Origin of the sequence: Sporolactobacillus sp. CQH2019, from assembly GCF_028765345.1 — a bacterium.
GTDB lineage: Bacteria > Bacillota > Bacilli > Bacillales > Sporolactobacillaceae > Sporolactobacillus.
Map to the genome: position 1 here is coordinate 1 of NZ_JARAJZ010000010.1, position 57,671 is coordinate 57,671.

Below are 57,671 nucleotides of genomic sequence, written 5' to 3' on the forward strand. Positions count from 1 at the left end.
ATCAAATTAGAGGTCAATGCATCGCGATGCTTTTGACACTCCGTACTATACCAGGAGGGCTCTTTCTCTGTACACCTCCGAAAATCTCTAATTTACCTCATTTTCTTGAATACAGGAATGCTTTCTATCATGCGAAACTAAAATAATTTTTACATAGGTCCTTAAGAGAAAATTAAGAAGATACGATTATATTTTTTGTATCAAGAAAGAAGTTTGGAGTGAATAAGGACTATGAAAAAGAATTATATTCAGTTCGCTATTGATATCGTTATGGCAATTATGTTTCTTCTGTTTTTCAATACCCGTGTTCTGGGAGGGCTGGCCTATCATGAAATCGCGGGGCTTATTTTTGCGGTAATATTCTTTACACATGTTTCGCTGAATTTAAACTGGGTAAAAAATGTAACAATGAAAATATTCAACAAAAATCTGCCGTGGAAAACGCGCGGAAATTATGCGCTGAATCTTTTGCTGCTAATCTCCATGTGTTTTGTTATTTTTAGCGGAATCGTTATCTCCAGAGTCGTTTTTCCGAACATCAATCTTGGAAATGAAATTTGGTTCAGGACTGCTCATACCGCTTTCTCATTTCTGACGATAATTTTAGTCGGCGTTCATATCGGCATCCATTGGCAATGGATTGTGAACGTGTTCAAAAAAATGATCCAATATAAATCAAAAAAGAAATGGATCGGATATGCGGCTAAAATAGCAGCGGCGCTCATTTTTATATTTGGCGTCTATGAGATCCAGCAAACAGGATTTGTCAATCGGGTGGCAAGTGTGACTTCCGTTTTTAGCGGAGGCAGCAGCGGAATGACGGCGGGACAACGGAATTTTAACTTTGATAGTGGACAAAGGCCGTCTTTCACCGGCGGACAGGAACCGAAATTTGCAGATGGGCAAACACCGGGATTTACAAACGGACAAAGGCCGGATTTAAATAATGGAAACCGGATTCAGGAAACTGAACATAACGGCGGAAGCGCGGATGCGTTTGACGTTATCATTACCTATTCAGCCGTTACGGCCGTATTTGTCGTGATCACTTACTATATCAGAAAACTGACTTTAAAAAAGAGAAAAAGAAAATTGGCCTAAGACAAATAAGGATCCTCCCACATGCATTCAGAATTTTAGGGGCTATTTTAAAAAATTGAACGGATTTTAAAATTGCTTACGCCATAGGTAAAGATCAAAAAAGATTTAAGAGGCAAAACAGAATAATTTTTTATACACATGATCGGCGGCTGAGACCGAAAAAGCTTGTGCGGACCGAAAGAAGTGCGGCCGGGACCGAAAAAACCCGCATGCCGACCGAAAAGCGTGCGTTCACGACCGAAAAGGCCTGCGCGGACCGAAAACCGTCTGATTACGACCGATACCCCACGCTTACTGACCGAAAGCCGTGCGACCGGGATCGAAAAAACCCGCATGCCGACCGAAAACTGCGCGATCATAACCGAAAAGGTCTGCGTCGACCGAAAACCGTCTGATTACGACCGATACCCCACGCTTACTGACCGAAAGAAGTGCGACCGGGATCGAAAAAAACCGCTTGCCGACCGAAAACTGCGCGATCATAACCGAAAAAGCCTGCGTCGACCGAAAACCGTCTGATCGCGACCGATACCCTACGCTTGCCGACCGAAAGCCGTGCGACCGGGACCGAAAAAACTCGCTTGCCGACCGAAAAGCATGCGTTCACGACCGAAAAGGTCTGCGTCGACCGAAAACCGTCTGATCGCGACCGATACCCTACGCTTGCCGACCGAAAGCCGTGCGACCGGGACCGAAAAAACTCGCTTGCCGACCGAAAAGCATGCGTTCACGACCGAAAAGGTCTGCGTCGACCGAAAACCGTCTGATTACGACCGATACCCCACGCTTACTGACCGAAAGAAGTGCGACCGGGATCGAAAAAACCCGCATGCCGACCGAAAACTGCGCGATCATAACCGAAAAAGCCTGCGTCGACCGAAAACCGTCTGATCGCGACCGATACCCTACGCTTGCCGACCGAAAGCCGTGCGACCGGGACCGAAAAAACTCGCTTCCCGACCGAAAAGCAAGCTATCACGACCGAAAAAGCCTGCGTCGACCGAAAACCGTCTGATCGCGACCGATACCCTACGCTTGCCGACCGAAAGCCGTGCGACCGGGACCGAAAAAACTCGCTTGCCGACCGAAAAGCATGCGTTCACGACCGAAAAAGCCTGCGTCGACCGAAAACCGTCTGATCGCGACCAATACCCTACGCGCCCTGATTGATAAATCATTCATGGCGGCCAGTAGGAATGGTTGCAGACTAAATGCTGAGCAAAACGTCACAAAATATCTTCTTTTATATAACTTTTTTGGAAGGATGTGGCGATTGCCGGACCGAAAATAATTAAGATTAAAGGAAAGTGAGGTGCTTAAATGTATCTAAAAAAAATTAAAATTCCATATCATGTCCAGCAATATGAGGCCCTTTCCAGAAGACTGACTCCTGTTGTTCCAAGGACTGATGCTGAATCCCGCTTTAAAAAAGGAATGGCCGGATATCGTGGCGAACGGTCCCTTGATTACCTGCTCAGTGCTCTCCCCGATAAGGAATTCTTCATTATTCACAATCTGCGTTTGTCCAACGGCTCGCGTTATTTTCAAATTGACTTTCTTATTCTGTGTCCCCGATTTTTTCTAATTTTAGAGGTAAAAAACATTATGGGGACGCTGATTTTTGATACTGAATTATCCCAGCTGATACGGGAACTGGATCAGACAACAGATGTCTTTGACGATCCAATTTCGCAGGCGGAGAATTTAAATGTGCAATTGATTGAGTGGCTGGATGTGCATGGTGGCAGTCCGGCGCTGCCAGTTGCCGATCGTGTGGTCATTGCTTCTCCTGCCAGACTGCAAGTGACTGATTTAAAAGATCTTCGAATCAAAAAAATTGTGCGTAAATCAAATCTTACGAGAGAATTAATGAATTTGAACCGGCAATGTTTCAAAAAAAGTTTAGATATCGGGTCTGTAGAAAAAATGGCAAGAACACTGCTCTTGCAGCATCAACCTCGGATTATCGATCTGTTCTCGTTCTCTTCTGTCCGCCGCAGCGACATCATCAGAGGCGTTCAGTGCCCTGATTGTGGATTTTTTCCGATGAAAAGAGAAAATGGGATCTGGCATTGCACTTCATGTGGGCATGTTTCGAAAACAGCTCATATTGCTGCATTTCGTGATTATTTTTTAATATTCGGACCTGTGATTACGAACCGACAATGCAGAGATTTTCTGATACTGGAATCTGCCGTAATCGCTAAAAAGCTGCTTCAGACAGTGTCCTTACACTATAGAGGTGAAAAAAGGACACGGATCTATTACTTGTCATTTCAATTATTGATTGACAAAAGCAGTGATGAACGAGAAGCGCCCTGGGATGAAAATCCGGTACAACAACAGATTACCGACCGAAAGCCGCGCGGACCGAAAAACGTCTGATTACGACCGATATCCTACGCCTGCCGACCGAAAAACGTACGTTCACGACCAATAAAACTCGCTTGCCGACCGAAAGCCGCGCGGTCATGACCGAAAAAGCCTGCGCGGGCCGAAAAACGTCTGATCATGACCGAAAACTCTCGCTTGCCGACCGAAAAACGTACGTTCACGACCGAAAAAACTCGCTTGCCGACCGAAAACCGCGCGGTCATGACCGAAAAAGCCTGCGCGGACCGAAAAACGTCTGATCATGACCGAAAACTCTCGCTTGCCGACCGAAAAACGTACGTTCACGACCGAAAAAACTCGCTTACCGACCGAAAGCCGCGCAATCATGACCGAAAAAGCCTGCGCGGACCGAAAAACGTCTGGTCGCGACCGATATCCTACGCCTGCCGACCGAAAAACGTACGTTCACGACCGAAAAAACTCGCTTGCCGACCGAAAGCCGCGCGGTCATGACCGAAAAAGCCTGCGCTGACCGAAAAACACCTGATCACGACCGATAACTCTTGCCTAATGACCGAAAAACGCTCATCCACGCCTGATACCCCCGCCCCAATTAACCGCCAGCCGGTAAGTTCGGATCAATAGCAGTCAGCGCGGTTTTGTGCTTGGCCTATTTATGAAAAAAGCACCCGGGTCCGCGTTGGGAACCAGACCGGGCGCCGGGCGATGGCTTATTTGTTTGTTTTGCTGTAGGCTGCTTCGTCTTTGATTTCTTCGCGAAGCCCGTGGATGCTTTCTTCACGCCGCTGATTTTTTTCACGAATCTGCCGTTTCTCGTCTTCGCTCATTTCATTACCGTGCGCTTTGACATAATCACGGGCTTCATTCATGTTCTCAAGTGTATCACCGATATTTTTTGCAATTTTTTCCGCATTATCCGAACGATCATCCGGTTTCGCCATGGTAATCCCTCCTCGTAAAGTGCTCCTTAGTATGCCACCGGGAAAATGGAATATGTACCTGGTTGCATTTCAAAAAGTCAATTTCCGAATGCGATTGCAAAGCGGTCGAACCTTTGCGTGCCTTAACCGGACCGCGCCATCCGAAAATTTTATATCTCAGGAAAGCAATCGCGGCATGATGATCCTCATCCCGGTTCAGTTATAAAGCCGATGACGCTCATGGCATTGTTGCAGGTTTTCCATAAATCAATGGCACCGGTACACGGAAACAATGCCGTCAAATGCTAAACGGTTGAACCGGCCGGCGGCATTGGAAAATTTGCACCACGGAAGGAAATCATTGATCTGCTGTTTAATCGGGATCGGGCAGTGCGGCGGTTTTTCCTGTCTCTTCGGCACTTGGCGCGTCCGCTGACAGTGTACTGCACCATAGTCTCTGCGGCTGCCGATGTTTGTGAAAACGGGCCCTTTTTTCGGCTGCCCTGCTGCGTTTTTCCGTAAAAATTTTATGCAGTTGACGGCACGCCGGCGAAGACATGGAGGGATCATCTGTTTAACTTGTACCGTTTGATTTTTGTAAGATGGTTCGATTTATTTTTTATGCGCTCTCTAAATCCATCAAAAAAGGAAACATTAAAAGTGATGATGAGGGATGTTTTGCACGTGCTGAGGACTTTGTCAGTTATAAAAATGCAGTAAAAATATTATATTGACCAATGGGTCAATGTGTGATAAATTGATGTCGATCGCATGGTCAATATGGGCTGAAAAGGAGTGATGGGCAGTGCCGGTTATTGAATTGAGACACATCAGTAAATATTTTGGAAAATTCGCTGCAGTGAAAGACTTGTCGTTAACCGTTGAGCCGGGCGAATTATTCGGCTTTATCGGTCCGAACGGGGCGGGGAAATCAACCACGATGAACATGACTTTGAATTTCATCAAACACAACGGCGGGAATATTAAGCTGTTCGGGAAGGACATGCCGGGAGCCGATGTGGCCGTGAAGAAGCGGATTGGCTACGTCCCGAGCGATGTTCGTTTTTATCCGCAGCTTCGGGTGCATGATTTGATCCGCTACACGCTCGATTTTCATCATCTGGACGAAGACAAAGAGGAGCTGAAAAAATATTGCAAGCTTTTTGACATCGACCTGAAGAAAAAGTTCGGCGAGCTCTCACTCGGAAATAAGAAAAAAGTAGCGATAGTCTGCGCAATGATCCATAATCCTGAGCTGCTGATTCTGGATGAGCCGACCAACGGACTGGATCCGCTGATGCATGCACGGCTTTTCAGACTCCTGAAGGAAAAACAGAAGCAGGGTGTGACAGTTTTTCTTTCCAGTCACAACCTCAAAGAAGTTGAAGATTATTGTTCTAAAGTCGCGTTTATCAAAGCTGGGCATCTGGTCGGTGTCGAAGATCTGACGACGATCAACAAAAAAGTGAAAATTATTACTTTGCAGGGGGCAAGCCTTCCGATTGAACGGATGGAGGCAATCGGGGCGCAATGCATCAGGCATGGCGAACGCGAGGCACGTTTTGTTTATGAAAAAGAGCTTGCTCCGCTTTTTGCTCTCTTATCGGAACTTTCGCACGATCTCGACGATGTGACGGTCGACAACCGCGATCTCGAGGAGCAGTTCATGTCGATGTATGAAAATCAGGAGGCGGAGAGAGTATGACACTTTTCAGACTGGAATGTAAAACTCATGTCAAAACGCTGCTGATCTGGATCATTGTTGTCGGCCTGCTGACATTGGGTCTTGTTTCTCTGTTCCCATCGATGAAAGATATGGGACTTCAACAGATCGATTTAAAGTCGATGCCTAAAGAGATGCTGAAGGCATTTAATATATCGGACATGTCGGCTCTGGCATCGATTGAAGGTTATTTTGGCTATGAGTTTCAATATGTAATGATTGCGACCGGAATATTTGCGGCAACACTGGGCCTGAATGCACTCGCCCGGGAAGAGTCGGAAGGAACCATCAGCTATCTGTACGCTCAACCGATTTCACGCGTTTCCATTGTTTCATTAAAAATGCTGGCTAATGCACTTTTTTATACTCTATACTGGCTTGTCACCATGATCATCGCTTTTCTTGTTTGTCTGATTTTTAAAGAATCCACCGCTTCAGTCTCGAATTTGTTTAAAGATTTTTCTCTGCTGACTTTTGCCGGATGGGTGATGGGGCTGACATTCTTCAGCGTTGGCTTTTTCCTGTCATCGCTGCTGTCCTCGAATAAATCGGCCACTTCGTTATCGCTCGCCCTGGTTTTCCTGACCTTTATCCTTGGCGTTGTCGGCAAACTGCAGGATAAATTTCAGGCTCTTGTCTATTTTTCGCCGGTGGATACGGCACTTCCGAGCAGTGTGTTCAAGAACGGCCTGCAGTGGAAATATATTGTGACCGATCTGATTGTGCTGGTTGTTTCTCTGCTGCTGGCATTCTGGATTTACAGGAGGAAGGATTTGAAAGCATAAATGGAGGCATCGAAAGAAAAAGCGATTTTAGAGGCTGCGATTCATGAATTTGCCGAAAAAGGCTTTGAACGAACGTCGACGAATCAGATAGCAAAGTCGGCGGGAACATCAAAAGGGCTGATCTTCCATTACTATAAGTCTAAGGAAAAGCTCTATGAAGCAAGTGTTCGCTTTGCCATCGATTTTTCAATTAAAGAACTGGATTTCAGTAAAGTGAAAATAACGAACAATGTAATTGAAGAATTAAAGAGATTTGTTGAACAGGAATTTTTGTTCTGCAAGCATTATCCGGATATTTACAGGCTGGTCGTTATCGCCCTTACGCGTCCGCCGGGGAAATTAACCGATAAAATGGCGGATCTGTTCAGAGAGCTTGAATCGATGGCTTCGCAGGTTTTTAAAAAAGTGATTGACGGAATTGATCTGAAAGACGATGTCAATATCGAGACGCTGCAGGATGTTCTTCAATCCCATTATTACTACTATTCGACTCGGTCCATGGGCTACTTTAAGCTTCACCCCGATGCGGGAATCGAAGATATGAGGCCTTTTGTCGATCAGTTCCTGGCGATGCTCTCAATGAGCCTGCGGGGGCTGCTGAAAGATAAGCAGGAATAAGGATAGAAGAACGCTAAAAATATTCGGGAAAAATCAGAAAAAACGATTTGAAAACAAAAGCTGAATAATTGTTAATTGAAGCGGAAATCGAGGCTGATTCAGAAGCGAACCTTTTAATTCAGTCCGACCTTCCGCTTCATTCTTTTGACTTCCTGTTCCGTGTGGAATGCCTGTTCACGCATAATATCGATTTTATCCAGAATATCGAAGTGTTTGTCTTCCATGTCCTGCCTGAGCCCGGCCATTTCCGACTTCGCGCTTTGCTCCAGCGTGTCCATTCTTTGATCGAGTCCGCCCATCCGTCCGGCCAAGCCATCCATTTTTTGATCAAGCCTGTCCATCCGTTTGGTTAAGCCATCCATTTTTTGATTAAGCGATTTCATATCATGATCCAGTTCTTTGAGCGCCTGCATCACCATCTGAAGTTCACTTGACATAAATCGTCATCTCCCGCCATATGTTCTCATTATATCAGCAGAAGCGTCAAGCGCCAATGAGAAGGATGCCGATTTTCAGAACACTGTCGGCCATGCAATCGTCCTAAGCTGGAGAGGATATTAATTTAAATAAGAAGAAAAATGTCTGATCAGAGTATAGAAAATTTGAATGAAATCAGGCAGGGGCGGTGTCGAAGCGAGTGCCGGCAGAATGATTGATAGACATTTCTCATATCCCTGAATCTACCTCCTATTAAGTTAAAGCTCAACTTCTGGAGAATGAAGAGGGCGGCCCTTTGTTCGACTAAACTGAAGAAAGGAGCCACTCGGCCGGTAAAATGTCCGCTGCTCTCTTATCTGAGACATCCGTTTCCGATCGGCTGCCGTTTTTTGCTTCTTTAATACCCTGGACCAGAATGAAAACGTTTCCATATAGTTAAAAATTGCACCTTTGGGATTGAATGATATTGGTCTTTTCCGGCAGCAGATCCGGTCATATACTTGAAATGAAGGGAGGAAGAGCATTGGACAGCAGGTGCGCACAAATACTTGTTCAATTAAGGAATTCCGGAGTTCCTATCACTGTTAAACAATTATCTGCCGATCTTCATGTTAGTCAGAGAACAGTCAGTTATGATTTGAAGAAAATTGATCAATTTTTAATAAGCGAAAAATTGCCGAAACTTATTCGCACGAAAGCGGGAATCAGTACCAATTTTACTGCCCGACATTTGCCGATTCTTAATTATACGTTGTTGAGAATGGATAATTATCAATATGTACTGGCGCCTGAAGAAAGAAAACAGTATATCCTGGCCGATTTGATCGCCAATCGAAATTATACGACGATCCAGCAGCTGGCCGCCGAGCTATGTGTATCCAGAAACACGATTATGTCGGATTTGAAAGAGATAAGAGAATATTTGGGCCCTTTTAACATTTTTATCGATTCGAAGAAACATGAGGGTGTGCGGATTATCGGGGAAGAGAAAAGAATACGCCGGATTCTCTTTTCGATCATCTCGGATCATTTTCAACAGGAGACAATGGTCCAGGATATTCAGAATCGGGTGGTCAATCACAAAGAATTGGGGCTTGAAAAGAAGTTTTTAAATATTTTTACCGATATAGATATTCATTTTATCGAAAAATGCATTCAGGCAGCGGAGCATGAATTGAACCTTCTTTTTTCAGATACGGCTTATTCCGGAATTGTTCTGCATATCGCTATGGCGATTAAAAGAATCCAAGGCGGCAAAGACATTACTATTTCAGCTAATGAATTGGAAACGCTTTCGAAAACGAGAGAGTTTTCAGTTGCATCGAGCATTGCCGGAATGTTGGGAAAACAGTTTCATCTGGAAATTCCCATGGATGAAATCGGTTACATTACAGTGCATCTGCTTGGGGCGAGCAGCATCCAGAATGGCAACGGTCCCTCAAATCCTAAATACGAAATTTTGACACAATCGATCATTGGGTCGATGAGCCGCCTGCTTGGCAACGATTTGTCCGGAGACAGGATTTTATACCAGGGATTAATTGACCATATAGGTCCGGTGCTTTATCGATTGCAGCATGATACACAATTGCGGAATCCGCTCATGAAAGAAATACGGGAAAACTATCAGGAACTTCTCACTAAAATGCAGGCTGCGCTGGCACCTGTTGAGAAGTTCACCGGCGGTAAAGTGACGCACGATGAGGCGGGTTATTTTGTGCTTCATATTGCTGCGGCCCTGGAACGGAAAAAACAGGCAATCATTCAGAAGACTGCCAATGTCCTGGTTATTTGCAGTACAGGGATCGGATCCTCACAGATTCTCTCGACGCGGCTTCAAATGATTTTTAATGTCCATATCGTTGCCTGTATCGGCATACATCGGGCCAATGATTTTCTGAGCCGGCATCCCGTTGATCTTGTCGTCTCGACCATTCCCGCGTCGCACCTAGGTGTGGAAACGATTATTGTCAACCCGCTTCTTAAAGAGAAGGATATTCATAAGCTTCGGCCTTTTCTGAAGCCGAAAAGAATACGGGAAGATAAGCAAATATATTTGAAAATTATGGATGTGGTTACACAGAACTGCAGAATTATCGATGAGAATAAATTGCGGCGGGAACTGAAAGAAGTTCTTGATCAACCTCATGAAAAGGAGGGAAAGGTCCTCATGTTGAAAGAAATTCTGACAAAGGATGTTATTCAAACACAGGTCCGCGTATCGGACTGGGAGGATGCTATTCGGCAATGCGGGCGATTGCTGGTTCGTTCGGATATTGCAGATGAAAGTTACGTCGATGCCATGGTTCAATCGGTGAAAACAATCGGGCCCTATATCGTTGTCGCCCCCGGTATCGCCATGCCGCATGCAAGACCTGAAGCGGGGGCCAAAAAAACAGGATTTAGTTTAATGACCCTTTCCCATCCGGTTCCTTTTGGGAATAAAGAAAACGATCCTGTTGTCATTGTTGTGTGTATCTGTTCGGCGGATCATACAAGCCATATTAAAGCTTTATCGGAGCTGGTCAATTTATTCGGAGACGAAGAAAACGTACAAAAAATCAAAAGTGCTGCTACTCCGGAAGAGGTTGTCAATATTATTCAAAATAGTTCAAACATTATTTAGCTTTTTATTTATCTCAAGGGAGGTTGATTGTGATGCTGAAAATCTATACGGTTTGCCCGCAGGGACTCGGAAGCAGCATGATCGCTAAAATTCACGTACAAAATATTCTGGATACTTTAGGCGTTGATTATGATGTGGAAACGGCCGGAGTAGCTTCCATTGTCGGCGAAAATTTTGATTTCATCATCACTGTCGATGAATTACGGGAATCGCTGTCTCACGTGGATCCGTCGAAAATAATCATTATTAAGAATTTTTTCAAAAAGGATGAGATAGAAGAAAAGCTGAAAAAGAAACTATTTGAAATGAAAATAATAGGGAGTGATCAGCTATGATCGTCTTAAAATTCATTGTTTTCCAAATTCTTTCCGTTCCGGCAATTCTCCTGGGCGTTGTCGCAATGACTGGGCTGATCCTGTTAAAAAAGCATCCGACCAAAATAATAACAGGTACACTGAAAACCATTATCGGTGTGCTGATCATTTCAGGAGGGGCGGGCATTCTCTCCGGTTCATTGACGCCGTTTGGCACGATTATTAATCACGGGCTGAACGTTCAGGGAATTATGCCGACGAATGAAGCAGTGCTTCCCTACGCTCTCAAGAATTTCGGCTCTATGGGCGCGCTGATCATGGTCGGCGGGTTTGCGATTAATATTTTGCTTGCCCGGTTTACCAAATTTAAGTTTATTTATCTGACGGGCCACATCATGCTTTACGTTTCCTTATTTGTTACCGTCATTCTTCAATCCGTCGCCGGCCTGAACGGATTTGTCCTTTTCATTGCGGGGGCCGTCGTCATGGGTCTCTATTTTACCTTTATGCCGACTCTTTTGTACCCTTATTCGAAGAAGATTACGAATGGAGAAAAGTTCACCGTCGGGCATACCGGGGACATCGGCTACTGGTTTTCGGCATGGATCGGAAAATACGTCGGCAACCCGGAAAAAAGCGCTGAAAAATTTAAACTGCCTAAATGGTTAAGCTTTTTCAGCGATTCGACGACAAGTATGGCTGTTACAATGGTCCCGATCTACCTGATCTGCGTGCTGATTGCCGGATACGGCTATGTTGCCAAAAACATCAGCGGAAGCACGGATCCGATCATGTTTGCCGTTCTGCAGGGCTTGACCTTCGCTGCAGGAGTAACCGTCATTCTGGCCGGCGTTCGGATGATGCTGTCCGAGATTATTCCGGCATTTTCCGGCATATCCGGAAAGGTAGTTCCCGGGGCTGTTCCCGCACTGGACTGCCCGGTCATGTTTCCTTATGCACCGACCGCGCTGCTTCTGGGTTTTATCTCGATGTTTATCGGAATGATTATCGGAATGTTCTCGCAAATGGGCTTTCATTCTCTCTATATCATTTTGCCGGGTATTGTACCAGCATTCTTTGCCGGCGGCACGGCAGGGATTTTCGGAAACAGCACCGGCGGCTGGAAGGGGGCAATCGTCGGGCCGTTTATCGTTGGTATCGCATTAGCCATCGGGACCGGTTTCCTGATTCCAAGCACAGGGGCATTGGCAAAAACAGGGAGTACTTTCGGCGACCCGTTCTATGCAACTGCCGGATTGGCCTTTGCAAAATGGACAAAATTGGCAACGACGAATCCACTGTGGGGTCTGCTTGCTTTAATCGCGGTTCTTGCGGTCATCAGTCTGCTGCTTAGACGTCGAACCCTTAAAGAGCATGCAGCAGAAAATATTGAAAATACAGCAAAATAATAGGAGGTGATCAGCTTGGATTTATCAACGCTTCAGCATACGGCAAACCGGCTGAGAATAGATGTTCTTAATGCAGTGTATCATGTGAAATCCGGGCATATCGGCGGCTCCTTTTCTTCGGCGGAGATTGTTTCCTATCTCTATTTTAAAGAGATGAATATTAAAGCAGACGATCCTGAATGGGAGGACAGAGACAGATTTGTATTGAGCAAGGGGCATGCAGCGCCTGTTCTATACAGTGCTCTTGCCGAAAAAGGGTTTTTCCCGCGCGGGGAGCTAGAGACGCTCAGAAAATTCGGCTCAAAACTTCAGGGACATCCGGATATGAAAAAAGCACCGGGCGTTGATATGTCGACGGGTTCTTTAGGACAGGGATTTGCGGCTGCGGCCGGAATGGCCATGGCCGGGAAATTGAATCATAAAGATTATTATGTCTATGTACTTGCCGGGGACGGTGAGATGGAAGAGGGCGAAATCTGGGAAACGTTAATGAGCGCCGCCAAATATAAATTAGATCATTTGATTCTTTTTCTTGATCACAATGGGATTCAGCTTGACGGAACAACCGGTCAAGTCATGAATACCGAACCGATAACCGATAAACTGAGGGCGTTTAATTGGCACGTGATTGAAATTGACGGTCATGATTTTCAGCAGATTGAGGATGCTGTTCAAAATGCAAAAATGATAAAAGAGCAGCCGACGGCCATTGTTGCCAATACCGTTAAAGGCAAGGGGGTTTCCTTCATGGAAAATAAGGCGGCCTGGCACGGCAAGGCGCCTAATGAAGAAGAATACAAAAATGCACTAAGAGAATTGGAGGCATCCGTATGACCGGAGTACAGTCAGAAAGAGTCGCCTTGAGAGATGCCTATGGAGAAGCATTGCTCGAACTTGGTAAAAAGCATCCGGACGTCGTTGTGCTCGATGCCGATCTCTCAGAGTCGACAAAAACCTGTAAATTTGGAACGGCATTTCCGGAACGTTTTTTTAACATGGGCATTGCTGAGCAAAACATGATGGGGGCCGCTGCCGGCCTTGCCGCCTGCAAATTTGTCCCTTTCGCCTCGACTTTTGCATTGTTCGCTACAGAACGGGCTTTTGAACAAATTCGAAATTCCATTGCCTATCCCCGATTGAATGTTAAAATTGCTGCGACTCATGCCGGATTATCTGCCGGGAAAGACGGAGGCAGCCATGAAGCGATTGAAGACATTTCTTTAATGCGGAGTGTGCCGAATATGACTGTTATTGTTCCGTGCGATGCCGTTGAAGTGGAGCAGGCGGTCGAAGCCGCATATGCGTATGACGGGCCTGTCTATCTTCGCCTGAGCAGACTGGAACTGCCGATCATCCATTCAGCCGATTACACCTTTCATATCGGCAAGGGAGAAGTACTGGCAGACGGTGAGGATGCGGCCATCATGGCCACGGGGGCCATGGTTCCCCGCGCATTGGAGGCATCCGAAAGACTGAGACGCGATGGAATTCACGCAGCCGTTCTTAATTTTGCAACGATCAAGCCGATTGATAAAGAATTGATTCTCCATTACGCAAAGAAAACCGGGAAAATAGTGACAGCGGAAGAGCATACGATGTTCGGCGGCCTATTTTCCGCTGTTGCCGAAATTGTTGCCGAACATGATCCGGCGGCTGTCGCAAAAGTCGCCATTGCAGATAGATTCGGTCAGACCGGCAGCCCGGAAGAGCTCTTTCAAGAATACGGGTTAACTGTGGAAAATATTATCAGGAAGGTTAAAGCTCAACTTCCGGGGAACGGAGAGGGCGGTCGTTTGTTCGACTAAACGAAGAACGGAGCTACCCGGCCGGAGTGAGGGCCGGATGGCTTCCAAAATCGGCCGATAGAGCCCCTAATTCGGCTGGTAGAGCGCCTGATTTGGCCGATAGAGCGCCCGAATCGGCTGATAGTCCCACGGATTTGGCTGGTAGAGCGCCCGAATCGGCCGATAGAGCACCTGATTTGGCTGGTAGAGCACCTGATTTGGCTGGTAGAGCGCCTGATTTGGCCGATAGAACCCCTAATTCGGCTGATAGAGCGCCTGATTTGGCCGATAGAGCGCCCGAATCGGCTGATAGTCCCACGGATTCGGCTGGTAGAGCGCCCGAATCGGCCGATAGAGCACCTGATTGGCTGGTAGAGCGCCTGATTTGGCCGATAGAACCCCTAATTCGGCTGGTAGAGCGCCTGAATCGGCCGATAGCTCTCCCGAAATCCGGTGGATAAGGTCATCAGGACTGTCCCGAGCCGGGGAAGCAGGTTGTATCTTCAATAAATCAAGAAGCCTCAAGTAAAAAAACCGGGCAACCATGTGCCCGGTTTTTCACTAACTGGTCTTATTTGTTCATTTTTCTTTGGACGGCGGCTGCACTTGATTTTTGCTTGTTCCTGTCGTTAAAATATCGAGAACGCTGTTCAGGCCGCCTTCGACCATGTTTTGAACGGCTGTTGTTGTGAAAAACCCGACATGGGGGGTCAGGATCACCTGATCCAGATGGATCAGTTTCAACAGCTGCGGATTGTCGATTGTTTCGTGGCTCAGATCCTGATTAATGAAACGTTCATCTTCAAAGGTGTCCAATGCGGCGCCCGCGATCTCCCGGTTTTCAAGTGCCTCTATCAGATCGTCGGTGTTGACGAGGCCGCCGCGTGCCATATTAATCAGGAATGCGCTGCTCTTCATTAATTTCAGTGTATTTTTATTGATCATGTGTGCCGTGGAGTCGAATAGCGGCGTATGCAGCGAAACAATGTCCGACTCGCGAAGGACGTCTTCCATGGAAGAACGGTAGTCGAGGATGTCTGCTAATTTTTCGTTTGGATACTGATCAAATGCGATGACATGGGCCCCCAGCCCCTTAAACAGCCGGGCGGCGATCGCACCGATATGTCCGGTGCCGATGATGCCGACGGTCATGGACCGTATTTCCCGTGAGATCAGGCCGTTCCAGCGAAAATCGTGGCGGGCGATCCGTTCATCGAATTGGGGAATGCGGCGGACAAGACTCAGGGCCTGGGTAACGGCCAGTTCGGCCACTGCATAAGGAGAGTAAGCCGGAACATTCGTGACAGTCAGACCGTTCCGATCTGCTTCTCTTAAGTCGATCATATCGTATCCGGCAGAGCGCGTGGCAATCTGCCGGATTCCGTATTGTTTTAATTTTTGATAAACGGCCGGACCGCCGACGGGCACGGTCTGCTGTATACAAAGGCCGTCGCAGCCTTTGACCTGATCAACCGTCCGGATTGAAAGGACGTCCCGGGAGATGCCGATGTCGATATGATGACGATCCGACCAGCGTTTGACCGCTTCTTCTTCCTCTTTAATAACGTGGAACATAAAAAATTTCATTATTTTGATCCTCCCTTTGAATTCAGTACAAATCCGGATTTCAGCCGTACAGGAGAATACGGTTAAGATCTGCCATGATCTGTGAATCGGTTCACAAATCCATCGTACATGATTTTATCTGCAGTGTAAACGATTCTCATTTAAAGCGTGAGCAGGATGCTGCTTTAATGCACGAAAGAATCATGCATCGGCTGTACATTTTGATAAGCTTTACCCACAGGTTTGATATCATCCTGAATTCACGAACAATTTATAATTCATATACAAAAACGTTCGTAATTTGTTTGACTCTACTCGGCCTCGTTGTTATAATGAATGTGCAAAAAAAGTCGTCCATCTTTATGAGCATTCGTTAAAATTTTTTTCGGTTCCTGCGGCGGTTCATTTATTCTTTATAGGATGCTTCAATGTGTTTTGAAGCTTTTTTTGTTTTTATGCTCTATTTCGTGCTGAAGAGCCGGAGGAATCCATCCGTATCTCCGGGGGAAAATGGACAATGAATGGAAATGGGGACGATTTAAAAAGGGGGATTATTGTGAACAGCAATTGGTTATCACGTTATTTTCAGTTCTCTGAATTGAAAACAACGCTCGGCCGCGAGGTGCTGGCCGGTCTGACAACGTTTATTTCAATGGGGTACATATTGTTTGTCAACCCCAGCGTGCTTGGCGCTTCTGGCATGGACAAGGGTGCGGTCTTCACGGCGACCGCCCTGTCCAGCGCGCTTGGCTGTCTGATTATGGGAATTGTTGCCAAATATCCGATTTCCATCGCGCCCGGCCTGGGTGTCAATGCTTTTTTTGCTTATTCCGTTGTCATTGGCATGAAGGTTCCGTGGCAGACGGCCCTTGCAGGGGTTTTTATTGCCGCGGTTATTTTCTTCATTATTACAATATTTAAAATTCGCGAACTGATCATTAATGCCATTCCGCAAAGCATGAAACTGGCGATGGCTGCCGGCATCGGGATGTTTATCGCTTTTATCGGGCTGAGCGAGGGCGGCCTGATCGTCCCCAGTAAGAGTACGATCGTTTCTTTCGCGATGCTGACGAAGGGAACGACCTGGCTGACCATTTTCGGCCTGATTGTCACAATCATTCTGATGTGCCGGAAGATTCCAGGCTCCATTTTCATCGGCATGGCGCTGACCGCGATTGCCGGCATGATTTTCGGCCTGATTCCGCTGCCGACCCAGATTATTTCGACGGCACCCAGCCTGGCACCGACGTTCGGCGTGGCGATTACCCATGTCGCCGACATTAATACGGTGCAGCTTGCCGTCGTAGTCCTGACCTTCCTGCTTGTCACATTCTTTGATACCGCCGGCACCTTGATCGGCCTTGCCGAACAGGCGGGATTCATCAAAGACAACAAGATGCCCCGTGTCGGCCAGGCACTGCTGGCCGATTCGTCATCCATGCTTGTCGGCTCGGTGCTCGGTACTTCACCGACATCGGCATATATCGAATCCTCTACAGGTATTGCGGTAGGCGGCCGTTCCGGATTGACAGCCGTGGTTACCGGCATCCTGTTCCTGTTCGGCCTTCTGTTCTCGCCGCTGCTGGCCGTTGTGACTTCGCAGGTTACCGCGCCTGCCCTGATCATCGTTGGTGTGCTGATGGCTAGCGCTCTGAAAAAAATTGAATGGGATAAATTCGAAATTGCCGTTCCAGCCTTTTTGACCGTGCTTGGCATGCCGCTGACCTACAGCATTTCCGACGGCATCGCTCTCGGATTTATCGCGTATCCGATCACCATGATTGCTTCCGGACGGGCAAAAGAAATTCATCCGATTGTGTATGGCCTGTTTTTCGTCTTCATTATTTTCTTTGCAGTGATTTTTGGTTAAGTCCGGAACAGATTGAAAAAATTCCTTTTCCTTTTGTACTATCCTAAGTCGAACATCAAAGTCCGGCAGTCCGGGATTGTGCACTTCGAAGAGGAATTTTTTTATGCCGCAGGTATCGCTTTTATTGTATCAGCCGGCGATCAGGTACTGCAATCTGGGCATAAGGACTCCCCGGCTGCCGCGGCTGAAGTTTTCTGATCTGAAGCGAGGCGTGCCGCATAGCGGGGAACAAGCTGAGCCATGATAAAGGATAATCAATCCAAAAGGACGTGAGTACCGATGGTTTCTTTAATTCTGGCTATCCTGTTCTGGCTCGCCGGCATCGCTCTGATGTTTGCCGGTTATATTCTGACACGAAAAATAAAAACGGCAGGAAAAAAATTACTGATCCATGCCGAGCACGAAAAGGGAAAGGACAACTCGGCAAGTATCGCGATGACCATAGAAGGAAAGATGTTGAAGTACACGCCGAGCTTTCTCGTACAGGTTATTACCAATATCTCCGGATCGATACTGATTACCTTCGGATTTGTGGCTTTGGCGTTTTATATTCACTGAATCCTAAGGTGTATCGTCCCGCTCATCCGGCAAAGAATAACGGACATTTGCCCTTTTTTCCGGAATTTAGGAGACAAAAGGCGAACAATACCGTCTCGCTGTTCTTACAATGTTCGATTATTAGGTTGACACAATCCGAACGATGCTGATATGATGAGAGTGTCAAAAAAGAAGAATGTAAACCCTCATATATTTTTGGGAATATGGCCCATCTGTTTCTACCCGGCGACCGGAAATTGCCGGACTATGAAGGGAAATCATAACGTTCTGTCGCTTGAACCGCTGATCTGCGGTTAGGAGACCAGGCGGTTTGTTTTCTCTTTTTTTTGGAGAGGCGGCTGTTCTGGGCTTTTTTTATTCTATAGCACGTACAAATTTTTAGAAGAATCGTGCAGCAGCCGAATGTCCTGTGCGCGCCGCGTTCAGCGGCCTGTTTCGGCATGAGGCTGCCCCCGGCCGGCACAGCGAAGGCTTCGCCTGTGCCAAAGGGTTGGCGGAGTCAGGTTTTCTAATGCCATATGTTCAAAGGAAATCTCTGCCCTTTTAACAAATTGTTTTGGGGAGGCAGCATTGTGAGTAAAGCAACAGTCGGTGTGATCATGGGAAGCAGCTCGGACTGGGAAACGATGAAAAATGCGTGTGATGTTCTGGAGAACATGGAGATCCCGTATGAGAAAAAAGTGATTTCGGCTCACCGTACGCCGGATCTGATGTTTCACTATGCGGAGACGGCAAGGGAGCGCGGCCTGAAAGTGATTATCGCCGGCGCGGGCGGCGCGGCGCACCTGCCGGGAATGGTTGCGGCGAAGACCACCCTGCCCGTGATCGGCGTTCCGGTGCAGTCGAGAGCGCTGCACGGCATCGATTCGCTGCTGTCCATTGTACAGATGCCCGCAGGAATCCCCGTTGCTACAGTGGCGATCGGCGCAAGCGGAGCGACAAACGCCGGGCTTCTGGCCACCCGCTTTCTGTCGGCGTTCGACGAATCGCTGAAAGAACGGCTGGACGGTTACCGTCAATCGCTGGAACAGAAAGTAAAGGAAAGTGATCTAAGTTGAAGCGGAAGATCATTTTGCCGGGACAGACCATCGGCATTCTCGGCGGCGGCCAGCTCGGGCGGATGATGGCGATTGCTGCCAAACAGATGGGCTACCGCATTGCTGTGCTCGATCCAACGGAGGACTGTCCGTGCGCTCAGGCAGCCGATACAGCGATTACGGCGCCATACGATGATCCGGAAGCCGCAAGAAAAATGGCGGAATGTGCGGATGTTGTGACCTATGAGTTTGAAAACGTCGCTGTCGGGACAGCCGATTATCTGCAGGAGCACAGCTATCTCCCGCAGGGCTGGCATTTGCTTGAGATCACGAAAGACAGGCTTAATGAAAAGGCGGCGATCGAAGCGGCCGGTCTTCCGCTGGTTCCTTATTGTCCCGTCAGGAATGAAAGCGAATTGAGATCGGCGATTGCCGAAATCGGCTTTCCTTCCGTACTGAAGACTACAGAAGGCGGCTATGACGGAAAGGGGCAGTATACGCTGCAGTCGGAGGACGATCTGAAGGAAGCGCTTCCACACATCGGCCGCGTGCCGTTCGAACTTGAGAAATGGCTGCCTTTTGAAAAAGAAATTTCCGTAATCGTCGTGCGCAGCACGGCGGGGGAAACATCGGTTTTTCCCGTTGCTGAAAATATACACCGCCATCATATTCTGCATCACACGATTGTGCCGGCGAGAATACCGGGTGCACTCCGCGAAGAAGCCGCCGGCTATGCGCTGCGTCTTGCGGAGACGCTCCATCTCGTCGGCACGCTTGCCGTTGAAATGTTTGTCGGCAAAGACGGCACGGTCTATGTCAATGAAACCGCGCCGCGTCCGCACAATTCCGGCCATTTTTCAATCAATGCCTGCGAGACGTCGCAGTTCGAGCAGCATATTCGGGCGATCTGCGGCCTGCCGCTCGGCCGTCCGGATCTTCTGAAACCGGTGATCATGGTTAATATACTCGGCGAGCATCTGCAGCCGGTACTGGACAACCTTTCACTTTTATCGGATGCGCATTTGCATCTGTACGGCAAGAGTGAGGCGAGAGAAGGCCGGAAAATGGGGCATCTGACGATCCTGGGCGACTCCGTACAGGAAGCCGTAGATAAAGCAGAGAGATTAGGGATATGGAAAATTGAACAGGAAGCGGGTTTAAATTCATGATTGATCGTTACACGCGTCCGGAGATGGGCGCTATCTGGACGGAAGAGAACAAATACAGGGCCTGGCTTGAAGTCGAGCTTCTTGCTTGCGAAGGCTGGTCTGAACTGGGGGAAATTCCGAAGGAGGACGTTAAGAAACTGAGGAGAAACGCAACCTTTACGGTGGAACGCATCCATGAAATTGAACAGATGACGCGCCACGATGTGGTTGCCTTTACTCGCACGGTTTCGGAGTCGCTCGGCGATGAAAAGAAGTGGGTGCACTATGGGCTGACGTCAACGGATGTCGTCGACACGGCACAGTCCTATCTGCTTCGGCAGTGCAATGCTCTTTTACTGAGGGATATTGAACATTTTATCGCTGTCATCCGCGAAAAAGCGAAAAAGTACAAAAACACCGTGATGATGGGCCGGACCCACGGCGTCCATGCCGAACCGACGACATTCGGCCTGGTTATGGCCCTCTGGTACGAAGAGATGAAACGCAATCTTGCTCGGTTCAGGGAAGCCGCCGACGACATCCGCGTCGGCAAGCTTTCGGGAGCGGTCGGCACCTATGCGAATATTGATCCGTCTGTCGAAAAATACGTCTGCGAGCATCTCGGATTAAAGGCTTCGCCGATTTCGACCCAGGTGCTGCAGCGGGACCGGCATGCACATTATATGGCGACGCTGGCTCTGATCGCGACATCGATTGAAAAGTTTGCCGTCGAGATCCGCGGCCTCCAGCGTTCGGAAATCCGCGAGGTCGAGGAAGGTTTTGCAAAAGGCCAGAAAGGTTCGTCATCGATGCCCCATAAGCGCAATCCGATCGGTTCCGAGAACATGTGCGGCATGGCGCGTGTCATCCGCGGCTATATGATGACAGCCTATGAAAATATACCGCTCTGGCATGAACGCGATATCTCGCATTCGTCGGCGGAACGGATCATTCTTCCCGATGCGACAATCGCTCTCGATTATATGCTGCACCGCTTCTCCGGCATTCTTGAGAATCTGACCGTCTTCCCGGAAAATATGCGCCGCAACATGAAACGGACATTCGGCCTCCCGTTTTCTCAGCATGTGCTGCTGGCACTGATTGAAAAGGGCATGAGCCGGGAGCAGGCGTATGATATTGTTCAGCCGAACGCCATGAAGTCATGGGAAACCGAAACACCTTTCAAAAAGCTGATCGAGCAGGATGGGCGCATTACGGATAAGCTGTCCCAGGATGAAATTGACGCCTGCTTCGATGAAACATATCATCTGAAAAACGTTAATCTCATTTTTGAACGTCTCGGTTTGAATGACTGAAACGGGCGTTTATTGACATAAAAGACAGGTTCGGCGAGCCGCTAAAAATCTGATCAGACAAAGGGGAAAAATGATGAGCCAGTTACTGTATGAAGGCAAGGCAAAGAAAATGTTCACGACAGACGATCCGAATGTTCTGCGCGTTGAGTACAAAAATGATGCGACTGCGTTCAACGGCAAGAAGAAAGCCGTTTTTCCCGGCAAGGGGCGGCTAAACAACGCGATCTGCACGCGAATTTTTCATGTGCTGCAGGCACACAATCTCCCGACCCATTTTATTGAAAAAATTTCCGAGACCGAGCAGCTCGTCAAAGCGGTCGATATTATTCCGATCGAAGTGGTTATCCGCAATATCGTTGCCGGCAGCCTGGCAAAACGTCTCGGCCTTGATGAAGGAACGGATCTCGGACGGACGATTATTGAATTTTACTACAAGAGCGATGAGCTGGGCGATCCGATGATCAACGACGACCACGCGCTGGCCGTGAAAATTGCAACGGAGGCGGAATTGACGGAAATTCGCCGCCAGGCGCTCAACGTCAACAAAGTGCTGCAGGCTCTCTTTGCCGAAGCGGGTATTCTGCTGGTCGATTTTAAGCTGGAATTCGGCAAACTGAAGACAGACGGCGGGATTGTTCTTGCCGATGAGATTTCGCCGGATACGTGCCGCCTCTGGGACAAGGAAACTCATGAAAAACTCGACAAGGACGTTTTCCGCCGCAACATTGCCGATCTGCCCGAAACCTATGAAAAACTGCTGAGCCGCCTGGAGGCCGTGCAATGAAAAAGGTGAAGGTGTTTATTACCCTGAAAGAGAGCGTGCTGGATCCTCAGGGCCAGGCCGTGATGCAGTCGCTCCATAATATGGACTATCGCAATGTGAAGGACGTCCGGATCGGCAAATATATCGAACTTGAAATAGAAGACGCGGCGGATCCGGCGGAACAGGTCGATGCGATCTGCAGCAGGCTGCTGGCCAACACAGTGATTGAAAATTATCGTTATGAAATTGAGGAGGAGGAACACCTGTGAAAACCGCGGTCATTGTTTTCCCCGGATCGAACTGTGATCAGGACATGTACTACGCGATCAAGGACGGCCTCGGCGAGGAGGCGGAATACGTCTGGCACGCGGAAACCTCGCTTGACGGCTTCGATGCGGTGATGATTCCAGGGGGCTTTTCGTACGGAGATTACCTCCGTTCCGGCGCGATTGCCCGCTTTGCCGGTATCATGCCTGCTGTCGTCAGGGCAGCCGGGGAGGGCAAGCCGGTGCTCGGCGTGTGCAACGGTTTCCAGATTCTGCTTGAGGCCGGCCTGCTGCCGGGCGCGATGCTGAAAAACAAGCATCTTAAGTTCATCTGCGAGACAGTGAATCTTAGGGTGGAAAATAACCGTACGCTTTTTACTTCATTATATAAGGAAGGCGAAATCATCCGCATTCCGATCGCGCACGGTGAAGGCAACTATTATTGTGATGACGAAACGCTTCGGGAACTGAGGGATCAACAGCGGATCGTTTTCACCTATGCGGGCGAAAATCCGAACGGTTCGCGGGCGGCTATTGCCGGTATCGTCAACCGGAACGGCAACGTGCTCGGCATGATGCCCCATCCCGAGCGGGCGGCGGACGTTCTGCTCGGCAGCGACGACGGGCTTCGGCTTTTTCAGTCAATCTTGAACTACTGGAGGGAATCCGCACATGCCGCTTACACATCTTGAACCGTCACCGGAACAGATTGAACGGGAGAAAATCTACAGAACAATGGGATTGACAGAGGACGAATACCGGGAAGTTGCGCGACTTCTCGGCCGAAAACCGAACTATACGGAAACCGGCCTTTTCTCCGTCATGTGGTCCGAGCATTGCAGCTATAAAACATCAAAACCGCTGCTCAAACTTTTTCCGACGAGCGGAAGCCGCGTACTTCAGGGGCCGGGTGAAGGCGCGGGAATCATTGATATCGGCGACAGCCAGGCTGTCGTGTTCAAGATTGAAAGCCATAACCATCCGTCGGCGATTGAGCCTTATCAGGGTGCGGCTACCGGAGTCGGCGGAATCATCCGCGATGTGTTCTCCATGGGCGCTCGTCCGGTTGCCCTGCTCGATTCGCTCCGCTTCGGCGATCTGAGCGATCCGCACGTCCGCTATCTGTTTGAAGAGGTCGTCAGCGGGATCGCCGGCTACGGCAACTGCATCGGCATTCCGACGGTCGGCGGTGAACTGCAGTTTGACAATTGTTACAATGGCAACCCGCTCGTCAATGCGATGTGCGTCGGGATCATGAATCATGAGGATATCCAGGTCGGCCAGGCGCGCGGAATCGGCAATACGGTGATGTACGTCGGCGCGAGCACGGGCCGCGACGGAATCAACGGCGCGACATTCGCTTCCGAAGAGATTACGGAAAAATCGGATGAGAAACGCTCGGCGGTTCAGGTCGGCGATCCGTTCATGGAAAAACTGCTGGTTGAAGCGTGCCTCGAACTGACCAGGCATGAAGCGCTCGTCGGCATTCAGGACATGGGCGCGGCGGGGCTCGTTTCCTCCGCCAGCGAAATGGCTGCGAAAGCGGGAGTCGGCATCCATATGAATCTCGATCTGATCCCGCAGCGCGAAACGGACATGACCCCCTATGAAATGATGCTGTCCGAGTCTCAGGAACGGATGCTGATCGTTATCAAAAGAGGCAGCGAGACAGAAATCCAAAAGATTTTCGAACGCTGGGGCCTTCATGCGGTTGCCGTCGGGGAAGTCATTGAAAAAGAAGTGCTTCGTCTCGAACATAAGGGCAGAATCGTTGCCGAGGTGCCGTCGGACGCACTTGCCTCCGCTCCGGTGCGCCACATGCCGTCTGCGGTGCCGGCTGAATATACAGCCAATCAATCGGTACCGAACTGGGTACCCGAGATCCAGGACTTTGCCGTAACGATTAAAAAGCTGCTTGCACAGCCGACGCTGGCTTCGAAGGAATGGGTCACCCGCCAGTACGACTATATGGTGCAGACGAATACGGTCGTTGCCCCCGGTTCCGATGCCGCTGTTATCCGCATCAGAGGTACGAAAAAAGGGCTTGCGATGACGACGGACTGCAACGCAAAGTATCTGGCGCTGGATCCAAGGGAAGGCGGGAAGATCGCCGTTGCCGAAGCGGCGCGCAATATTGTCTGTTCGGGCGCTCTTCCGCTCGGCATCACCGACTGCCTGAACTTCGGCAGTCCCGAAAAGCCGGAAGTGTTCTGGGAAATGGAGGAGTCGGTCAAGGGCATGGCGGAAGCGTGCGCAGCGCTGGAGACTCCGGTCATCAGCGGCAATGTTTCTCTCTATAACGAGACGGACCGTGAAGCGATTGATCCGACACCGGTGGTCGGTATGGTCGGCCTTGTTGAGGATCTGGCCCGCGTCATGACTGCTTCTTTTAAACACGAAGGCGATGCAGTTTATGTCATCGGTACGGCGGCGCCTGAATTCGGCGCCGGCGCGCTGCAGATGCTGATCGAGGGCAAAGCAAGCGGCAGGGCGCCGATGCTTGATCTGTCCCTTGAAAAGAAGCGGCAGTCCCAGCTCCTGAAAGCGATCAAAGCGGGCTATCTATCTTCCGCCCATGATATTTCCGAAGGCGGCCTGGCAGCGGCGGTTGCCGAATCCGCTTTCGGGACACCGTTCGGCGTGGACCTGCATTTTGACACTGACCCGGCTGCGGAGCTTTTCTCTGAAACGCAGTCCCGCTTTGTTGTGTCTGTCCCTGAGACGTCCATGAAGGCCTTTGAAGCCGCAGTGGATGACGCCGCGTTTGCCGGGAAGGTTACCCGCGATGAACAGATCCATATTAGCTTTGCATCTGAAAAGGTCTCTTTGAACCGGCCCGAACTTGAAAAAGAATGGAGAGGAGTCCTGTCATGCATGATGTCGGCAGAGAATTAAACGAAGAATGTGCAGTATTCGGAATCTGGGGACATGTCAATGCGGCGAGACTGACTTATTACGGACTTCACAGCATGCAGCACCGCGGCCAGGAGGGGGCGGGTATCGCCGTATCAGACGGAAAGCGCATCTACGATCATAAAGGGCTCGGACTTGTGAACGATGTTTTTGATCATGAAAAACTTGAACAATTAAACAAAGGGCATGCGGCAATCGGCCACGTCCGCTACTCGACTCAGGGCGGAAACAGCTATGCCAACGTCCAGCCGCTTGTGTTCCGCTCCCAGAAGGATACGCTGTCGATTGCCCATAACGGCAACCTTGTTAATGCCCATAAGCTGAAAGGCGAGCTGGAGGAGCGCGGGAGCATTTTTCAGACGACGTCCGATACGGAAGTGATCGCTCATTTGATCAAAAGGGACTTTTCCGATAATTTCATTGAAAGTGTCAAGCATGCGCTTTCCGTTATAAAGGGAGCCTATGCGCTGACCATGCTAACCGAACATCAGCTGATCGCGGCGCTTGATCCGAATGGCCTGCGGCCGCTCTCTCTCGGACGGCTTGGCGAGGCCTGGGTCGTTGCCTCAGAAACCTGTGCATTCGATCTGATCGGAGCGACCTTTGTACGCGACATTCATCCCGGAGAAATTTTGATAATCGACGGTGACGGCCTGCATTCGGAATTCTATACGAATCACTCGACTCCGGCGATCTGCAGCATGGAATATATCTATTTTTCAAGGCCGGACAGCAACATTCAGGGAATCAACGTCCATGCCGCCCGTAAAAATCTCGGCCGGCTGCTGGCGCAGGAAGCTCCGGTTGAGGCCGATGTGGTCACCGGGGTCCCCGATTCAAGCATTTCGGCGGCAATCGGTTATGCGGAAGCAACGGGAATTCCTTATGAACTCGGCATGATCAAGAACCGCTATGTCGGCCGGACGTTTATTCAGCCTTCACAGGAACTACGCGAACAAGGCGTTAAAATGAAACTTTCTCCCGTACGTGCGATTATTGAAGGCAAGCGTGTCGTGATGGTCGATGATTCGATTGTCCGCGGCACGACCAGCAGGCGGATCGTCGGTATGCTGCGGGACGCCGGCGCGACGGAAGTTCACGTGCGGATCAGCTCACCGCCGATTACCCATCCCTGTTTTTACGGGATCGATACATCGACCTCATCCGAACTGATCGCCGCCACACACTCAGTGGAAGAAATCCGGGAAGAAATCGGTGCCGATTCGCTCATTTTTCTGAGCGTCGACGGCCTGATGAAGGCGATCGGCCGCGATCCTGCACTGAAAAACTGCGGCCAGTGCCTGGCCTGCTTTACCGGAAAATATCCGACTGAAATTTATCCGGGCACCGTTCTGCCGCATGAAAAAGAAATGCTTGTCTGAAGGAAGGAAGATAAAAAAATGGCCGATGCGTATAAAAATGCCGGTGTGAACATTGAGGCCGGCTATGAAACGGTGGACCGGATCAGGAAACATGTGCAGCGGACGTTTCGTCCCGAAGTGGTCGGCGCTCTGGGCGGTTTCGGCGGCGCGATCGATCTGTCGAAGATGAATCTTAAGGAACCGGTGCTTGTATCCGGAACAGACGGTGTCGGAACAAAACTGATGGTTGCTTCCGCCACCGGCCGTCATGATACGGTGGGTACGGATGCGGTGGCGATGTGTGTCAATGATATCATCACACAGGGTGCCGAACCGCTCTACTTCCTCGATTATCTGGCCTGCGGATCGCTGGAGCCCGCAAAAGCCGAAGCGATCGTTAAAGGGATCGCCGATGGCTGCGAAGCGGCCGGCTGTGCCCTGATCGGCGGCGAAACGGCGGAGATGCCGGGCATGTATCGGGGAGACGATTACGACATTGCCGGTTTTGCTGTCGGCGTGGTTGAAAAAGCGAAACGGATCACCGGGGAAAACATCAGACCCGGAGACCGGCTGATCGGCCTCGCATCAAACGGTCTTCACAGCAACGGCTTTTCTCTTGTCCGGAGAGTCATCGCCGATGCGTCCCTGAAATTCAGCGATGCGTATAGACCCGATCCGCGCCGGACGATCGCCGATGAACTGCTCAGGCCGACACGGATTTATGTCAAGCCGATTCTCAGCCTGCTGCAGGAAATCACGATCGGCGGGCTGGCCAATATTACGGGCGGCGGCTTTTATGAAAACGTGCCGAGGATGTTTCCGGAAGGCCTCGGCGCCGAAATCGACACGGCCATCTGGCCGGTCCCGGCTGTTTTCCGCTGGCTGAAAGAGCTGGGCGGACTGACGGCACAGGACATGTACCGCACATTTAATATGGGCATCGGCATGGTGATGGCGGTGGCTCCGGCAGACGAAGGCTTCGCGGTCGACCGGCTGAGAGAGCTGGGCGAAACGCCTTATGTGATCGGACAGGTGACCGAAAGACAGGGATTGGCGCTGGTGAATCTGGATGAAGCATAAAATAGCGATTTTTGCCTCGGGTCACGGAACCAATTTTCAGGCAATCGCCGAGGCTGTCCGGCGCGGCGAAATAGCGGCCGTTATCGAGCTGATGATCTGCGATCAGCCGGGTGCCCATGTTATTGACCTGGCGAGAGAAGCCGATGTCAGAACACGAGTGATTGTACGCAAAGATTATCCGAGCAAGCGCGCCTTTGAGGAAGAAATTAAAGAAGCCTGCCGGGCGTGCGGCATTGAGTACATTTTTCTCGCGGGGTATATGCGCATCCTCGGCAAGACATTGCTTGGAGCCTATCCGCACCGGATCGTGAATCTGCATCCCGCGCTGCTCCCGTCCTTCACCGGGCTCGACGCGATCGGCCAGGCTCTGCGAAAGGGAGTCAAGATTACGGGTGTGACGGTGCATTATGTTGACGAAGGGATGGACACCGGACCGATCATTGCCCAGGCTGCCGTTCCGGTTGAAGACGGAGACACGATCGACTCTTTAACAGAACGCGTGCATGCGGCAGAACATGTCCTTTATCCGAAAACAATTGCGAAAATACTTGGAAACTGAGGAAGGGAAGAGTCAAAGTGGCAAAGCGTGCTTTAGTCAGTGTTTCAGATAAGACCGGACTGATTGATTTTGTAAAAAAATTGGTGGATGCAGGTGTTGAAATCATTTCAACGGGCGGAACAAAAAAAGCGATTGAAAATGCAGGCCTTCCAGTGGCCTCGGTCAGCGACGTGACCGGTTTTCCCGAGATCCTCGACGGGCGTGTGAAGACGCTGCATCCGGCTATTCACGGCGGGCTGCTTGCTGTTCGCAGCAAAAAGGCACATATGGATGCCATCGCCGAGCACGGCATTCAGCCGATCGATTTTGTGATCGTTAATCTTTATCCTTTCAAGGAGACCATTTCCAGGCCCGATGCTGCTTATAGTGAGGCCGTTGAAAATATCGATATCGGCGGGCCGAGCATGCTCCGCTCAGCGGCGAAAAACCATGAAAGCGTGACCGTCGTCTGCGATCCTGCCGACTATGATCTGGTGGCGGAGAGTCTGGATGAAAACGGCGAGGTTCCCTTCGAACTGAAACAAAAACTCGCGGCCAAAGTTTTCCGGCATACGGCTGCCTACGACGCCCTGATTGCCGACTACTTCACCAAACAGACGGGCGAAGTTTTCCCGGAAAAACTGACAATCACTTATGAGAAGAAGCAGGCGCTGCGTTACGGCGAAAATCCGCATCAGCGGGCGGCCTTCTACCGTGAACCGATTGAAAATGAATCGACCATTGCCGCGGCCGGGCAGCTTCACGGCAAGGAACTGTCATACAACAATATCCGCGATGCGGATGCCGCGCTCGGTATTGTCAAGGAATTCCGGCAGCCGGCAGCTGTCGCGGTCAAACATATGAATCCGTGCGGCATTGGCATCGGCGAAACGGTCAACGAAGCCTACGACAGAGCTTACGAAACCGATCCCGTCTCGATTTTCGGAGGAATTATCGCACTGAATCGCCCGGTCGACAAGGCGCTGGCCGAGAAACTGCACAGCATTTTTCTGGAAATCGTCATTGCTCCCTCTTATTCGGAAGAAGCGCTTGCCATTCTGGAAAAGAAAAAGAATATTCGGCTGCTGCAGGTTAAACTGACGGATGACAGCCAGGAATTTACACAGTACACGTCGGTGCGCGGCGGGATGCTCGTTCAGGATCTCGATACCAAGGGTTATGAAGACGTCAGGGAAAATCTGAAGGTTGCCACGGAGCGTAAACCGACCGATGATGAACTGAAGAGTCTGGCCTTCGCCTGGACCATTGTCAAACACGTCAAATCCAACGCAATTGCACTTGTCAGAGACGGCCTGATGGTCGGTATGGGCGGCGGACAGACGAACCGTGTCGGGGCGGCGAAAATCGCCCTTGAGGAAGCGGGAGAAAAGACAAAAGGGGCGGTACTGGCGTCGGATGCCTTTTTCCCGATGGGCGATACAGTCGAAGAAGCGGCCAAAGCCGGAATTACAGCGATTATCCAGCCGGGCGGATCAATCCGTGACCAAGAATCGATAGATATGGCGAATAAATTCAACATTGCCATGGTTTTCACGGGCATGCGCCACTTTAAACACTGATCCGCTCTTATCTTCCGCACTTTCGAAAGGAGCCGAAACATGAATGTCCTGATTATCGGCAGCGGCGGCCGCGAACATGCAATGGCATGGAAAGCCGCACAAAGCCCGAAAGTAGATAAGCTTTTTGCGGCACCGGGGAGCGACGGAATAGCGGCCGTCGCCGAATGCGTGCCGATTGATGTCATGGATTTTGAGCAACTTGCCGCCTTTGCCAAAGCACATCGTATCGACTTGACGCTTGTCGGTCCCGAGCAGCCGCTTGTCAGCGGGATCGGCGATTTTTTTGAGAAAGAAGGTCTGAAAATTTTCGGGCCGTCCGCGGCGGCGGCTCAGATTGAGGGAAGCAAGTCCTTTGCCAAGGCGCTGATGGAAAAGTATAATATCCCGACGGCGCATTATCGGACGTTTACGGATTATCAGGCCGCCGGCAATTATCTGCACGAAGTCGGCGCCCCGATCGTTCTGAAGGCCGACGGATTGGCCGCCGGAAAGGGAGTCGTTGTTGCGCCGACGATGGAAGCGGCCGGACAGGGCCTGAAAACATTGATGAAAGATAAAAAATTTGCCGGGGCAGGTGCCCGTGTCGTCATTGAGGAGTATCTGGAGGGCGAAGAATTCTCCTTGATGGCGCTCGTGCACGGCGGGCTGGTCGTTCCGCTCGCGATTGCCCAGGATCATAAGCGGGCCTTTGAAGAAGATAAAGGACCGAATACCGGCGGGATGGGCGCCTATTCGCCGGTTCTGCAGATTGCGCAGACGGTTGTCGCCGAGGCTGTGCGCACCATTGTCGAGCCGGCCGCAGCGGGGCTTGTTCAAGAAGGGCGCCCATTCACGGGTGTGCTTTATGCCGGGCTGATGCTGACTGAAAAAGGCCCGAAAGTGATCGAGTTCAACTGCAGATTCGGCGATCCGGAAACACAGGTTGTTCTGCCGCGCCTGGAATCGGATCTTATTGCGGCCATTCAGGATGTGATGAAAGGAATCCGGCCGCAGCTGCGGTGGACGGACAGGACCGCTGTCGGCACAGTGCTTGCCTCAAGGGGTTATCCCGGTTCATACAAAAAAGGCGAAAAACTCGGCCGCCTTGACGCTCTTTCTGAAAATGCCCTGCTCTTTCATGCAGGAACGAGAAAGTCCGGCACTGACTGGCTGACTAACGGAGGACGGGTACTGCTTGTGACAAGGCTCGGCGACAGCCTCCGCGCTGCCCGCGACGCCGTGAACCGCGATCTGGAAAACATTCAGACAGATGCCGTCTTCTTTCGGAAAGACATCGGCCACCGCGCTTTGGAAGCGGAGGCAAAAAAGGCATAAGACCGCCGTCCGCTGTCAGACTGTAACCCTTTGCAGCGGCAACATGCCGCCCAATAACCAACTGCCGGAGAACCCCGGCAGTTTTTAATAGCACCTTAAAAGAACTCAATACCCATGCGGCTGCTAAGGGCAGCCTGTAAAAAGGCATCAACTGCTTATCTGCGCTACTGATTTTGGATCAATATATTCATACGTTTGCGTAACCGCCCCGCCGCTTCTTGTGTAAAATACGTGGCGGCAGTTTCTTTATTGCGTCCAGCGGTACTCATAGATGAGTCAAGCGCATTAGGAAAACTGCAGAGATAGAATATTAAAACGATCACATCACACAGGGTACCGCCAAAATGGACCTGTATGGGCGGTGCTTCTTTTGTTTGACGGCGGTCACTTCGGGTCATGCCGGCCCGGAGCCGCAGGGTTTGGAACTGACCCGCAACAGGCAGTTTTATGTGATCGTCAGGAGAAATCCATAAAATGTGCAACTGCGGCCACAGCCGCCCTGCCCGCTGCGTATTATCCTGGCCTTTGCATATTTTGTACGAGAGCTGCTGTGGAAGTGTACAGGCCGCAAGATTATTTGAACCGCTTGAAACAGTGCCCCGGCGGGAATAAAAGTCTAAAAGGGTAGGAAAGTTGCCGATAAACGAACCTTTTAGGTCCATTCGCCAGGTCATTAATGGCGGAACGAAATAAAACCAGCGTTTTTTTGGGCGCTGGCTTCGGTTGGTTCCCTGCTAAAAATCGGCAGGAATTTTTTTGTATAATTAAGAATGGCAATTTATGAAAAATGGAGGAATAAAAGTTTTTCCGTTCAAAATTTTAATCCAAATTCTAATTTGATCTTCATCTCCTGAGAGGAATGACTTGTGCAGAATCAAAGTATTCTTTCTTCGGCTGCAGATAGTGGTCAAAGAACCCTCTGTTTAAGCCAAACAAGTTAACAAGAAACATGGGGGTGATATGAAATTCGGATTCTAAATCAGAGATAGAAACAATACACTTATCGAAAAGCAGCTGCAAAAGGGACTTGACCCGGCCCGGACGAATGGGTGGAATCTGGTCGTCAAGGGGTTCAAGCGTTTGATAGCTCTTTTTGTGCCATTGTCCAAAGAAATAGCGATTCTCCTGATAGGTCATTAAACCTAATTTATAAGCTCGGTACGCCAATGCGACAATCGAAACCATATACTTACGTTTCATGTCAATGTAGTAGTCCGGGTTGGAGTGCCTGGGCAGTTCAGCGAAATCACGCTTAAATTCCTCCTCGGGCAGCAGGAAGACAGAGGCAAATTGATTGGCTTGCTGTTCGATCTGCCTGTGCTCCGGTTTGGTCAGTGTTTCCATATCAACGGCAGTGTGAAGCAGAAGATGCCCAAGCTCATGTGCCAGATCAAAGTTTCTGCGAACTGCTGATTTTTTGATGTTTCCTAAGATGATGAATGGGCGGCCGTCATCCGTGATTGTGCTGTAGGCGTCAATTTCCGGACCAAGGTTCTTTTCGACAATGTAGATGCCGCTCATTTCAAGTGTATACATCAAATCTTTGTTGTGCCGGAGCCTGAGAAATTTTCTTGCCAGATCGGCTGTCCGAGTAATTCTTTGATCCATTGACTGATCCGGATCGGACCGCAGCATTTCCGCAGCCCTTTGCCGCAGTGCGGTGATCGCTGAATCAGGTGTTACTAAAAATTTTTCAAAAAAATTGATATAGTAATCGACATAGCTAATATAAGTTAGCTCAAGCTTTGCTTTTTTCCGTGATTCACGATCCTTCGACCGATAAGCAACTCTTTCTTCAGATGCTGTTTGATGCAGAAATGTCTTTGAGAATAAGAATTTTGTGTCCACTGAGAAAAGTTCACGCACTTTGTTTAAAACTTCGATTCTCGGAATCGCTGATTCATTCTCATACTGCCAGACTGCCTGTTCCGAAACGCTGAGCCGAGCTGCAAGTTCTTTTCGGGAGAGACCGTTCAATTCGCGTAATTCTGTTAGTTTCTCGCCGAAGAACATCGCTCATCACCTCTTCTATTATTGAGCACCTTGGTTGTCTTCCTTCTCTTTTCCGGCTACTTCGTAACCGAAGGACTGGCCTTCAGAAGAGTAGACACCTTCAGGGATTTTGTCATTTTTAACTGCCGCTAATTCGTCCTCATTAATAGTAACACCGCTCCCTTTGATGAGGGGTGTCAGATCGGCAATTTCTACCAGACGCATCGTTTCCTGATTAGGCATAGTTAACTTAATGGCGCTGATCATCTTGCTGATATCGTCGATTTCATAAGTCACAATATAGAAACGGTCGAAGCCGGATGGTTTCTCGATAACGCTGTTGCTGTGGATGGCTTCCAATTCCGGAAACGAGAGTTCAAGCTGGATTTGCCGGTTCTTTCTTATTCCCCTTAATTCACCTGATCGGACCGCCGAATTATTGATTCCGGCGTATTCATAGAGATAGTTTTCATGGTTTGCCCGACCGGGCTTGCCGCCAAAATTTCTGTCAGTAGAACGGGTGTTTTTGACAATGATCAGTGCTTTTCCGTCACCATCGTCATAACTGAATTGCAAATATTCCCAAGTATAGCCGGCCTTATCGACGCCGGCAGCGACACTCTCGAGGTCTTGAATACTGTCTTTAACACTCGAGTCAATGTGATTCCCCTTGACCCAGGCGTAAGCGCCGCTGACGGCCAACTCCTCCTGGGCGTTTCTGCGGACGCCAAGATAGGATTTATAGCCGGACATAATACCGTTAACCAACTGCTGTTCCAATGAAGCAGGCAGGTCGAATTTTGACATGGCAATCCCCTCAATTTTCTGGCATTTTCTCTTATTATATTTCTTTTTTTAAAATTTAACAGCAAAAACTGAAAGATTTTTAAAGTGCGGCGATAAACTCTTTAATTAGTTTTTTTTCTATTGAATTTTAATCTGTGGCAGCGAAACGGCCGGGCTGTTCTTAATGAGATACAGCTGCATGACATTCCGGTTATTCGCCGGGCTATTTACTGTTGATCGTTTGCGGATTGCTGAAATTCTATGAACATGACCTTAGATTATCCCGCCGTTACTGCAGATTCCTTTAAACGTACTGACGGTTTCCGAGCGGCACACTCCAGTGAATAGTCAGAGATGGACTTCTTCGGTGCGGGTTTTCAAAAATTGATTTAAAAGTGTACTCCCTTCCGTCCGGATACTTCTTCTTGCCGTTCCATCATCCCGCACGAGAACAACTCTTCAAAAATGTTTTATTCCTGATTTTTTTTTTAACAAAGGCATCAATCGGGTTTCATTAAATGGGGCTATAGTGCACATTTCACTGAAAAAGGCTCCTCATTTGCGAAAAATGTCGATTTTTAGTTCATAAATTTGCCGCAAATTTTTAAAAAAAGGTTCACAAATGCATCTTACTGTTATATAATACATTTACAGTTTTCAAAGCTGTAATATAACAGAAAAGAGGTAAACTCATGGCTACTCAGACAACCGGAATCAAAGTCACTGGTCCGATGCGCCCGGAGTATAACACAATTCTGACGCAAGAGGCTTTGCGGTTTATCGATCGGCTGGAAAGAACGTTCGGCCAGCGACGCATCGAACTGATGAACAAGCGGAGCGAAAGGCAAAAGGATTTTGACAGGGGAGAGAGGCCGGACTTTTTAAAGGAGACCAAGAAAATCAGGGAAGGGAACTGGCAGATCGCTCCGCTTCCGAAAGATCTCCTGGACAGACGGGTAGAAATCACCGGCCCTGCCTCGGACCGGAAGATGGTCATCAATGCGCTGAATTCCGGAGCCAAGTTCTTTATGGCAGATCTGGAAGACGCGATGTCGCCGTCATGGGACAATGTCATTCAGGGACAGATCAACTTGCGTGATGCTGTTCGCAAAACCATTTCTTTTGTCAATGAAAAAGGAAAGCGCTATCAGCTTAAGGATTCTATTTCCGGATTGATGGTGAGACCCCGGGGCTGGCATATGATCGAAAAAAATATCCGGATCAACGAGACGCCGATCTCCGGTTCACTGCTTGATTTTGGCCTTTTCCTTTTTCATAATGCCCGGCAGTTGATTGAGAAAGGCACGGCTCCCTATTTTTATCTGCCGAAGCTTGAGAGCCATTTGGAAGCGCGTCTGTGGAATGACGTATTCTCCTATTCGGAGCAATATATAGGCATCCCGCACGGAACGATCAAAGCCACAGTCCTTCTCGAAACCATTCCGGCAGCTTTTGAAATGGATGAGATCCTCTATGAACTGCGCGATCATTCGGCCGGACTCAATTGCGGCCGCTGGGATTACATTTTCAGTTATATTAAGAAGTTCAGAAATCAGAAGAATGTCATTCTTCCCAATCGTTCGGAAGTGACGATGACGGTGCCGTTTATGAGAGCTTATTCTCTGCTTGCGATCAAAACCTGTCACCGCCGCAAGGCACCGGCCATCGGCGGAATGGCGGCGCAAATACCGGTTAAAGGGAACGAAAAGCTAAACGAAGAAGCGTTTGCAAAGGTCGAAGCCGACAAACAGCGCGAGGTAAACGACGGACACGACGGCACATGGGTCGCTCATCCGGGACTTGTACCGGTTGCTCTGAAAGTCTTTGATCGCGGCATGCCGGAACCTAATCAAATAGAAAAAAAACAGCTGGAAGATATTCACATCACGACGGAGCAATTGCTTGCCGTACCGATCGGCAAGATTACCGAATCGGGCGTCCGTGAAAACATCTGTGTCGGGATTCAGTACATAGCGTCCTGGCTCAGAGGCAACGGCGCCGCCCCAATCAATCATTTGATGGAGGATGCGGCGACGGCGGAAATCTCGAGGGCGCAGATGTGGCAGTGGATCCGCCATCCGAAGGGCATTCTGGAAGACGGACGGAAAGTGACTGTCGAGCTTTATAAACAGATCAGAACGGAGGAAATGCAGAAATTAAAGCAGCAGTACGGAGACGCCGATTTTCAATCGGGCAAGTTCGAAGAAGCGGCCGAACTGTTCGACAAACTGACACTGAGTGATGACTTTGCCGATTTCTTAACAGTGCCCGGATACGAACTCTTATAATTCAGACCTCCATCCGCTGGAAACCGATCATCATTGCATTGACAGGGCCGAAACACAAATGCCATCCATTAAAAAGGAGAGGGAAAAAATGACAGATGCAAGAGTGAGCAAGCTGGAAGAGTCGTGGAAGAGTCCGAGATGGAAAGGGATCAGGCGTCCGTACTCGGCGGAAGATGTCATTAAACTGCGGGGTTCGTTAGATATTGACTATACGCTTGCCCGCCGCGGTGCAGAAAAGCTCTGGAAACTTGTGAACAGTGAAAAATACGTAAACGCGCTGGGTGCGTTAACGGGAAATCAGGCGGTTCAGCAAGTGAAAGCGGGTCTGAAGGCAATCTATTTGAGCGGATGGCAGGTGGCCGCCGACGCCAATCTGGCCGGCCAGATGTATCCGGATCAGGGGCTCTATCCGGCGAACAGCGTGCCGGAGGTGGTGCGCCGCATCAATCATGCGTTCCAGCGTGCCGATCAGATCGATTCGGTCGAGGGCAATCATTCGAAAGACTGGTTTGCTCCGATTGTTGCCGATGCCGAGTCCGGATTCGGCGGGCAGCTGAATGTTTTTGAAATCATGAAAAGCATGATTGAAGCAGGCGCAGCGGCCGTTCATTTCGAAGATCAGTTATCTTCCGAGAAAAAGTGCGGGCACATGGGCGGCAAGGTGCTGCTCCCGACACGGACGGCCATCAGCAACTTAATCTCGGCCCGGCTCGCCGCAGACGCGATGGGCGTGCCGACACTCATTGTCGGCAGAACGGATGCCAATGCGGCCAATCTGCTCACCAGCAATATCGATCCTTACGATGCGCCGTTCATCACCGGAGAAAGAACGGAGGAAGGCTTTTTCCGGACAAAGGCCGGCATCGACCAGGCAATTTCCCGTGCGCTCGCTTATGCGCCTTATGCCGATCTGCTCTGGTGTGAGACGGCGGAACCGAATGTCGAGGAAGCACGGAAATTCGCCGAAAGCATTCATAAACAGTATCCGGGCAAACTGCTCGCTTACAACTGTTCACCGTCCTTTAACTGGAAGCAGAAGCTGGATGAAAAAACGATCGCCGGTTTCCAGGAAATGCTGTCGGAAATGGGCTACAGGTTCCAGTTTGTTACGCTGGCCGGCTTCCATGCGCTCAACTACAGTATGTTCCATCTCGCTCACGGCTATAAGGACCGCGGCATGGCTGCTTATTCCGAACTGCAGCAGCAGGAATTCTCCAGTGAGAAAGACGGCTACTCGGCGACGCGCCACCAGCGCGAAGTCGGCACCGGTTACTTCGATCTGGTCTCGACCATTGTCAGCGGCGGAAAGTCTTCCACGGTAGCACTGAAGGGCTCAACGGAAGAGGCGCAATTCCAGGCCAACTGATCCGCTTGAGCCCGTATTCGCTCGTGTATTTCCCAGACTTTTTCAGGTTTCCCGTTCGTGCCGTTACAAAAGGCGGCGGGATCTATGCCTGAGCCGGGTCCCGTTTTGTCGGGGCCTTTTTTTTTATTTTGCAGAAGGCTTATAATGAAATGGAGAAAAGTCCCATTGTTCTGAATGGGAGTAGTTGATTTCTGTAGTTGATTTCTAATGACGAAACCGGGATCACAGAGAAAAAGGAGAGAGTTGAAATGAGCGAAACAATCAGAAAAGTCGGCATTGTCGGGATAGGCAATGTCGGCAAGGCCGCCGCATCGGCCATTGTCCACGAAAATATAGCGGACGAGCTGTATCTTTCGGATATTGATGCGGAACGTGCGAAGGGGGAAGCGTGGGATTTTGCAGACAGCATTGAACTGACGCCGTCGAGAACGCGCGTTAAGGCCGTCTCTCTTGAAGAGCTGGCTGCCTGTGACGTTATTCTGGTTTCGGTTACAGAGCGGCAGAAAATCATCAGCAATTCGCGCCTCGAGCTGCTTAAAGGATCGGCGGCGATTGCCTATGATATCGTTCCGAGATTAAGAAAGGCGGGATTCGGCGGAATCTACGTGATTGCCACGAATCCTTGCGATATCATTACTTATCTGTTTTACAAACTTTCCGGGCTGCCGAGAAAACAGGTCATCGGGACCGGCACCGCGCTTGACAGCATGCGGCTGCGCAGACAGATCTCCGAAGTGATCGGCGGCATCAATCCGCGCAGCATCGTCGCCTACATGATCGGCGAACACGGTGATTCACAACTTGCGGCCTGGTCCCATGTCACGGTCGGCGGCAAACCGTTAGACGAATACGAAGCGGAAAATCTCGACCGCTTCGGAAAGATAGACCGCGGTAAGGTAGAGGAAGCAGCCCGTCATTTCGGCTGGGAAATCCTGACACGCAAGGGCAACACACAGTTCGGCATCGGCAACGAACTCGCCTTTTTTGCTAAATCAATTTTAAACGATGCCCGCATTGCCACGGCAGCTTCAGCCGTTCAGAAAGGCGAATACGGCCGCGACGGTCTGTCGATCGGTGTCCCGATCGTTCTCGGCCGCGATGGCATTGAAGAAATTATCCATCTGAATCTTAATGAGAACGAACAAGAATTGTTCAATGCATCGGCGGATCTGGTGAAAAAGTACATCGACCAGACATTGGCCGAGCATGGGGAAACAGCCGGGAAATAAGCCAACCTGATCGTCGGGGTGCAGAAAATTATCGTATATTGTAAAAAAACGTCCAGCGGCCGATACCGTCGGGCGTTTTTGGCGCAGGCGGCCGGACCGGATCTTCCGGACAACAACGCCTTGTGAAACGAAACGCTGCTCCGGACATTTTTGGGGCAATAAAAGCGGCGGCAAACGGTTCTGTACACCGCCCGGACAGATTCTGCCGATGTAAGCCCGGGAACAATTGAGAGAGTCCGGCGCTTCTGCTTCAGATTCAGATTATGACCGGATTGCAGAATGCCCTGAATCGTTAGATACAGAGTCGTTTTTTGATAAAAAGCAGCGGATGATTTAAACTTTCTTCATCGAGACAATTGCGGTAAGATAGTAACAGAAATGCTTTCATGGATTAGCGTACGACCACACACAAGAGGAGTGTATCATGAATCAGGAATCTTACTGGACGATCACCCAAATGCGAAGACAGGCGGCGATCATTCGCGGAGAGGAAGCACCGGAGACCGTACTGACTGATGCCCTCTATTTGAATACCTACCTGAAAAGCTGGGAAAAAGCAAATATCTGGATTGACGGCGACCGGATTGTCTATGTCGGAGAGGCTATGCCGGCGAAAGACAGCGAGATAACAAGACGGATTGACTGCAAGGGTTATGTCCTCGTTCCCGGTTATATTGAACCGCATGTCCATCCCGGCCAGCTCTATAATCCGCAGTCATTCGCGGCGTATGCGGCGCAATTCGGAACAACGGCATTGATCTGCGACAACGCGATTTTATTCAAGACGTTGAGCGACGAGGAGGCGTTCGGGCTGATTGACAAGCTCGACCGGCTGCCGGCCACTTTCTACTGGTGGTGCCGCTATGATCCGCAGTCGGCTGTTTTTGATTCTCCGTTTAACGACGAGCGCATCAGAAAATGGCTGAATCATCCGCGCGTCGTCCAGGGCGGCGAGCTGACGGGCTGGCCGCTGGTTGTTCATGGCGACGATCAGATTCTGACATGGATGCGCGAGACGAAACTTCTGAGAAAGCCGATCGAATCCCATCTTCCCGGCGCATCGGAACGTACGCTGACCCAGCTCAAGCTGTTCGGCGCGGATTGCGATCATGAGGCGATGACCGGCGAAGAGGCGATCATGCGTCTGAGACTGGGCTATACGGTATCGCTGCGCTACTCGTCCATCCGCCCCGATCTGCCGAATATCTTAAAGACAATGATGAATGAAGGTGTGCGCGATTTCCAGCATGTGTACATGACACTGGACGGAGCGATGCCGGCCTTTCTGAAAGACGGAGTCGTCGATCGGCTGATCCGCATTGCCCTCGACCAGGGGGTGCCGCCGGAAGACGCTTATATGATGGCGTCCTCCAACATTGCGGTTCATTATAATCTGGCCGACCGTATCGGCCATATCGCCCCGGGAAGACTCGCTAACATCAACTTTCTGCGTTCGCCGTCTGATCCCCGTCCGCTTGCGGTGATGGCAAAGGGACGCCTGGTTTTTCATGACGGTCAAACGGAGAATGATCTCTTTTTCCCGTTCAGCCTCTCCGAAGGCCTGAAAGGCCCGGCCTTTGAATTCTCGCTCACGGCGGAACAGCTTACGGCAAAAACGGCCCTCGGTCTGGATATGATAAACGATGTGATCACCAAACAATATGAGCTGCCGGCTGCCGCATCAGGAAAGCAGCTGCCGGATGATGTGCTCTACATGACGCTTGTCGATAAAAAGGGCAGCTGGATTGTCAATACTTATGTGCGTGGGTTCGCCCGCAGCCTGTCCGGATTTGCCAGCAGTTTTTCCGCAACGGGAGATGTTCTGCTGCTCGGAAGGAAGAAAGAAGATATGATTGCTGCCTTTAACCGGCTGAAAGAGCTCAGAGGCGGGCTGGTCATTGCTGAAGACGGAAAAATAACGAAGGAACTGGCTCTGCCGATACTCGGCTTCATGTCTGCGCTCCCTATGGAACAGCTGATACGCCGGACCGGCGACTTTGAAAATGAGCTGTGCGCTGCAGGTTATCATTTTGGCGATCCTTTTTTCAGCCTGCTTTTTTTTGCGTCGACTCATCTTCCCTACATTCGGATTGCTCCGAAAGGGATTGTCGATGTGATGCACAGAAAACTGCTGGCGGCAAGCGAACCATTAATATAAAATACAGGTGTTCAACAGGTGGAAAGGGCCGGCGAACCCCGGCCCTTTCCGGAATTTTCAAACATCTTCGGGTGTGAAGATAAATACAGATCTATCGGCTACTTTAAGTACATGCTTGTTGCAGAATAGCGAAAGGGAAGGGAATGGACAAGGGTGCAAATCGATAAATTGAGAGGAAAGGCGCTTGACCAGCTGTTTGACGCCATCCTGACACTGAAGGACAGAGAGGAGTGCTATCGCTTCTTTGACGATTTGTGCACAATGGGTGAAATCCAGTCGCTCTCGCAGCGGCTCGAAGTCGCCAGGATGCTGATGGCCGGTCATACGTACCATCGTATCGAAGATGAAACAGGTGCCAGTACAGCGACGATTTCGCGCGTGAAGCGATGCATCAATTTCGGCAACGACGGTTATCAGATGACACTTGAGAGACTGAGCAAATAGGAACAAAAAATACCGGCTGTTATAAGGAAGCAGCCGAATGATCTGAAATCACACATTCGGCCGGCTTGAAAACAGCCGTATTGAGGAAGTGGTAAGATGGACAGCATCTCTCAGCAGCTGCTTGAAGGGCTCAACCCCGAGCAGCTGAAGGCGGTCAAGCATCACGACGGGCCGCTGCTGATCATGGCCGGCGCGGGCAGCGGGAAAACGCGTGTGCTGACACACCGCATGGCCTACCTGATGATTGAAAGAAATGTAGCGCCGTGGAACATCCTGGCGATCACGTTCACAAATAAAGCGGCGAAAGAAATGAGAGAACGGCTTGCCGCTCTGGCGGGACCGCTCGTCGATGACACCTGGGTGTCGACCTTCCACTCGATGTGTGTGCGCGTTCTGCGCCGCGACATCGACCGGCTCGGAATCAGCCGCAATTTTTCAATACTGGATGCGACGGATCAACAGTCCGTCGTCAAAAATATCTTAAAAGATCAGAATCTTGATCCTAAGAAATTCACTCCGCGCAGCATTCTCGGAAAAATCAGCGCGGCAAAAAACGAGCTGAAAACGGCCGCGGATTTCGCCAAAACGGCGAACGGCCCGTTCGATGAAGTTGTCCGCGATGTATATACGGAATATGAGAAGCGACTGCTCAAAAACCAGTCGCTCGACTTTGATGACTTAATCATGACAACGGTGCGCCTTTTCCAGCGTGTACCGGAATCGCTGGCCTTTTATCAGAAAAAGTTTCAATATATTCACGTCGATGAATATCAGGATACGAACCGGGCCCAGTATCTGCTCATTCACCTGCTTGCGGACCGTTTCAAAAACTTGTGTGTTGTCGGTGATTCGGATCAATCGATTTACGGCTGGCGCGGTGCGGACATTCATAACATACTTTCCTTTGAGGAAGACTATCCGGATGCCATGGTGATCAAACTGGAACAGAATTACCGGTCCACAAAGAAGATTCTGGAGGCCGCGAATCATGTCATTGAGCATAATCATGACCGGAAGCCGAAAAACTTGTGGACGGAGAATGCCGATGGCAAGAAAATCGCTTATTACCGGGCCGGGACAGAACATGACGAAGGCTATTACGTTGCCGGGAAAATCCGCGAACTGTCCGAACAGGGATTCAGTTATTCGGATATTGCAGTTCTTTACCGGACAAATGCCCAGTCCCGTGTGATTGAAGAGACGCTGGTTAAATCGAATATTCCGTACCGGATGATCGGCAGCATTAAATTCTATGATCGAAAGGAAATCAAGGATATTCTCTGCTATCTGCGCCTGATTGCCAATCCGGATGACGATATCAGCCTTGCCCGCGTGATTAACGAACCGAAGCGCGGAATCGGCGCGTCATCTATGGACAAGCTGGCGGACCGGGCGATCGGCGGCGACCTGTCCCTGATGAAAGCGATCGGAGAAGCGGAGCAGGCCGGCATCGCTTCGCGAACGGTCCGCAAGATGGAAGCCTTCGCCGAACAGGTCATGAATTGGTCGAAGATGCAGGAGTTTCTGCCGGTGACCGAACTGGTCGAAGAAGTGCTCGACAAATCCGGCTATCGCGAAATGCTGAAGGCGGAGAAAACGCTCGAGGCTCAGAGCCGGATCGAGAACCTTGAGGAATTTTTATCTGTGACGAAAGAATTTGAGGCTAAACATGACGACAAGTCACTGATCGCTTTTCTGACCGAACTGGCCCTGGACGCCGATATCGATGAAGAGGAGGAAGCGGGGACCGATGACGCGGTCATGCTGATGACGCTGCATTCCGCAAAAGGGCTGGAATTTCCGGTCGTTTTTCTCATCGGCATGGAAGAAAGCATTTTCCCGCATCTCCGTTCGCTCGACGATGAAGGGGAAATGGAAGAGGAACGCCGGCTGGCTTATGTCGGCATCACAAGGGCTAAAAAGCGTCTGTTTCTCACGTCCGCGCAGATCCGTACTTTATTCGGGAACACGGCGGTGAATGCTGTTTCTCGTTTTATTAAAGAAATACCGGAAGAATTGCTGGATATAGAGCAGCCGGAACAGCCTTCCGGAGCAGCGCGCTTTTCCGCTTCCGCAGTAAAGAAATCGCCTTTTGCCAGCCGCTTCGCTTCAGCATACAGCAGCCGGCCGGTTCCGATGCTGCAGAAGAGGCCGCACGGGAACGAAGAGTGGCATGCCGGCGACAAAGTGCTTCATAAGAAATGGGGACAGGGAACCGTTGTCGGCATTAAAGGCAGCGGCGACAGTATAGAACTGGATATTGCCTTTCCCAATCCGGTCGGACTGAAACGGCTTCTCGGCGCCTTTGCACCGATCGAGAAAGCCAAATAATCGGTATGGAACATTTTAAAAGAGTCTGTTCAAAAGGGAGAAGATTACAGGCTTGTGGCGCGGGCTTCTCTAACAGGAGCCCTGTTGCCTCGCCGAAGCGTCAAAAGACCGGTACAGTGCCGTTGCGGCTGCCGGGTATTGCCTGGATCCACAGACGGCAGCGGCTTCGATGCCGTGAACGGGACTTGCTGTCACAGACATTTCGGTGTGCTGGTTTTCACAGACTGCGGCGATTCCGGCGTTGTATACAGAACGTGTACGTTTTTAGCCGGAGCCCCTTCCTTACCGGGGGCGGGTCCCTTTACCCGGCCCGGCTGCCGGCCCTCTTTTGAACGGACTTTCTTTACCTTCTTTCGATACTTTTCGAACAGCCTCTTAAATAAAGGAGAAACGGAATTATGGACGACAACCTGCCTAGCCGCGTCCGCGTGCTGCACAGGCAACTGAATCAATACAGTTACGAATACTATGTCAAGGACAATCCGAGCGTCCCGGACAGTGAATACGACCGGCTGATGCAGGAACTGATCAAGCTTGAGGAAGAACATCCGGAACTGATCACGCCGGAATCGCCGACTCAGCGCGTCGGCGGCCAACCGCTCAAGGCCTTCAGAAAGGTCACGCATGACATCCCGATGCTCAGTCTCGGCGATGTATTCAGCAAAGAAGAACTGCTTGATTTTGACCGCCGTGTCCGCCAGGCTGTTGGGCCTGATGTGACTTATGTCTGCGAACTGAAGATTGACGGACTGGCCATCTCGCTGACTTACGAAAAAGGGCGATTTGTTCTTGGCGCGACACGGGGCGACGGGGTAACAGGCGAAGATATTACGAACAATCTGCGCACGGTGCGCAGCCTTCCCCTTGTTCTTCCGGAAGAAGAAGACATCGAAGTGCGCGGCGAATGCTACATGCCGAAAAAATCGTTTGAAAAGCTGAACGAAGCGCGGCGGCAGAACGGCGAGGCGCTGTTTGCCAATCCGCGCAATGCGGCGGCCGGTTCCCTTCGTCAGCTGGATCCGAAGATCACGGCCAAAAGACGGCTTGACGTTTTTCTGTACAGCGCCGGACATTTTGACAGAGATCGGATTCAGACGCATGACGGCCTGCTGGAGTACATCAGGAAGCTCGGACTGCCGGTTAATCCGGAATCGCGCCGCTGCCGGAACATGCAGGATGTGTTTGATTACATCGAGGAGTATACGGAAAAACGCGACTCGCTGACTTACGGTATTGACGGCATTGTCGTGAAAGTCGATTCCATGGCCCAGCAAGCGGAACTCGGACATACAGTCAAGTCGCCCCGCTGGATGATCGCTTATAAATTTCCGGCTGAAGAAGTCGTGTCGACGCTTGAGGATATTGAAGTCCGCGTCGGGCGGACGGGCGCGGTCACGCCGACGGCCGTTCTGACGCCGGTATCCGTTGCGGGTACGACGGTCAAAAGAGCGACACTGCATAACGAAGACTTGATTCGGGAGAAAGATCTGCGGATCGGCGACCGCGTCGTCATCCGCAAAGCGGGCGACATTATTCCCGAGGTCGTTAATGTGCTGACGGATCGGCGGACCGGGGCAGAAAAACCGTTTACGATGCCGACCCGCTGCCCGGAATGCGGCAGCGGGCTGGTCAGGCTTGAAGATGAAGTCGCACTGCGCTGCATCAACCCCAAATGCCCGGCGCTGATCCGCGAGGGACTGATTCATTTTGTCTCGCGCAATGCGATGAACATTGACGGACTAGGCGAAAAGGTTGTGACTCAGCTCTTTGAAAAACAGCTGATTCACGATGTGGCCGATCTGTATCAGTTAAAATATGATGATCTGATTGCCATGGAAAGAATGGGAGAGAAATCAGTTTCCAATCTGCTTGATGCGATCACGCATTCGAAGCAGAACTCCCTGGAGCGGCTTTTATTCGGCCTCGGCATTCGCTATATCGGCTCGAAAGCGGCACTTGTTCTGGCCCGGGCCTTTAAAACAATGGATCGGCTGTCGGAAGCATCGATGGATGACCTAGTGGCTGTCGATGAGATCGGTGAAAAGATGGCGGATTCCCTTGTTGCTTATTTTTCAAAACCGGAAGTTGCCGCGCTGATCGGCGAACTGAAGGCAGCCGGGCTGAACATGAGCTATCTGGGCCCCGATCCGCAGCAGATGAGCGCTGCCGATTCGCCGTTCAGCGGGAAGACGGTTGTACTGACCGGCAAGCTTGAGAGCATGTCGCGTCCGGACGCAAAAAGTGAAATTGAAAAACGGGGCGGCAAGGTCACCGGAAGCGTCAGTGCAAGCACGGACATCGTTGTCGCCGGCGAAGCGGCGGGATCAAAACTCAGTAAAGCCCGGGACCTCGGCGTTGATATCTGGGATGAGACGCGTTTTCTGGAAGCACTTAAGGATTAAGGGGTGTCACGATTGAAAAAAAGAAAACTCGGTGCAGCCGCACTGATCGTTCTGAGCCTTCAGCTTGCCCTTGCAGGCTGCTCGCAGGGCAGTTCACAGAACAGCGTTGTGAAAAAAAACGGAGGAACGCAGACCACCCAGCTGATACCAGGCGCGAACAGTAAGGATTATCAGTCGCTTCGGCCGGTTTCCAACGATCAGATGCGCGGGTATATCAATTACGGCGTCAACAATCGTGTAGATGTCGACCAGCTGGAACTCGGGCTGATGAATATGTCGAAAAGTGTTTTCAGCCCGGATCAATATGTTTTTCAAAGCGGCCAGTATCTGACGGAAAATGACATTAACGGGATGCTCTATCGCCAGGGCCAGGAGAAAAATAAGACGAGCGGCTCGCTGCCGGGACTCAATCCCCCGCTTGGAACAGGCAAAACGGCCGTTCAGCGGGCCCAGAGCAGCCCGAAATATTTAAATTACGTACTCGAACAGGACTATCTGAAAAAGTCGAGTAATGGAAAATATGTACTGGCAGGAGTATCCATCGCCGTTTCGCTTAATTCGGTCTACTCGGACCAGATCATGGATCAAAACCAGAATATCAATTCGATTCAGGAACAGTTGAATTCTGCCACAGTCAAGGCATGGGGAAGAAGCGTCGCACCGAAAATTCTGCAGCGTGTGCGCAGCGTCAAAGGCTTGAGCAAAGTGCCTGTTTTCCTCACCCTTTATATGACTGCCGCTCCGGATTCGCTGATTCCGGGTGATTATTTCGCGAAAACGACGGTTTCGGCCGGTTCGACAACAATCGATAAGTGGACGACGGTGAATGATCAGCATGTCCTGTTTCCGTCTACTGCAGCATCAAGCCAGTATAAAGCGGATCTTGCCAAGTTTAATACATTTAAAAGCGACGTTCAGAAATATTATCCGGATTTTGTAGGCGTCGTCGGAAAAGGCTTTTACGAAAACCAGACGCTTACCGATCTGACAATCGACATCAATCTTCGATTTATGGATGAAACAGAAATCATCGGTTTTACCAATTACGTTGCTTCCATTGTCAACAATGGATTCGGTTTCGGCCGCGAAGTCCCGATTCATATCTCGATCACAAGCAACGATGTCCAGGAAGCTCTGGTCGACAGAACGTCGTCGATGGATACGGCCTATGTACACATCTTCCAGCATTGACCGCAAAAAGAACATGGCAGGACCGAGGGCGCGCAGCGAAAGAACTGCGGGCTCTTTTCTTCCTTTACTCAAGGTGTTGATGGAATCGATGCCCAGGCTCCGATTTCAAGGAATTTTTTTAATCTCAACTCATTTAATCCGGCCGTGCCTGGGGTATCAACCGTCAGGCGGAAAGCTTTATCGGGCGGTGCGGCCGAGTTATCGGTCAGCAGCGGCTGTTTATCGGTCGTTGCGGCCAGATTATCGGTCAGCAGCGGCTGTTTATCGACCGATGCGGCCAGATTATCGGTCAGTAGCAGGCTATCGGTCGTTGCCCGGGTTTTTATCGGTCACCGCCGGAGGTTTATCGGTCGTTGCCGGGGATTTATCGGTCACCGCCGGAGGTTTATCGGTCGTTGCCGGGGATTTATCGGTCATCACCGGGAGTTTATCGGTCAGCAGCAGGCTATCGGTCACCGCCGGGAGTTTATCGGTCGTTGCCGGGGATTTATCGGTCACCGCCGGAGGTTTATCGATCGTTGCCCGGGTTTTATCGATTATCGCCGGGATTGATAGCGGAAAGGCTCTTCGTCTTTCGAGCGATTGCCAGTCTCAGGAAAAGCCGATCATCGTCTGACAGCACAGCAGGAAAATGAGCTAAAAGGATACTCGTATTTTTTTACTCTACTAGAGTATAAAGTTTTAGCGGCTGTATATAAACGATCGATACCAGGCACGGCGGCGAAACCGTTCCCGCTGTCATAAGTGCCGAAGGCTTGGCGGGGCCGGAAGCCTCATTGTCTTCCGTTTTGACGCGCTGCGGCAGCCGGCTCCCGGAAAATCTGAAAGTGCCTTGAATCGCTATACGGAGCCGATGATCGGGCTTCATGCTGCAGCAGGAGCTTTCTTTTTAAAAAAATTCTGCGGATAATCGGCGGGCCTGTCCCGGCAAGAATTCAGGATCCGTACACAAGAGCTGCGGGATTGCGCATTTTTTTACGGAATCGCGTTTTTAAGCGGCCTTCCATTGATTATAGTCGATGGAATTTGATATGATTAAGACATTGTTGGGATTTGCCGCAACCGGCCGAAAATCCCGGATGAATGAGATGGAGATGACTATAATGAGCCGGATAAATGAAGAACAGGTTCGATATGTCGCCAACCTTGCCAGACTGTCGTTTGACGATGCCGCGATTAAAAAGTTCACGACACAGCTGGACGATATTATCGGCTTTGCGGAGCAGCTGAACGAGCTGGATACGGAAGGTGTCGAACCGACGACGCACGTTCTCGACATGTATAATGTCATGCGCGACGATGTCGTCGAACCGTCTCTTCCGCGTGAAGAAGCGCTGAAGAATGCGCCTGTCCAGGAGGACGGGCAGATCAAAGTGCCGCTGATTATGGAAGCGGACTGATCAAAAAGAAGGAGGATAACAAAGATGCCACTTTTTGAAGAAGGTCTTGTGCATCTGAAGAAGAAGATACATAGCAAGGAAATTAAGGCATCCGATCTCATTGACGAGGCCTTTTCCCGGATAAATGAAGTAGACGGCAAAGTGAAGGCTTTTTTAACGCTGAATGAAGAGGCGGCCAGAGAAGAAGCACGGACGATCGATGAAACCGCTGCAGATGAAGATACACTGCTTTTCGGCCTGCCGATCGGCATCAAGGACAACCTCGTAACCAAGGGCCTGCGCACAACCTGTGCGAGCCATATTCTTGAGAATTATGATCCGCTCTATGACGCGACGGTCGTCGAGAAAGTCAAGGCGCAGAAGGGGATCGTGATCGGCAAAATGAATATGGATGAATTCGCCATGGGCTCGTCAACGGAGAATTCGGGGTTTGCGCTGACTCGGAATCCGTGGGACCTGGAAAGAGTGCCGGGCGGTTCAAGCGGAGGCTCGGCTGCCTCCGTCGCTGCCGGAGAAGTGCTGTTCGCACTCGGCTCGGATACCGGCGGTTCGATCAGACAGCCGTCCGCATTCTGCGGAGTCGTCGGCATGAAGCCGACTTACGGCCGCGTTTCCCGCTTCGGTCTGGTCGCCTTTGCTTCATCCCTTGACCAGGTCGGACCGATCACCCGGACAGTTGAAGACAATGCTTATCTGCTGGAGGCGATCGCCGGATTGGACCGCCACGACTCGACCAGTGCCGACATTCCGGTGCCGCATTATTCCGAGGCACTGAACGGAGATATTAAGGGGCTGCGAGTTGCCGTCCCTAAAGAATATCTTGGCGAAGGGATCGATGAAACGGTTAAGGATAGAATCAAGGCGGCGATCCGTCAGCTGGAGAAGCTCGGCGCCGTCTGCGAGGAAGTTTCGCTGCCGCATTCGAAATATGCGGTGCCTGCTTATTATGTCATTGCTTCATCGGAAGCCTCGGCCAATCTGGCCCGCTTCGACGGCGTACGCTACGGCGTACGGGCCGAGTCGAATGACTTGATCGATATGTACAAGAAGTCGAGAAGCGAAGGCTTCGGCGACGAAGTCAAGCGCCGGATTATGCTCGGGACATTTGCTTTAAGCTCGGGCTATTATGACGCTTATTATAAAAAAGCGCAGCAAGTGCGTACACTGATTAAACAGGATTTTGAAAAGGTTCTGGAAAATCATGATATTATCGTCGGACCGGCAACGCCGACAGCAGCGTTCAAGATCGGTGAAAAAGTGGATGATCCGCTGACGATGTATGTCAATGATCTGCTCACCATTCCGGTCAATCTCGCCGGCGTTCCGGCAATCAGCCTGCCTTGCGGATTAGCGGACGGCCTGCCTGTCGGCCTGCAGATGATCGGCAGGCCGTTTGGCGAAGAGACGCTCTATAAGGCGGCATATGCCTATGAACAGACCGCCGGTTTTCAGCTGACGCCGGCATTCAAAGGGGCGAATCAATGATGAGCAATTTTGAAACAATAATCGGCCTTGAAGTCCACGTCGAACTGAAAACGAAGACGAAAGCTTTCTGCGGCTGCGCCAATGAATTCGGTGCACCGCCGAATACGCACACCTGCCCGATCTGTCTCGGCCACCCCGGCGTTCTGCCGATTCTGAACCGCGAGGCTGTCGATTTCGCAATTAAAGCGGCGCTTGCTCTCAACTGTAAAATTTCCCGCGAAACAAAATTTGATCGCAAAAATTATTTTTATCCGGATAACCCGAAGGCCTATCAGATCTCGCAGTTTGATCAGCCGATCGGCAGAAACGGCTTCATTGAAATCGAAGTCGACGGCAAGAAGAAGAAAATCGGCGTACACCGGCTCCATCTCGAGGAAGACGCCGGCAAACTGAACCATCTGGCGGATGGTTCGGGTTCGCTTGTCGACTTCAACCGTGTCGGCACGCCGCTGATCGAAATCGTCTCCGAAGCGGATATGCGTACGCCGAAGGAAGCCTACGCATATCTTGATAAACTGAAAGCAATCATGCAGTACATCGGCGTTTCCGATGTCAAGATGGAGGAAGGCTCGCTGCGCTGCGATGCCAATATCTCCATCCGCCCATACGGCCAGACGGAATTCGGTACAAAGACCGAACTGAAGAACCTGAACTCGTTTGTTTTTGTTGAAAAAGGCCTCGCTTATGAGGAGAAACGCCAGGAAAAAATTCTGCTTTCAGGCGGAGCGATCGAGCAGGAAACACGCCGTTACAACGATGCGACGAAGGCGACGACACTGATGCGCGGCAAGGAAGGTTCCGATGATTACCGCTATTTCCCGGAACCGGATATCATTAAACTGAAAATCGATCAGGACTGGATCGACCGCATCGAGGCCGAGATTCCAGAGCTGCCGGATTCCCGCCAGAAACGCTATGTCGCCGAGCTTGGCCTGCCGGAATACGATGCGATGGTATTGACGCAGACAAAAACGATGTCCGACTTCTTTGAAAGTGCGATCGGCGAAGGAGCCGATCCGAAACTTGTTTCCAACTGGCTGATGGGTGACGTTTCAGCTTATTTGAACAGCAATTACAAGACAATTGATCAGGTGCCGATGACGCCGCAAGGCCTGGCCAAGCTGGTTCAACTGATTGAAAAGGGAACCATTTCAAGCAAGATTGCCAAAAAAGTCTTTAAGACACTGATTGAGAAGGGCGGCGATCCCGAAGAAATCGTCAAGGCCAAGGGGCTTGTTCAAATCTCCGACGAGGGCGCGCTGCACGAATTGATCGATCCGATTCTTGCCGCCAATAAACAATCGATGATCGATTATAAAAACGGCAAGGACCGTGCGCTTGGCTTCCTCGTCGGCCAGGTGATGAAACAGTCACACGGCAAAGCCAATCCGAACGTGGTCAATAAAATTATTCTTGGAGAGATTGAAAAACTTTAAAAGTGCCATGCGTCTTTTCTGAAAAAGCAGCTGTACGTGAACACAGTAAGGTTTTGGTACAACCTCCGACGATTCGCTGCGGCTTTGGCCTGATCCGCTGCGATATTCCGGAATTTCGGTGCAACTGGTTTTTGATCGGGTGAAACGAAGAAAACCGGCTTTTAGACGGTTCCGGCCCCTCTAATAAATAGGAAACATGTGAAAAAGATAGATTGCTGCAGCTAACCGATAGATTCGGGAGACCGGATATTTTTCAATCTGCTGCGCAGCCATCAATAATGTACAGAGGTTTATGAAATTGCAGAGGACGTCTCATCGGCCGATTGTCTGACTTAGAGACGTTCTCTTTTTTATCATAAAGCCTTCCCGGAACCCTGAAAATGTGGCCAATAAAGGACAATAGACGGCTCGAGTTATTAGCATGGATCGTACTCAGTACTCATGATCCGGATCAATCTCTTTTCGTGCGTTATCAAGCACTTTAAAGATGCTCGAAGAAACAGAAAACAGATTTTAGAGACAGAAGGAGGATGAAATGCTTGCGATTCTGCCGATTTTCATTTTTTTGCAGACGGTTTTTGCGTCGTTAAATTTGGGACCGGGCCGTGCGGGATGCCGCTTCCGCTTTTTTGCTTTTAAAATTTGTTTACAATATAATTAAATTAGGTTGAATAGGTAGAATAATCACCGCTTAAACTGCGTTGCAAAGATGTTTTTCAGGAGAAGCGGCTGTTAGATAGATGTTTAGTCGGGTGATAAATCATGAAAAAGGCGCGAATTATTTACAACCCAACATCCGGACGCGAGCTGGCAAAAAAGAACATCGCTTATATTCTGGATCGCCTGGAGGACGCGGGCTATGAAGCATCGGCCTACGCGACAAAAGGAAAGGGCGATGCCACAAAGGGCGCACGGAAAGCAGTCAGAAGAAAATTTGATCTCGTTGTTGCGGCAGGCGGCGACGGCACAATCAATGAAGTGATTAACGGACTGGCCGAAAGAGAATTCCGTCCGAGGCTTGGTGTGCTTCCGCTTGGCACGACGAACGATTTTGCCCGGGCCGTCGGCATTCCCCGCGATATTGTCGGCGCATGCGATGTACTCTGCGACGGATACGAAATACCGATCGATATCGGCAAGGTCAACAATCACTACTTCGTTAATATGGCGGGCGGCGGCAAACTGACGGAGCTGACCTATGATGTCCCGAGCAAACTGAAAACGATGCTGGGGCAGATGGCCTACTATATGAAAGGTATTGAAATGCTTCCTTCCCTCAGGCCGACAAAGGTCAGAATTGATTATGACGACCGGACATTTTCGGGGGACATTATGCTCTTTCTCGTTTCCAACACCAATTCGGTCGGCGGGTTCGAAAGGCTGGCTCCGGAAGCCCAGCTCAACGACGGTGTTTTTGATCTGATTATATTGAAGGAAACCAATCTCGGCGAATTCATCCGCCTGGCTTCCATGGCTATGCGCGGCGAGCACATGAAAGATCCGAAAGTCATCTATGCTCAGGCCAGCCGCATTAAGGTGCAGACGGAAGAAAAAATGCAGCTTAATCTTGACGGAGAATACGGCGGCGATCTTCCCGGCGAAATCGTCAATCTCTATCGGCATCTCTACCTTATGGTTCCGAAAGAACTGGCCGATACACAGCAGACGGACAACAGGCAGGAAATTCAGGCCCCGGTTTAATCCTTTAAACTTGAAATTTTCACATCCGAAAGTATTGATCATCAAGGCGTCTGTAAACTGTTCTAAGAACGCTATTTCTGTGAAAAACAATATGGCCGAGACTGGGAAACGCTGAAAAAACGGTGCCTGACGTGAACTGTTACTGTGTTCTGCGGGGATTATTGGTCGGATCGGGCGTTTAACCGGCGGGGATCCAGGGTTCTATCGGTGGGATCAAGCGCTGTACCAGCCGAATTAGGTGCTCTATCGGCCGGATCGGGCGTTGTACCAGCCGGATTAGGTGCTCTATCGGCCGGATCGGGCGTTCTACCGGCGGGATCTAGGATTTTATCGGCCGGATTAGGCGCTCTATCGGCCGAATTAGGTGCTCTATCGGCCGAATTAGGTGCCCTATCAGCCGGATCGGGCGTTCTACCGGCGGGATCTAGGATTTTATCGGCCGAATCGGGTGTTTTACCAGCCGAATCAGGCGTTTAACCGGCGGGATTCCGGGTTCTATCAGCCGAATCGCACTAGGCAAAATCGGGTGATTCACCGGTTGCTTTGAAGAAAGCGGAAAGTTCGTTCTGAAATCGAAAACTAGTATTGAAGCCTGAAGACTGTGAGTGCTGGACCTCCCGCCAATGAAATCATTAAAATTCTGGAAGGAGAAGGGTTATGCCTGATTCCATACCTGTCCGAAAGAATGATCAAATAGACGTCACATTTTCCGATCTGACGCAGGACGGATCCGCTGTTGCCAAGGTGAATGGCTACACATTGTTTATTCCCGACGGCCTTCCCGGCGAGCAAGCGACGGTCCGGATTTTAAAGACAAAAAAAGGGTACGGTTACGGACGCATTGCGGAGCTGACCAAGATCAGCAATCAGAGAACCAAGGCGCCGTGTCCGTATTATGACCAGTGCGGCGGCTGCGCGATACAGCATATCCGTGCCGAAGGACAGCTGGACTACAAAAGGGAAATTGTCAGAGATGCACTTGAACGGATCGGCGGATTCACAGGCCTTCAGATCAATCCGACGCTTGGTATGGAGGAACCCTGGCGTTATCGGAATAAAATTCAGGTTCCTGTTGCCTGGCAGGACGGGCATTTCGTTTTTGGCTTTTACAAAAAACACAGCCACGACATTGTTGATATGGATCATTGTCTGATCACGGAACCGATCATTGATGAGGTAGTGCAGACTGCCAGACGGGTTGCTGAAGAAAAAGGGATCACTCCCTATGATGAGGCGAAAAACCGTGGTACCCTGCGTCATGTCATGGCACGGTTTGGGAAAAAGACAGGCGAAGTGATAGTCGTGTTCATTACGCGGACAGAGGAATTGCCTTTTCGAAAAGTACTGATCCAAACATTGACAGATGCATATCCGCAGATTAAATCGATTGTGCAAAACGTGAATTCGAAACGGACCAACGCCATCATGGGGGAAAAAACAAAAACGCTCTGGGGCCGCGATGTGATTTACGACCGAATCGGCGGCGTGACATTCGCTATCTCGGCACGTTCCTTTTTCCAGGTCAATCCGATTCAGACGGAAGTGCTTTACGGCAAAGCCCTTGAGTATGCTTCACTGACCGGAGAGGAGACGGTCATCGATGCTTACTGCGGGATCGGGACCATTTCGCTGTTTCTGGCCAAAAAAGCGAAAAAAGTCTACGGGGTCGAGATCGTCCCGGAAGCAATCGACGATGCCCGGCAGAATGCAGAACTGAACAAAATCGCCAACACCCATTTTGAGGCAGGGAAAGCGGAAGCAGTCATTCCCCAATGGCAGAAACAGGGTATTCAGCCGGATGTGATCGTTGTCGATCCGCCGCGCAAAGGATGCGACGGCGCGCTTATTAAAACAATGATCGCGATGCAGCCGAAGCGGATCGTCTATGTTTCCTGCAATCCCGCCACACTTGCCCGCGATCTGAAACTGCTCGCTGCGGGCGGATTTGAAGTTAAAAAAGTGCAGCCGGTCGATATGTTTCCACAGACGATGCACGTCGAATGTTGTGTGTCGCTTGAAAAAAAATAAAAGATAGATGGGGATCTGAGAATCGGTAATAAATTCTCGGGCTGCCATCTTTTTTAATTTCTATTCTTTTGATCAATCTGTGCAGTATCTCATCATTAAGAATTGGATGTTCCATGAATTGCTCGATTTTGTCAAATAAATCATTAAATTGTTGTATGTTAACTTGAGTTGTTGAATCGATGTCTAATTCTTCTTTAGTTGCCATTAAACTAGAAATCTTTGAGTCAGTCTCTCGAACAAGATCTTGGTAAGCTTCGTCAGAAATTTCATGACGAATTTTTAAACGAAGAGCTTCGGTTTTATCACTTTTAAAAGTATCAATTTGCATCTCTAATTGCTGAAGCTTTTTTAAGCGTTTTGATTCGGATGCTTGAAGGCGTTTATCTAGCACATCTCTAAATTTTTTTGATGAGATATGAGTGTAAAGGCTTTTGATGTCGCTTGTTATCACATCGACAAGATCAGATTCACGGATAATATGATCGGAACATAGCACAGAGCCATGTTTATCAAAACTGCCGCACACATAACCTTTTCTGTTGTTTTTATAGTGCATACCCTTCCCACAGTCTGCACAAAACGCTACGCTTGTAAAAAGATGATATTTCGAGTGAGCGTGCTCTCTGGATCTTTGAATTAAAAGTTGTTGAACCAAATCAAAAGTTTGCTTCGAGATAATTGGTTGATGTGTTCCTTCGACTCTAATGATTTTGTCAGAGCTGTTTACTTTTCTCTTAGTAGAGGTTACGCTAATCGACGTTTCACGCTGCTGCACAAGGTTTCCAATGTAATGCTCATTGGAAAGTATCCCTTTGATGGTGGATCCATGCCAAATAGGACTTGCATTCTTTTTATGGGCTACCTGAGAAAGGGTGGGAATCTTCTCTTTCAAAAGTTGCCTGGCGATATGATCAATTCCTTGACCTGCAATGTAGGATTTAAAGATCCGTTGAATAACCTCAACTGTAAAATCATTTCGACTGACTAACTGTTTTTTAATGACTTTATAGCCGTAAGGTGGGATTGACCCGTTAAATTCGCCATTTCGTGCTTTTGCTTCGAATGAGTATTTGATTCGCCGACTCATCGTTTGTGATTCATTCTCATAGACCCACGCATAGAAACCATACATATTTGTCTGTTGTTCAACCGAGTTGATTGCTCCATCCAGCGTTATTATGTCTATTCCACTATTTACTAGAATGCTATTTAAGACTTTGTAGGACAATTCCCCATTCCTAGCGAGACGGGATAATTCCTTCGCAAGGATAACATCGAACTTGTGTGCTTTTGCATCCTCAAGCATTTGTTGAAAACCCGGTCTCTTTATAGCCTTCGTGCCACTCTGCACGTCTGAATAGATCTTGTAAAGATCCCATCCACGCTCCAGAATGTAGTGTTCAAAAATTTCTCTTTGGTTAACTAATGATTTTTTTTGTTCCTCCTTATCTGTTGATACACGAACATAAACAGCACATCGTTTTGTCATGCCACTTCCCCTCCTGAATTAGAAGAGTCAGTGGAATTCACCTTGGCTCTAGAATAGGTCGCTCTAACAATTGTGTCAATTTTATCCTCAATAATTGAATTTAAAATTTCATTAGCAGTAACATCTGAGTCACTATCAAAAATTCTTTCTACTGTCATAAGAGGAACACTCCTCCCTTCCCAAACATTTATTTTCTGTATTTTGAGTCCTCAATAGCACCTAGTGGGGACATTCCTGTCTGATGATTAAATGTAAGCTTTCACGCTAAACATTTTCCTTTTACTTAAAGAATCTTAGGATTTTTCCTTTTGATTTTTGGAGACAATCTTAGTGTAAAAGATTATCAAGTCCCAACCCTAACCAATTTGGTTCGAGCGTGTTCAACCCCAAAATAGTTCAAACATCATTAATCGCATTTTTACTGACCGCTTTTTAACACAATGTCAGTTTAATAGAATGTCAACTCAAACCCCTAGCAGATTTGGTTCGAGCCTGTTCGAACCATTGTGGTGAAATAGTGAATAGCGAAAATAAGCAGCGACGAACTCTTTCACCGTGTACT

At 49.8% G+C, this 57,671-nt stretch carries 47 protein-coding genes and 1 riboswitch; of the genes, 38 read left to right on the forward strand and 9 right to left on the reverse strand.

What is annotated here, in order from left to right:
* Window positions 1–231 precede the first annotated feature (231 nt).
* A complete protein-coding gene (locus OYT88_RS14210) occupies window positions 232–1,101 on the forward strand; it encodes a DUF4405 domain-containing protein (RefSeq protein ID WP_274400963.1) in 870 nt (289 codons plus the stop codon).
* Window positions 1,102–2,421: 1,320 nt separating this feature from the next.
* Window positions 2,422–3,486: an NERD domain-containing protein gene (locus tag OYT88_RS14215; protein WP_274400964.1), complete on the forward strand. Its 1,065-nt coding sequence runs from the start codon at window positions 2,422–2,424 to the stop codon at window positions 3,484–3,486.
* A 680-nt stretch (window positions 3,487–4,166) separates the two neighbouring features.
* On the opposite strand, the gene tlp is transcribed toward OYT88_RS14215, so the two are convergent.
* Window positions 4,167–4,403 carry a small acid-soluble spore protein Tlp gene (gene tlp, locus OYT88_RS14220; protein WP_274401154.1) on the reverse strand — a complete coding sequence of 79 codons (237 nt, stop codon included), beginning with the start codon at window positions 4,401–4,403 and terminating at the stop codon, window positions 4,167–4,169.
* Between the two features lie 778 nt (window positions 4,404–5,181).
* Here tlp and OYT88_RS14225 point away from each other — a divergent pair.
* Genes OYT88_RS14225 through OYT88_RS14235 form a run of 3 tightly spaced genes read left to right on the forward strand, consistent with a single transcriptional unit; the run spans window position 5,182 to window position 7,502 of the window.
* Window positions 5,182–6,081, forward strand: coding sequence for an ABC transporter ATP-binding protein (locus OYT88_RS14225; protein ID WP_274400965.1), 900 nt, complete (start codon window positions 5,182–5,184; stop codon window positions 6,079–6,081).
* The gene (locus OYT88_RS14230) at window positions 6,078–6,884 is read left to right on the forward strand and encodes a DUF2705 family protein (protein ID WP_274400966.1); all 807 of its coding nucleotides are present in this window, start codon (window positions 6,078–6,080) and stop codon (window positions 6,882–6,884) included. Before OYT88_RS14225 ends, OYT88_RS14230 begins: the two co-directional genes overlap by 4 nt.
* Window positions 6,885–7,502: a TetR/AcrR family transcriptional regulator gene (locus OYT88_RS14235; RefSeq protein ID WP_274400967.1), complete on the forward strand. Its 618-nt coding sequence runs from the start codon at window positions 6,885–6,887 to the stop codon at window positions 7,500–7,502.
* Window positions 7,503–7,615: 113 nt separating this feature from the next.
* Here the strand turns inward: OYT88_RS14235 and OYT88_RS14240 are convergent, their stop codons facing one another.
* Window positions 7,616–7,939 carry a hypothetical protein gene (locus OYT88_RS14240; RefSeq protein ID WP_274400968.1) on the reverse strand — a complete coding sequence of 108 codons (324 nt, stop codon included), beginning with the start codon at window positions 7,937–7,939 and terminating at the stop codon, window positions 7,616–7,618.
* 524 nt (window positions 7,940–8,463) lie between these two features.
* Between OYT88_RS14240 and OYT88_RS14245 the strand changes: the two genes are divergently transcribed.
* Genes OYT88_RS14245 through OYT88_RS14265 form a run of 5 tightly spaced genes read left to right on the forward strand, consistent with a single transcriptional unit; the run spans window position 8,464 to window position 14,094 of the window.
* Window positions 8,464–10,566, forward strand: a complete 2,103-nt coding sequence (locus OYT88_RS14245) for a BglG family transcription antiterminator (protein ID WP_274400970.1) — start codon at window positions 8,464–8,466, stop codon at window positions 10,564–10,566.
* A gap of 32 nt (window positions 10,567–10,598) precedes the next feature.
* Window positions 10,599–10,901 (forward strand): PTS sugar transporter subunit IIB, encoded by a 303-nt coding sequence (locus OYT88_RS14250; RefSeq protein WP_274400972.1) that lies wholly within the window; start codon window positions 10,599–10,601, stop codon window positions 10,899–10,901.
* Window positions 10,898–12,289: a PTS ascorbate transporter subunit IIC gene (ulaA, locus tag OYT88_RS14255; protein WP_274400973.1), complete on the forward strand. Its 1,392-nt coding sequence runs from the start codon at window positions 10,898–10,900 to the stop codon at window positions 12,287–12,289. The genes OYT88_RS14250 and ulaA overlap by 4 nt, the downstream gene beginning before the upstream one ends.
* Window positions 12,290–12,295: 6 nt before the next feature.
* Window positions 12,296–13,123: a transketolase gene (locus OYT88_RS14260; RefSeq protein ID WP_443217518.1), complete on the forward strand. Its 828-nt coding sequence runs from the start codon at window positions 12,296–12,298 to the stop codon at window positions 13,121–13,123.
* Complete coding sequence (locus OYT88_RS14265; protein WP_274400978.1) at window positions 13,120–14,094, forward strand: transketolase family protein; 975 nt, start codon at window positions 13,120–13,122, stop codon at window positions 14,092–14,094. Before OYT88_RS14260 ends, OYT88_RS14265 begins: the two co-directional genes overlap by 4 nt.
* 234 nt (window positions 14,095–14,328) lie before the next feature.
* Here the strand turns inward: OYT88_RS14265 and OYT88_RS14270 are convergent, their stop codons facing one another.
* Entirely contained in the window at window positions 14,329–14,580 is a 252-nt protein-coding gene (locus OYT88_RS14270; RefSeq protein WP_274400980.1) for a hypothetical protein, read from the reverse strand.
* A gap of 72 nt (window positions 14,581–14,652) precedes the next feature.
* Window positions 14,653–15,660: a D-2-hydroxyacid dehydrogenase gene (locus OYT88_RS14275; protein ID WP_274400981.1), complete on the reverse strand. Its 1,008-nt coding sequence runs from the start codon at window positions 15,658–15,660 to the stop codon at window positions 14,653–14,655.
* Between the two features lie 496 nt (window positions 15,661–16,156).
* On the opposite strand from OYT88_RS14275, the gene OYT88_RS14280 reads away from it, so the two are divergent.
* From OYT88_RS14280 to purD, 14 genes are all read left to right on the forward strand, one after another.
* On the forward strand, window positions 16,157–17,509 hold the full coding sequence (locus OYT88_RS14280; RefSeq protein ID WP_274400983.1) for an NCS2 family permease: 1,353 nt from the start codon (window positions 16,157–16,159) through the stop codon (window positions 17,507–17,509).
* Between the two features lie 279 nt (window positions 17,510–17,788).
* Complete coding sequence (locus OYT88_RS14285) at window positions 17,789–18,067, forward strand: alpha-crystallin domain-containing protein (RefSeq protein WP_274400985.1); 279 nt, start codon at window positions 17,789–17,791, stop codon at window positions 18,065–18,067.
* Between the two features lie 165 nt (window positions 18,068–18,232).
* Window positions 18,233–18,334: riboswitch (purine riboswitch) on the forward strand.
* Window positions 18,335–18,666: 332 nt separating this feature from the next.
* On the forward strand, window positions 18,667–19,125 hold the full coding sequence (gene purE / locus OYT88_RS14290; RefSeq protein ID WP_274401155.1) for a 5-(carboxyamino)imidazole ribonucleotide mutase: 459 nt from the start codon (window positions 18,667–18,669) through the stop codon (window positions 19,123–19,125).
* The gene (gene purK, locus OYT88_RS14295) at window positions 19,122–20,273 is read left to right on the forward strand and encodes a 5-(carboxyamino)imidazole ribonucleotide synthase (protein ID WP_274400986.1); all 1,152 of its coding nucleotides are present in this window, start codon (window positions 19,122–19,124) and stop codon (window positions 20,271–20,273) included. The genes purE and purK overlap by 4 nt, the downstream gene beginning before the upstream one ends.
* Window positions 20,270–21,568: an adenylosuccinate lyase gene (gene purB, locus OYT88_RS14300; protein ID WP_274400987.1), complete on the forward strand. Its 1,299-nt coding sequence runs from the start codon at window positions 20,270–20,272 to the stop codon at window positions 21,566–21,568. Before purK ends, purB begins: the two co-directional genes overlap by 4 nt.
* 73 nt (window positions 21,569–21,641) lie before the next feature.
* On the forward strand, window positions 21,642–22,352 hold the full coding sequence (purC, locus tag OYT88_RS14305; protein WP_274400988.1) for a phosphoribosylaminoimidazolesuccinocarboxamide synthase: 711 nt from the start codon (window positions 21,642–21,644) through the stop codon (window positions 22,350–22,352).
* Entirely contained in the window at window positions 22,349–22,600 is a 252-nt protein-coding gene (gene purS / locus OYT88_RS14310) for a phosphoribosylformylglycinamidine synthase subunit PurS (RefSeq protein ID WP_274400990.1), read from the forward strand. Before purC ends, purS begins: the two co-directional genes overlap by 4 nt.
* Window positions 22,597–23,289, forward strand: coding sequence for a phosphoribosylformylglycinamidine synthase subunit PurQ (purQ, locus tag OYT88_RS14315; protein ID WP_274400992.1), 693 nt, complete (start codon window positions 22,597–22,599; stop codon window positions 23,287–23,289). The genes purS and purQ overlap by 4 nt, the downstream gene beginning before the upstream one ends.
* A complete protein-coding gene (gene purL / locus OYT88_RS14320) occupies window positions 23,270–25,492 on the forward strand; it encodes a phosphoribosylformylglycinamidine synthase subunit PurL (RefSeq protein WP_274400993.1) in 2,223 nt (740 codons plus the stop codon). Before purQ ends, purL begins: the two co-directional genes overlap by 20 nt.
* The gene (gene purF / locus OYT88_RS14325) at window positions 25,468–26,892 is read left to right on the forward strand and encodes an amidophosphoribosyltransferase (protein ID WP_274400994.1); all 1,425 of its coding nucleotides are present in this window, start codon (window positions 25,468–25,470) and stop codon (window positions 26,890–26,892) included. The genes purL and purF overlap by 25 nt, the downstream gene beginning before the upstream one ends.
* An 18-nt stretch (window positions 26,893–26,910) precedes the next feature.
* Entirely contained in the window at window positions 26,911–27,951 is a 1,041-nt protein-coding gene (purM, locus tag OYT88_RS14330; protein WP_274400995.1) for a phosphoribosylformylglycinamidine cyclo-ligase, read from the forward strand.
* Window positions 27,941–28,510: a phosphoribosylglycinamide formyltransferase gene (purN, locus tag OYT88_RS14335; protein ID WP_274400997.1), complete on the forward strand. Its 570-nt coding sequence runs from the start codon at window positions 27,941–27,943 to the stop codon at window positions 28,508–28,510. Before purM ends, purN begins: the two co-directional genes overlap by 11 nt.
* A gap of 17 nt (window positions 28,511–28,527) precedes the next feature.
* Entirely contained in the window at window positions 28,528–30,069 is a 1,542-nt protein-coding gene (gene purH / locus OYT88_RS14340; RefSeq protein WP_274400998.1) for a bifunctional phosphoribosylaminoimidazolecarboxamide formyltransferase/IMP cyclohydrolase, read from the forward strand.
* Between the two features lie 39 nt (window positions 30,070–30,108).
* A complete protein-coding gene (gene purD / locus OYT88_RS14345; protein WP_274400999.1) occupies window positions 30,109–31,383 on the forward strand; it encodes a phosphoribosylamine--glycine ligase in 1,275 nt (424 codons plus the stop codon).
* A 164-nt stretch (window positions 31,384–31,547) separates the two neighbouring features.
* Here purD and OYT88_RS14350 read toward each other — a convergent pair whose 3' ends face one another.
* The 3 genes from OYT88_RS14350 to OYT88_RS14360 form a co-directional block, all read right to left on the reverse strand.
* A complete protein-coding gene (locus OYT88_RS14350; protein WP_274401000.1) occupies window positions 31,548–32,045 on the reverse strand; it encodes a hypothetical protein in 498 nt (165 codons plus the stop codon).
* Between the two features lie 181 nt (window positions 32,046–32,226).
* Window positions 32,227–33,396 (reverse strand): spr1629 family repressor/antitoxin, encoded by a 1,170-nt coding sequence (locus OYT88_RS14355; RefSeq protein WP_274401001.1) that lies wholly within the window; start codon window positions 33,394–33,396, stop codon window positions 32,227–32,229.
* A gap of 18 nt (window positions 33,397–33,414) precedes the next feature.
* The gene (locus OYT88_RS14360; RefSeq protein WP_274401003.1) at window positions 33,415–34,182 is read right to left on the reverse strand and encodes a spr1630 family ClpXP-sensitive toxin; all 768 of its coding nucleotides are present in this window, start codon (window positions 34,180–34,182) and stop codon (window positions 33,415–33,417) included.
* Window positions 34,183–34,853: 671 nt separating this feature from the next.
* On the opposite strand from OYT88_RS14360, the gene aceB reads away from it, so the two are divergent.
* The 14 genes from aceB to rlmD all read left to right on the forward strand — a co-directional run bounded on the left by aceB (window position 34,854) and on the right by rlmD (window position 55,620).
* Window positions 34,854–36,449, forward strand: a complete 1,596-nt coding sequence (aceB, locus tag OYT88_RS14365; protein ID WP_274401004.1) for a malate synthase A — start codon at window positions 34,854–34,856, stop codon at window positions 36,447–36,449.
* An 88-nt stretch (window positions 36,450–36,537) separates the two neighbouring features.
* Window positions 36,538–37,815: an isocitrate lyase gene (aceA, locus tag OYT88_RS14370; protein ID WP_274401006.1), complete on the forward strand. Its 1,278-nt coding sequence runs from the start codon at window positions 36,538–36,540 to the stop codon at window positions 37,813–37,815.
* 248 nt (window positions 37,816–38,063) lie between these two features.
* Window positions 38,064–39,044: an L-lactate dehydrogenase gene (locus OYT88_RS14375; RefSeq protein WP_274401007.1), complete on the forward strand. Its 981-nt coding sequence runs from the start codon at window positions 38,064–38,066 to the stop codon at window positions 39,042–39,044.
* Window positions 39,045–39,468: 424 nt separating this feature from the next.
* Window positions 39,469–41,202: an adenine deaminase C-terminal domain-containing protein gene (locus OYT88_RS14380; RefSeq protein WP_274401008.1), complete on the forward strand. Its 1,734-nt coding sequence runs from the start codon at window positions 39,469–39,471 to the stop codon at window positions 41,200–41,202.
* A 153-nt stretch (window positions 41,203–41,355) separates the two neighbouring features.
* Window positions 41,356–41,646 (forward strand): YerC/YecD family TrpR-related protein, encoded by a 291-nt coding sequence (locus tag OYT88_RS14385; protein WP_274401010.1) that lies wholly within the window; start codon window positions 41,356–41,358, stop codon window positions 41,644–41,646.
* Between the two features lie 96 nt (window positions 41,647–41,742).
* Complete coding sequence (pcrA, locus tag OYT88_RS14390; protein ID WP_274401011.1) at window positions 41,743–43,977, forward strand: DNA helicase PcrA; 2,235 nt, start codon at window positions 41,743–41,745, stop codon at window positions 43,975–43,977.
* A 398-nt stretch (window positions 43,978–44,375) separates the two neighbouring features.
* The gene (ligA, locus tag OYT88_RS14395; protein WP_274401012.1) at window positions 44,376–46,379 is read left to right on the forward strand and encodes an NAD-dependent DNA ligase LigA; all 2,004 of its coding nucleotides are present in this window, start codon (window positions 44,376–44,378) and stop codon (window positions 46,377–46,379) included.
* Between the two features lie 3 nt (window positions 46,380–46,382).
* Window positions 46,383–47,570, forward strand: a complete 1,188-nt coding sequence (locus OYT88_RS14400) for a CamS family sex pheromone protein (RefSeq protein WP_274401013.1) — start codon at window positions 46,383–46,385, stop codon at window positions 47,568–47,570.
* Between the two features lie 310 nt (window positions 47,571–47,880).
* On the forward strand, window positions 47,881–48,186 hold the full coding sequence (locus OYT88_RS14405) for a hypothetical protein (RefSeq protein WP_274401014.1): 306 nt from the start codon (window positions 47,881–47,883) through the stop codon (window positions 48,184–48,186).
* A gap of 487 nt (window positions 48,187–48,673) precedes the next feature.
* On the forward strand, window positions 48,674–48,970 hold the full coding sequence (gene gatC, locus OYT88_RS14410) for an Asp-tRNA(Asn)/Glu-tRNA(Gln) amidotransferase subunit GatC (protein WP_274401015.1): 297 nt from the start codon (window positions 48,674–48,676) through the stop codon (window positions 48,968–48,970).
* 24 nt (window positions 48,971–48,994) lie between these two features.
* Window positions 48,995–50,455, forward strand: a complete 1,461-nt coding sequence (gene gatA / locus OYT88_RS14415; protein WP_274401016.1) for an Asp-tRNA(Asn)/Glu-tRNA(Gln) amidotransferase subunit GatA — start codon at window positions 48,995–48,997, stop codon at window positions 50,453–50,455.
* Window positions 50,455–51,891 carry an Asp-tRNA(Asn)/Glu-tRNA(Gln) amidotransferase subunit GatB gene (gatB, locus tag OYT88_RS14420; RefSeq protein WP_274401017.1) on the forward strand — a complete coding sequence of 479 codons (1,437 nt, stop codon included), beginning with the start codon at window positions 50,455–50,457 and terminating at the stop codon, window positions 51,889–51,891. The genes gatA and gatB overlap by 1 nt, the downstream gene beginning before the upstream one ends.
* 762 nt (window positions 51,892–52,653) lie before the next feature.
* On the forward strand, window positions 52,654–53,592 hold the full coding sequence (locus OYT88_RS14425) for a diacylglycerol kinase (RefSeq protein WP_274401018.1): 939 nt from the start codon (window positions 52,654–52,656) through the stop codon (window positions 53,590–53,592).
* Between the two features lie 657 nt (window positions 53,593–54,249).
* Window positions 54,250–55,620, forward strand: coding sequence for a 23S rRNA (uracil(1939)-C(5))-methyltransferase RlmD (gene rlmD, locus OYT88_RS14430; protein ID WP_274401019.1), 1,371 nt, complete (start codon window positions 54,250–54,252; stop codon window positions 55,618–55,620).
* On the opposite strand, the gene OYT88_RS14435 is transcribed toward rlmD, so the two are convergent.
* Window positions 55,544–57,109, reverse strand: a complete 1,566-nt coding sequence (locus tag OYT88_RS14435) for a recombinase family protein (RefSeq protein ID WP_274401020.1) — start codon at window positions 57,107–57,109, stop codon at window positions 55,544–55,546. The genes rlmD and OYT88_RS14435 overlap by 77 nt on opposite strands.
* Window positions 57,106–57,267 (reverse strand): hypothetical protein, encoded by a 162-nt coding sequence (locus OYT88_RS14440; protein ID WP_274401021.1) that lies wholly within the window; start codon window positions 57,265–57,267, stop codon window positions 57,106–57,108. The genes OYT88_RS14435 and OYT88_RS14440 overlap by 4 nt, the downstream gene beginning before the upstream one ends.
* Window positions 57,268–57,671 lie beyond the last annotated feature (404 nt).

Excerpts from the sequence above, each read along its gene's own strand:
- gatB (WP_274401017.1), top strand. The coding sequence starts at position 50,455 with ATGAGCAATTTTGAAACAATAATCGGCCTTGAAGTCCACGTCGAACTG.
- OYT88_RS14435 (WP_274401020.1), bottom strand. The coding sequence starts at position 57,109 with ATGACAAAACGATGTGCTGTTTATGTTCGTGTATCAACAGATAAGGAG.
- purL (WP_274400993.1), top strand. The coding sequence starts at position 23,270 with ATGCCGCTTACACATCTTGAACCGTCACCGGAACAGATTGAACGGGAG.
- OYT88_RS14275 (WP_274400981.1), bottom strand. The coding sequence starts at position 15,660 with ATGAAATTTTTTATGTTCCACGTTATTAAAGAGGAAGAAGAAGCGGTC.
- OYT88_RS14235 (WP_274400967.1), top strand. The coding sequence starts at position 6,885 with ATGGAGGCATCGAAAGAAAAAGCGATTTTAGAGGCTGCGATTCATGAA.
- purN (WP_274400997.1), top strand. The coding sequence starts at position 27,941 with ATGAAGCATAAAATAGCGATTTTTGCCTCGGGTCACGGAACCAATTTT.
- OYT88_RS14380 (WP_274401008.1), top strand. The coding sequence starts at position 39,469 with ATGAATCAGGAATCTTACTGGACGATCACCCAAATGCGAAGACAGGCG.
- OYT88_RS14440 (WP_274401021.1), bottom strand. The coding sequence starts at position 57,267 with ATGACAGTAGAAAGAATTTTTGATAGTGACTCAGATGTTACTGCTAAT.
- OYT88_RS14355 (WP_274401001.1), bottom strand. The coding sequence starts at position 33,396 with ATGTTCTTCGGCGAGAAACTAACAGAATTACGCGAATTGAACGGTCTC.
- pcrA (WP_274401011.1), top strand. The coding sequence starts at position 41,743 with ATGGACAGCATCTCTCAGCAGCTGCTTGAAGGGCTCAACCCCGAGCAG.
- OYT88_RS14250 (WP_274400972.1), top strand. The coding sequence starts at position 10,599 with ATGCTGAAAATCTATACGGTTTGCCCGCAGGGACTCGGAAGCAGCATG.
- aceA (WP_274401006.1), top strand. The coding sequence starts at position 36,538 with ATGACAGATGCAAGAGTGAGCAAGCTGGAAGAGTCGTGGAAGAGTCCG.
- OYT88_RS14210 (WP_274400963.1), top strand. The coding sequence starts at position 232 with ATGAAAAAGAATTATATTCAGTTCGCTATTGATATCGTTATGGCAATT.
- purD (WP_274400999.1), top strand. The coding sequence starts at position 30,109 with ATGAATGTCCTGATTATCGGCAGCGGCGGCCGCGAACATGCAATGGCA.
- rlmD (WP_274401019.1), top strand. The coding sequence starts at position 54,250 with ATGCCTGATTCCATACCTGTCCGAAAGAATGATCAAATAGACGTCACA.
- OYT88_RS14230 (WP_274400966.1), top strand. The coding sequence starts at position 6,078 with ATGACACTTTTCAGACTGGAATGTAAAACTCATGTCAAAACGCTGCTG.
- OYT88_RS14280 (WP_274400983.1), top strand. The coding sequence starts at position 16,157 with ATGAATGGAAATGGGGACGATTTAAAAAGGGGGATTATTGTGAACAGC.
- ligA (WP_274401012.1), top strand. The coding sequence starts at position 44,376 with ATGGACGACAACCTGCCTAGCCGCGTCCGCGTGCTGCACAGGCAACTG.
- gatA (WP_274401016.1), top strand. The coding sequence starts at position 48,995 with ATGCCACTTTTTGAAGAAGGTCTTGTGCATCTGAAGAAGAAGATACAT.
- OYT88_RS14360 (WP_274401003.1), bottom strand. The coding sequence starts at position 34,182 with ATGTCAAAATTCGACCTGCCTGCTTCATTGGAACAGCAGTTGGTTAAC.
- purE (WP_274401155.1), top strand. The coding sequence starts at position 18,667 with ATGGGAAGCAGCTCGGACTGGGAAACGATGAAAAATGCGTGTGATGTT.
- ulaA (WP_274400973.1), top strand. The coding sequence starts at position 10,898 with ATGATCGTCTTAAAATTCATTGTTTTCCAAATTCTTTCCGTTCCGGCA.
- gatC (WP_274401015.1), top strand. The coding sequence starts at position 48,674 with ATGAGCCGGATAAATGAAGAACAGGTTCGATATGTCGCCAACCTTGCC.
- OYT88_RS14240 (WP_274400968.1), bottom strand. The coding sequence starts at position 7,939 with ATGTCAAGTGAACTTCAGATGGTGATGCAGGCGCTCAAAGAACTGGAT.
- OYT88_RS14215 (WP_274400964.1), top strand. The coding sequence starts at position 2,422 with ATGTATCTAAAAAAAATTAAAATTCCATATCATGTCCAGCAATATGAG.
- OYT88_RS14350 (WP_274401000.1), bottom strand. The coding sequence starts at position 32,045 with ATGGACCTAAAAGGTTCGTTTATCGGCAACTTTCCTACCCTTTTAGAC.
- OYT88_RS14265 (WP_274400978.1), top strand. The coding sequence starts at position 13,120 with ATGACCGGAGTACAGTCAGAAAGAGTCGCCTTGAGAGATGCCTATGGA.
- purM (WP_274400995.1), top strand. The coding sequence starts at position 26,911 with ATGGCCGATGCGTATAAAAATGCCGGTGTGAACATTGAGGCCGGCTAT.
- purB (WP_274400987.1), top strand. The coding sequence starts at position 20,270 with ATGATTGATCGTTACACGCGTCCGGAGATGGGCGCTATCTGGACGGAA.
- purC (WP_274400988.1), top strand. The coding sequence starts at position 21,642 with ATGAGCCAGTTACTGTATGAAGGCAAGGCAAAGAAAATGTTCACGACA.
- OYT88_RS14425 (WP_274401018.1), top strand. The coding sequence starts at position 52,654 with ATGAAAAAGGCGCGAATTATTTACAACCCAACATCCGGACGCGAGCTG.
- OYT88_RS14285 (WP_274400985.1), top strand. The coding sequence starts at position 17,789 with ATGGTTTCTTTAATTCTGGCTATCCTGTTCTGGCTCGCCGGCATCGCT.
- purS (WP_274400990.1), top strand. The coding sequence starts at position 22,349 with ATGAAAAAGGTGAAGGTGTTTATTACCCTGAAAGAGAGCGTGCTGGAT.
- OYT88_RS14375 (WP_274401007.1), top strand. The coding sequence starts at position 38,064 with ATGAGCGAAACAATCAGAAAAGTCGGCATTGTCGGGATAGGCAATGTC.
- aceB (WP_274401004.1), top strand. The coding sequence starts at position 34,854 with ATGGCTACTCAGACAACCGGAATCAAAGTCACTGGTCCGATGCGCCCG.
- purF (WP_274400994.1), top strand. The coding sequence starts at position 25,468 with ATGCATGATGTCGGCAGAGAATTAAACGAAGAATGTGCAGTATTCGGA.